At 62.4% G+C, this 55,586-nt stretch carries 51 protein-coding genes, 1 other RNA gene and 4 pseudogenes (1 of these 56 running past the window's edge); 25 read left to right on the plus strand and 31 right to left on the minus strand.

Annotated elements, in window-relative coordinates; translation table 11 throughout:
* Positions 1 to 127: 127 nt before the first annotated feature.
* From GUY40_RS20045 to GUY40_RS20055, 3 genes and pseudogenes are all read right to left on the minus strand, one after another.
* A pseudogene (locus GUY40_RS20045) lies at positions 128 to 325 on the minus strand (Mpo1-like protein); the annotation flags it as partial.
* 25 nt (positions 326 to 350) lie between these two features.
* Complete coding sequence (locus GUY40_RS20050) at positions 351 to 1,355, minus strand: AraC family transcriptional regulator (RefSeq protein ID WP_166570650.1); 1,005 nt, start codon at positions 1,353 to 1,355, stop codon at positions 351 to 353.
* Between the two features lie 163 nt (positions 1,356 to 1,518).
* Positions 1,519 to 2,439, minus strand: coding sequence for a LysR family transcriptional regulator (locus tag GUY40_RS20055; RefSeq protein ID WP_166570651.1), 921 nt, complete (start codon positions 2,437 to 2,439; stop codon positions 1,519 to 1,521).
* Between the two features lie 411 nt (positions 2,440 to 2,850).
* Between GUY40_RS20055 and GUY40_RS20060 the strand changes: the two genes are divergently transcribed.
* The 6 genes from GUY40_RS20060 to GUY40_RS20085 all read left to right on the plus strand — a co-directional run bounded on the left by GUY40_RS20060 (position 2,851) and on the right by GUY40_RS20085 (position 7,618).
* Positions 2,851 to 3,657: an energy transducer TonB gene (locus GUY40_RS20060; RefSeq protein WP_166570652.1), complete on the plus strand. Its 807-nt coding sequence runs from the start codon at positions 2,851 to 2,853 to the stop codon at positions 3,655 to 3,657.
* A gap of 27 nt (positions 3,658 to 3,684) precedes the next feature.
* Positions 3,685 to 4,407 carry a MotA/TolQ/ExbB proton channel family protein gene (locus tag GUY40_RS20065; RefSeq protein WP_166570653.1) on the plus strand — a complete coding sequence of 241 codons (723 nt, stop codon included), beginning with the start codon at positions 3,685 to 3,687 and terminating at the stop codon, positions 4,405 to 4,407.
* 1 nt (position 4,408) lies between these two features.
* Positions 4,409 to 4,810: a biopolymer transporter ExbD gene (locus GUY40_RS20070; protein ID WP_166570654.1), complete on the plus strand. Its 402-nt coding sequence runs from the start codon at positions 4,409 to 4,411 to the stop codon at positions 4,808 to 4,810.
* Positions 4,811 to 5,060: 250 nt separating this feature from the next.
* Complete coding sequence (locus GUY40_RS20075; protein WP_166570655.1) at positions 5,061 to 5,642, plus strand: alpha/beta hydrolase; 582 nt, start codon at positions 5,061 to 5,063, stop codon at positions 5,640 to 5,642.
* 52 nt (positions 5,643 to 5,694) lie between these two features.
* Positions 5,695 to 6,645 carry a sigma 54-interacting transcriptional regulator gene (locus tag GUY40_RS20080; protein WP_166570656.1) on the plus strand — a complete coding sequence of 317 codons (951 nt, stop codon included), beginning with the start codon at positions 5,695 to 5,697 and terminating at the stop codon, positions 6,643 to 6,645.
* A gap of 187 nt (positions 6,646 to 6,832) precedes the next feature.
* Positions 6,833 to 7,618 (plus strand): MetQ/NlpA family ABC transporter substrate-binding protein, encoded by a 786-nt coding sequence (locus tag GUY40_RS20085; protein ID WP_166570657.1) that lies wholly within the window; start codon positions 6,833 to 6,835, stop codon positions 7,616 to 7,618.
* Between the two features lie 206 nt (positions 7,619 to 7,824).
* Here the strand turns inward: GUY40_RS20085 and GUY40_RS20090 are convergent, their stop codons facing one another.
* Complete coding sequence (locus GUY40_RS20090) at positions 7,825 to 8,802, minus strand: NADPH:quinone oxidoreductase family protein (RefSeq protein ID WP_166570658.1); 978 nt, start codon at positions 8,800 to 8,802, stop codon at positions 7,825 to 7,827.
* A gap of 157 nt (positions 8,803 to 8,959) precedes the next feature.
* Between GUY40_RS20090 and GUY40_RS20095 the strand changes: the two genes are divergently transcribed.
* Positions 8,960 to 9,364, plus strand: a complete 405-nt coding sequence (locus GUY40_RS20095; protein WP_166570659.1) for a flagellar basal body-associated protein FliL — start codon at positions 8,960 to 8,962, stop codon at positions 9,362 to 9,364.
* 12 nt (positions 9,365 to 9,376) lie between these two features.
* Here GUY40_RS20095 and GUY40_RS20100 read toward each other — a convergent pair whose 3' ends face one another.
* Positions 9,377 to 9,826 carry an EVE domain-containing protein gene (locus GUY40_RS20100; protein WP_166570660.1) on the minus strand — a complete coding sequence of 150 codons (450 nt, stop codon included), beginning with the start codon at positions 9,824 to 9,826 and terminating at the stop codon, positions 9,377 to 9,379.
* Positions 9,827 to 9,909: 83 nt separating this feature from the next.
* On the opposite strand from GUY40_RS20100, the gene GUY40_RS20105 reads away from it, so the two are divergent.
* Complete coding sequence (locus tag GUY40_RS20105) at positions 9,910 to 10,185, plus strand: hypothetical protein (protein WP_166570648.1); 276 nt, start codon at positions 9,910 to 9,912, stop codon at positions 10,183 to 10,185.
* A gap of 13 nt (positions 10,186 to 10,198) precedes the next feature.
* Here GUY40_RS20105 and GUY40_RS20110 read toward each other — a convergent pair whose 3' ends face one another.
* The 4 genes from GUY40_RS20110 to GUY40_RS20125 all read right to left on the minus strand — a co-directional run bounded on the left by GUY40_RS20110 (position 10,199) and on the right by GUY40_RS20125 (position 11,619).
* The gene (locus tag GUY40_RS20110) at positions 10,199 to 10,819 is read right to left on the minus strand and encodes a 5-formyltetrahydrofolate cyclo-ligase (RefSeq protein ID WP_166570661.1); all 621 of its coding nucleotides are present in this window, start codon (positions 10,817 to 10,819) and stop codon (positions 10,199 to 10,201) included.
* 76 nt (positions 10,820 to 10,895) lie between these two features.
* Positions 10,896 to 11,074: non-coding RNA, 6S RNA (gene ssrS / locus GUY40_RS20115), on the minus strand.
* 21 nt (positions 11,075 to 11,095) lie between these two features.
* Positions 11,096 to 11,413, minus strand: a complete 318-nt coding sequence (locus GUY40_RS20120) for a cell division protein ZapA (RefSeq protein ID WP_166570662.1) — start codon at positions 11,411 to 11,413, stop codon at positions 11,096 to 11,098.
* The gene (locus GUY40_RS20125) at positions 11,410 to 11,619 is read right to left on the minus strand and encodes a TIGR02449 family protein (RefSeq protein ID WP_166570663.1); all 210 of its coding nucleotides are present in this window, start codon (positions 11,617 to 11,619) and stop codon (positions 11,410 to 11,412) included. The genes GUY40_RS20120 and GUY40_RS20125 overlap by 4 nt, the downstream gene beginning before the upstream one ends.
* A gap of 143 nt (positions 11,620 to 11,762) precedes the next feature.
* Between GUY40_RS20125 and GUY40_RS20130 the strand changes: the two genes are divergently transcribed.
* The 9 genes from GUY40_RS20130 to gcvP all read left to right on the plus strand — a co-directional run bounded on the left by GUY40_RS20130 (position 11,763) and on the right by gcvP (position 23,720).
* Positions 11,763 to 12,317, plus strand: a complete 555-nt coding sequence (locus GUY40_RS20130; protein WP_166570664.1) for a YecA family protein — start codon at positions 11,763 to 11,765, stop codon at positions 12,315 to 12,317.
* A gap of 16 nt (positions 12,318 to 12,333) precedes the next feature.
* Positions 12,334 to 13,668, plus strand: a complete 1,335-nt coding sequence (gene pepP / locus GUY40_RS20135; RefSeq protein ID WP_166570665.1) for a Xaa-Pro aminopeptidase — start codon at positions 12,334 to 12,336, stop codon at positions 13,666 to 13,668.
* A complete protein-coding gene (ubiH, locus tag GUY40_RS20140; protein WP_166570666.1) occupies positions 13,665 to 14,852 on the plus strand; it encodes a 2-octaprenyl-6-methoxyphenyl hydroxylase in 1,188 nt (395 codons plus the stop codon). Before pepP ends, ubiH begins: the two co-directional genes overlap by 4 nt.
* Before the next feature lie 68 nt (positions 14,853 to 14,920).
* A complete protein-coding gene (locus GUY40_RS20145; RefSeq protein ID WP_166570702.1) occupies positions 14,921 to 16,138 on the plus strand; it encodes a 2-octaprenyl-3-methyl-6-methoxy-1,4-benzoquinol hydroxylase in 1,218 nt (405 codons plus the stop codon).
* Between the two features lie 102 nt (positions 16,139 to 16,240).
* Positions 16,241 to 17,242 (plus strand): extracellular solute-binding protein, encoded by a 1,002-nt coding sequence (locus GUY40_RS20150; RefSeq protein ID WP_166570667.1) that lies wholly within the window; start codon positions 16,241 to 16,243, stop codon positions 17,240 to 17,242.
* Positions 17,243 to 17,462: 220 nt separating this feature from the next.
* Positions 17,463 to 19,085, plus strand: a complete 1,623-nt coding sequence (locus tag GUY40_RS20155; protein ID WP_166570668.1) for an iron ABC transporter permease — start codon at positions 17,463 to 17,465, stop codon at positions 19,083 to 19,085.
* A 167-nt stretch (positions 19,086 to 19,252) separates the two neighbouring features.
* Positions 19,253 to 20,335: a glycine cleavage system aminomethyltransferase GcvT gene (gene gcvT, locus GUY40_RS20160; RefSeq protein WP_166570669.1), complete on the plus strand. Its 1,083-nt coding sequence runs from the start codon at positions 19,253 to 19,255 to the stop codon at positions 20,333 to 20,335.
* 44 nt (positions 20,336 to 20,379) lie between these two features.
* Positions 20,380 to 20,763 (plus strand): glycine cleavage system protein GcvH, encoded by a 384-nt coding sequence (gcvH, locus tag GUY40_RS20165; RefSeq protein ID WP_166570670.1) that lies wholly within the window; start codon positions 20,380 to 20,382, stop codon positions 20,761 to 20,763.
* Between the two features lie 83 nt (positions 20,764 to 20,846).
* Complete coding sequence (gene gcvP / locus GUY40_RS20170) at positions 20,847 to 23,720, plus strand: aminomethyl-transferring glycine dehydrogenase (RefSeq protein WP_166570671.1); 2,874 nt, start codon at positions 20,847 to 20,849, stop codon at positions 23,718 to 23,720.
* An 85-nt stretch (positions 23,721 to 23,805) separates the two neighbouring features.
* Here the strand turns inward: gcvP and GUY40_RS20175 are convergent, their stop codons facing one another.
* The 4 genes from GUY40_RS20175 to GUY40_RS20190 all read right to left on the minus strand — a co-directional run bounded on the left by GUY40_RS20175 (position 23,806) and on the right by GUY40_RS20190 (position 27,095).
* A complete protein-coding gene (locus GUY40_RS20175) occupies positions 23,806 to 24,129 on the minus strand; it encodes a DUF2388 domain-containing protein (RefSeq protein WP_166570672.1) in 324 nt (107 codons plus the stop codon).
* Positions 24,130 to 24,198: 69 nt separating this feature from the next.
* Positions 24,199 to 24,648: an NfeD family protein gene (locus GUY40_RS20180; RefSeq protein ID WP_166570673.1), complete on the minus strand. Its 450-nt coding sequence runs from the start codon at positions 24,646 to 24,648 to the stop codon at positions 24,199 to 24,201.
* Positions 24,649 to 24,724: 76 nt separating this feature from the next.
* Positions 24,725 to 26,506, minus strand: a complete 1,782-nt coding sequence (locus GUY40_RS20185) for a GspE/PulE family protein (protein WP_166570674.1) — start codon at positions 26,504 to 26,506, stop codon at positions 24,725 to 24,727.
* A gap of 265 nt (positions 26,507 to 26,771) precedes the next feature.
* Complete coding sequence (locus GUY40_RS20190) at positions 26,772 to 27,095, minus strand: hypothetical protein (protein ID WP_371924895.1); 324 nt, start codon at positions 27,093 to 27,095, stop codon at positions 26,772 to 26,774.
* Between the two features lie 134 nt (positions 27,096 to 27,229).
* On the opposite strand from GUY40_RS20190, the pseudogene GUY40_RS20195 reads away from it, so the two are divergent.
* A pseudogene (locus tag GUY40_RS20195) lies at positions 27,230 to 27,355 on the plus strand (AsnC family transcriptional regulator); the annotation flags it as partial.
* Positions 27,356 to 27,358: 3 nt separating this feature from the next.
* Here the strand turns inward: GUY40_RS20195 and GUY40_RS20200 are convergent.
* Positions 27,359 to 28,726, minus strand: coding sequence for an inorganic triphosphatase (locus tag GUY40_RS20200; RefSeq protein ID WP_166570676.1), 1,368 nt, complete (start codon positions 28,724 to 28,726; stop codon positions 27,359 to 27,361).
* Positions 28,727 to 28,864: 138 nt separating this feature from the next.
* Here GUY40_RS20200 and argE point away from each other — a divergent pair, with 138 nt between their 5' ends.
* Positions 28,865 to 30,022 (plus strand): acetylornithine deacetylase, encoded by a 1,158-nt coding sequence (argE, locus tag GUY40_RS20205; RefSeq protein ID WP_166570677.1) that lies wholly within the window; start codon positions 28,865 to 28,867, stop codon positions 30,020 to 30,022.
* 117 nt (positions 30,023 to 30,139) lie between these two features.
* The gene (gene argA, locus GUY40_RS20210; RefSeq protein ID WP_166570678.1) at positions 30,140 to 31,438 is read left to right on the plus strand and encodes an amino-acid N-acetyltransferase; all 1,299 of its coding nucleotides are present in this window, start codon (positions 30,140 to 30,142) and stop codon (positions 31,436 to 31,438) included.
* Positions 31,439 to 31,619: 181 nt separating this feature from the next.
* Here argA and gshA read toward each other — a convergent pair whose 3' ends face one another.
* The 3 genes from gshA to GUY40_RS20225 form a co-directional block, all read right to left on the minus strand.
* Positions 31,620 to 33,209, minus strand: coding sequence for a glutamate--cysteine ligase (gene gshA, locus GUY40_RS20215; protein ID WP_166570679.1), 1,590 nt, complete (start codon positions 33,207 to 33,209; stop codon positions 31,620 to 31,622).
* Between the two features lie 197 nt (positions 33,210 to 33,406).
* Positions 33,407 to 33,790, minus strand: coding sequence for a PaaI family thioesterase (locus GUY40_RS20220; protein ID WP_166570680.1), 384 nt, complete (start codon positions 33,788 to 33,790; stop codon positions 33,407 to 33,409).
* Positions 33,790 to 36,105, minus strand: coding sequence for a Tex family protein (locus tag GUY40_RS20225; RefSeq protein ID WP_166570681.1), 2,316 nt, complete (start codon positions 36,103 to 36,105; stop codon positions 33,790 to 33,792). Before GUY40_RS20225 ends, GUY40_RS20220 begins: the two co-directional genes overlap by 1 nt.
* 240 nt (positions 36,106 to 36,345) lie before the next feature.
* Between GUY40_RS20225 and ompR the strand changes: the two genes are divergently transcribed.
* Together ompR and GUY40_RS20235 are read left to right on the plus strand one after the other, a co-directional pair.
* Complete coding sequence (gene ompR / locus GUY40_RS20230; RefSeq protein WP_166570682.1) at positions 36,346 to 37,086, plus strand: two-component system response regulator OmpR; 741 nt, start codon at positions 36,346 to 36,348, stop codon at positions 37,084 to 37,086.
* Positions 37,087 to 37,209: 123 nt separating this feature from the next.
* Positions 37,210 to 38,523, plus strand: a complete 1,314-nt coding sequence (locus GUY40_RS20235) for an ATP-binding protein (RefSeq protein WP_166570683.1) — start codon at positions 37,210 to 37,212, stop codon at positions 38,521 to 38,523.
* Here GUY40_RS20235 and GUY40_RS20240 read toward each other — a convergent pair.
* The 12 genes from GUY40_RS20240 to GUY40_RS20295 form a co-directional block, all read right to left on the minus strand.
* Positions 38,520 to 39,146 carry a bifunctional 2-polyprenyl-6-hydroxyphenol methylase/3-demethylubiquinol 3-O-methyltransferase UbiG gene (locus GUY40_RS20240; protein WP_166570684.1) on the minus strand — a complete coding sequence of 209 codons (627 nt, stop codon included), beginning with the start codon at positions 39,144 to 39,146 and terminating at the stop codon, positions 38,520 to 38,522. The genes GUY40_RS20235 and GUY40_RS20240 overlap by 4 nt on opposite strands.
* Before the next feature lie 355 nt (positions 39,147 to 39,501).
* Positions 39,502 to 40,146 carry a methionine ABC transporter permease gene (locus GUY40_RS20245; protein ID WP_166570685.1) on the minus strand — a complete coding sequence of 215 codons (645 nt, stop codon included), beginning with the start codon at positions 40,144 to 40,146 and terminating at the stop codon, positions 39,502 to 39,504.
* The gene (locus tag GUY40_RS20250; protein WP_166570686.1) at positions 40,136 to 41,260 is read right to left on the minus strand and encodes a methionine ABC transporter ATP-binding protein; all 1,125 of its coding nucleotides are present in this window, start codon (positions 41,258 to 41,260) and stop codon (positions 40,136 to 40,138) included. The genes GUY40_RS20245 and GUY40_RS20250 overlap by 11 nt, the downstream gene beginning before the upstream one ends.
* Position 41,261: 1 nt before the next feature.
* Positions 41,262 to 42,071: a MetQ/NlpA family ABC transporter substrate-binding protein gene (locus GUY40_RS20255; protein ID WP_166570687.1), complete on the minus strand. Its 810-nt coding sequence runs from the start codon at positions 42,069 to 42,071 to the stop codon at positions 41,262 to 41,264.
* A gap of 18 nt (positions 42,072 to 42,089) precedes the next feature.
* Positions 42,090 to 43,466, minus strand: a complete 1,377-nt coding sequence (locus tag GUY40_RS20260) for an LLM class flavin-dependent oxidoreductase (RefSeq protein ID WP_166570688.1) — start codon at positions 43,464 to 43,466, stop codon at positions 42,090 to 42,092.
* Complete coding sequence (locus GUY40_RS20265; protein ID WP_166570689.1) at positions 43,466 to 44,671, minus strand: SfnB family sulfur acquisition oxidoreductase; 1,206 nt, start codon at positions 44,669 to 44,671, stop codon at positions 43,466 to 43,468. The genes GUY40_RS20260 and GUY40_RS20265 overlap by 1 nt, the downstream gene beginning before the upstream one ends.
* Before the next feature lie 19 nt (positions 44,672 to 44,690).
* A complete protein-coding gene (locus GUY40_RS20270; protein WP_166570690.1) occupies positions 44,691 to 45,932 on the minus strand; it encodes an SfnB family sulfur acquisition oxidoreductase in 1,242 nt (413 codons plus the stop codon).
* Between the two features lie 215 nt (positions 45,933 to 46,147).
* Positions 46,148 to 46,840 carry a hypothetical protein gene (locus GUY40_RS20275; protein ID WP_166570691.1) on the minus strand — a complete coding sequence of 231 codons (693 nt, stop codon included), beginning with the start codon at positions 46,838 to 46,840 and terminating at the stop codon, positions 46,148 to 46,150.
* Between the two features lie 136 nt (positions 46,841 to 46,976).
* Positions 46,977 to 47,726: an L-cystine ABC transporter ATP-binding protein TcyN gene (gene tcyN, locus GUY40_RS20280; protein WP_166570692.1), complete on the minus strand. Its 750-nt coding sequence runs from the start codon at positions 47,724 to 47,726 to the stop codon at positions 46,977 to 46,979.
* A 4-nt stretch (positions 47,727 to 47,730) separates the two neighbouring features.
* The gene (gene tcyL, locus GUY40_RS20285) at positions 47,731 to 48,399 is read right to left on the minus strand and encodes a cystine ABC transporter permease (RefSeq protein ID WP_178117894.1); all 669 of its coding nucleotides are present in this window, start codon (positions 48,397 to 48,399) and stop codon (positions 47,731 to 47,733) included.
* Positions 48,396 to 49,190, minus strand: a complete 795-nt coding sequence (gene tcyJ, locus GUY40_RS20290; RefSeq protein ID WP_166570693.1) for a cystine ABC transporter substrate-binding protein — start codon at positions 49,188 to 49,190, stop codon at positions 48,396 to 48,398. Before tcyJ ends, tcyL begins: the two co-directional genes overlap by 4 nt.
* Positions 49,191 to 49,304: 114 nt before the next feature.
* Positions 49,305 to 50,303, minus strand: coding sequence for a D-cysteine desulfhydrase (locus GUY40_RS20295; protein ID WP_166570694.1), 999 nt, complete (start codon positions 50,301 to 50,303; stop codon positions 49,305 to 49,307).
* Positions 50,304 to 50,488: 185 nt separating this feature from the next.
* On the opposite strand from GUY40_RS20295, the gene epsC reads away from it, so the two are divergent.
* Together epsC and betT are read left to right on the plus strand one after the other, a co-directional pair.
* Positions 50,489 to 51,436: a serine O-acetyltransferase EpsC gene (gene epsC / locus GUY40_RS20300; RefSeq protein ID WP_178117895.1), complete on the plus strand. Its 948-nt coding sequence runs from the start codon at positions 50,489 to 50,491 to the stop codon at positions 51,434 to 51,436.
* A 177-nt stretch (positions 51,437 to 51,613) separates the two neighbouring features.
* The gene (gene betT / locus GUY40_RS20305) at positions 51,614 to 53,608 is read left to right on the plus strand and encodes a choline transporter BetT (RefSeq protein WP_166570696.1); all 1,995 of its coding nucleotides are present in this window, start codon (positions 51,614 to 51,616) and stop codon (positions 53,606 to 53,608) included.
* 2 nt (positions 53,609 to 53,610) lie between these two features.
* On the opposite strand, the pseudogene GUY40_RS20310 reads toward betT, so the two are convergent.
* Positions 53,611 to 53,835: pseudogene (locus tag GUY40_RS20310) on the minus strand (SDR family oxidoreductase); the annotation flags it as partial.
* Here GUY40_RS20310 and GUY40_RS20315 point away from each other — a divergent pair.
* Positions 53,834 to 54,671: pseudogene (locus GUY40_RS20315) on the plus strand (LysR substrate-binding domain-containing protein); the annotation flags it as partial. The pseudogenes GUY40_RS20310 and GUY40_RS20315 overlap by 2 nt on opposite strands.
* Before the next feature lie 239 nt (positions 54,672 to 54,910).
* Here GUY40_RS20315 and GUY40_RS20320 read toward each other — a convergent pair.
* Positions 54,911 to 55,586: the 3' portion of an SPOR domain-containing protein gene (locus GUY40_RS20320; RefSeq protein WP_166570697.1), read on the minus strand. The gene runs 14 nt beyond the window's last position; 676 of the gene's 690 nt are visible here — the last part of the coding sequence; the start codon falls outside the window, past its right edge; it ends in the stop codon at positions 54,911 to 54,913.

Here is a 55,586-nt window from a genome sequence, read left to right on the forward strand (position 1 = left end):
GAAGCAGCATCTTCAGCAATGCGGCTTTGCGTTCAGGTGAATAGTACGGCACGACCAGTCTCTTTCCGCCCCCGATATGCTTTTTCAGGAAAAACCGGAGAGGCGACAACTATCCTGACACCGGGGGCAGGTAGAACCAGGCGCTGGCCATCGCCACCAGGCCCGCCAGTGAAAGCCAGCAACCCGCGACGTAAATCCCGGGACGTGACAGCAGCACGGTCACCGCCACCACGATCAACGGGATGCCGATAAAGTGGCTGACGATATTGCGTGGGTCGCGGTGGTAGGCGGCGTATTCACTGAGGTGCTCGACGAGGTTTTTCATTGTTGTGCCTCTATGGGGTGTGAGCTCAGCGCATGGAGTCGCGGTATTGCCCCGGTGATAGCCCGGTCCAGCGTTTGAATGCGCGGTTGAAACTGCTGGCGTCGGCAAAGCCCAGGCGATAGCCAATGTCGATCAGGGTGATGGAGCGGTCGCGCAGGTAATGCAGCGCCAGGTTCTGCCGACATTCATCAAGCAAACTGTCGTAGCGGCAGCCTTCATCGGCAAGGTGACGTTGCAGGCTGCGCAGCGTCAGGTGCAGGTCCCTGGCGATGTCACCGGCGCTGGGCACCCCGTCCGGCAGGCTGGCTTCGATGGCATTGCGCACGCGCCGCTCCCAGGTCAGCGGTTGCAGCAGGCCGAGGGTCTGGTCCAGCACGGTTTCGTTGTGGTGGGCCAACTCCGGGTTGGCGTCGTCCAGGTGACAGTCGAAATCCACGAGGGCGAATTCCAGCCGATCTTCATCGGCGGCAAAGTGCACGGGTGCGCGGAATACCTTGTGCCATTGATGCGGGTCGGCAGGCTCCGGCCGTCGCAGGTACACCGCCAGCGGCGCGTAATCGCGGCCCAGGCGGTTGCGGCAAGTGCGCACATAAATCGCTGCAAAGGCATCGATGGCCTCGAAGGCCGGCGCCGGGCTGCCGAGCGGCATCTTCAACCGCAGGCAGTAGCAGTCATCAAAGCGGGCCAGTTCCGGCTCCACCGCATCGCTCACCACCTTGTGATAACGCACGATGCGCTCGAACACTTCCCGCAGACTGCCGCTGGCCACCAGCGCATAGCCGAGCGCGTGGAAGGTGGTGGGGCTGACAAAGCGCGACATGCGCAGGCCAATCGCCGGGTCGCCGCTGACCTGCACCGCGATTTCCCACAGGCGCGTGGTGCCTGACAACGGGTAATGGGCGTTCGGGTCGTCCATCAAGAGCGGATCGAGCCCGGCCTGCCGGCAGAGGGCGGCGCTGTCCAGGCCCAGCGTATCGAGCTGCTTGCACAGGGCACGGATCCAGCTGGCGAGCGAGGTCGGTTCAGTCATGCTGATTGGCGCTTCCGGTCAACAGGTTGGCGTCCACGGCTACCGCGATTTCGGCAATCACACGGCAGCATGTGACCCTCAATGAACAGAGGATGGAAGCATGGACGGTACTTCTGCAAGTCCCCAACGACTGAATGGCACAAGCCGTATTCCAGAAGCTTGATTAAATCGCGACACCGAGCTGCTGCTTATCCAGCGCCACCAACACCTCGATCATCGCCCGCGCGGCTGGTGACAACCGGTAACCGGTACGGCTCACGATCCCGCAACGGGCATTCACGCTCTCGATATTCTGCGGCAGGTTGCGCCAGTGCAGCAGGGCCAGCGAGCCCTGGGCAATATCCTCGGCAAACGACTCCTCCGTGCCCAGGCCAATGGCGTTCGATTGCAGCACAACCTTCAACAGCGCCGGAAAATGCTCGGTCTCGATGTTCGGTGAAAAATCGATCCGCCCACTGAGGTTCGCCAGAAATTTTCGAATGCCCGGCGGGATCAAGGTGGTCGCCAGCGGATAGTCGAACATGTCGTTGGTAGATAGGCTTTCCTTGGCCAGCAGCGGGTGCCCGGGCCGGCAGAAAAACACACCGCGCCTGGGTGTCAGGGCTCGGGTCTGGAAGTGGGGGTCGGCCTCGAAATGGCGGATGTCGGCGATGAAAAATTCGATCTCTTCGCGGCTCAGCGCGCGGCTGAGTTTCTCCCAGTTATCCACTTGAAAACAGGTGCGCACTTTCGGGTGTGCATTGAGAAATTGCGCCACTGCGTCTGGCACCAGTTTCACCGCGGGCGCCGGGTCGCAACCAAAGCGCAGCTCGCCGGCGTCAAGCTTGGTCATCTGGGTGACTTCGGCGCTGAGCAGGGCTGCGCCCTGCACCAGCGTCAAGGCATGCTGCAGCACCACCTGGCCTTCCGGGGTGGGGCGCAGGTCCTTGTTGCCGCGGTCGACCAGCACGCACCCGAGTTCCTGCTCCAGGCCCTGGATGCTACGGCTGAACGCCGGTTGAGTGATGCCCATGGCGTCGGCCGCGCGGACAAAACTGCGGTGTTCATTGAGGGCGATGAAGTAGCGTAACTGGCGAAGATCCATAGGCTTTACCGGCATCCCAAAAGTAGATCGAAGGCATTGGCGACAAGGGTAGGTTGAGGTTGTAAATGCCAGATCTTATTCCGTAAATTAAGCATGTGATTATTTATTAGATCTAAATTGAATATATAGAGCGCTGTTTCGCTGCGCAATCGAGTCGATGAGGCGAAATTGATGCTTTGAAGGAATACTTTCAATGCAGCAAAAGCATGGGGTTTGTACCGCCAGGCTGAAACCCTTGCAGGGCGCTGGCTGGAGAAAAATGACAGGTTGTAATATTCGATTAAGGTCTATCAATAACATAAAAAGTTACTTTAAGAGATAAGTGTCTAGACCCAATGATTCACCCCATCACAGCGTCGCACGGTCCAGGTTCGGCGTTGGGTTATTCGCAAAGAGACCGGGAGTGAATCAATGGGCAATGTCCAGACCGCCGCTGCACACGAGGTGCTGTGGCGCCAGGCGCCGAGTGGCGAGTTGGTCGACTTCGGCCGGGCACATCGAGTGCCGTTGGGACAGTTGCGCTTGCAGCGTGCGCCCAAGGGCAGCCTGAGTCGGCGGGAAGCGATCCTGCTCGGTGTGCTGGCATTGCTGGTGCACGGCGCGGTGATCTATTGGGTCAACCAGCACCCGACCAGGGAACTGCCGATCGTGCCGCCGGAAATCCCGCCGATGACGATCGAATTTTCCCAGCCGGCGCCGCCGGTGGTCGAGCCGCCACCGTCTCAGCCCGTGCAGCCGGTGGTGGAGCCACCACCGCCGGTCGAGGACGAGCTGGCCGTGAAACCGCCGCCAGCCAAACCGATTCCCAAGCCCAAACCGGTCGTCAAGCCGGTTCCGAAACCGGCCCCCAAAGCCGTTGAACAACCGCCTGCGCCGCCACAGCCGACACCACCGGTTGCAGCGCCAGCGCCACCTGCGCCACCGAAGCCAGCACCGGTCACGCCCGCTTCGGCGAACGCGGCGTACCTGAAAAACCCGGCGCCGGAATACCCGTCGCTGGCCCAGCGTCGCGGTTGGGAAGGCACGGTGTTGCTGCGGGTTCACGTGTTGGCCAGTGGCAAGCCGGGCGAGATTCAAATTCAGAAAAGCAGCGGCCGCCAGCAACTCGACGATGCCGCTCTGGCAGCGGTCAAGCGTTGGAGCTTTGTCCCCGCCAAACAGGGTGACGTGGCCCAGGACGGCTGGGTCAGCGTGCCTATCGACTTCAAGATCCGCTAATTCGCGCTAACACAGAGAGTACACATCATGACGTTATTGGCATCTCCCCTCGAATCCATCGAAAGCGCGGTGATCTGGCTGCTGGTGGTGTTTTCTGTCGCCACCTGGGGCCTGGCCTTGGTCAAGGGCGTGCAGTTCACCCGCCTGAAGGCTCAGGACCGCAAATTTCACAAGCACTTCTGGGCGGCTTCAAGCCTGGATGCCGCGGCCGAACTGAGCCACAGCCAGCCCGGTGCTGCCGCCCGGGTTGCCCAGGCCGGTTACGCAGCGATCCAGGTCGGTGAGCCGGGTCACGCCGCTGACCTGAGCCAGGCCATCAACCACCAGGACCGCCTGGAGCGCGCCCTGCGCCAGCAAATCGTGCGTGAGCGTCGTTCGCTGGAAACCGGCCTGGCCGTGGTCGCCAGTATCGGCAGCACCTCGCCGTTCATCGGCCTGTTCGGCACCGTCTGGGGCATCATGGAAGCCCTCAAGGGCATCAGTGCCGCAGGCTCCGCCAGCCTCGAAACCGTGGCCGGCCCGATCGGCGCGGCGTTGGTGGCGACCGGTGTCGGTATCGCCGTCGCGGTTCCGGCGGTGCTGGTCTACAACTATTTCCTGCGCCGCCTCAAGCTCACCGCTGCAGACCTGGACGACTTCGCCCATGACTTCTACAGCCTGGCCCAGAAGAGCGCCTTCCGCGTGCTGCTGCACCCGGCCGTAGCCAAAGCCGGCGTAGCGGCCGGGCAGAAAGTGAAGGAGGCGTCCTGATATGGCGTTCTCTACTCAAGACAGCGATGAAGTGCTCAGTGAAATAAATGTCACGCCCTTGGTCGATGTCATGTTGGTGTTACTTGTGGTGTTTATTGTGACGGCTCCACTGCTGACAAACGCTATCCCGATCAACTTGCCCAAGACCGAAGCCGTGGCGCCGGTCGAGCAGAAGGACCCGCTGGTGGTGAGTATTGACGGGGCAGGGAAGCTGTTTATCAACAAGGACGAGATCCAGCCGGATTTGCTGGAGACCAACCTCAAGGCGGCGAAAGCCAAGGACGCCGAAGTACGGGTGCAATTGCAGGCCGACGATGGAGTGAACTACGGCGAGGTAGCGCGGGCCATGGCATCGATCGAACGGGCAGGGATAACCAAACTGTCGGTGATCACGGCGCGCTGAACAACTTCAAGGAAATTGCAGGGTCGCTTTCTGACAGGGGAGCGACCCTTTTTTTGAGATTTTATAAGCTTCGCGGATAAATCCGCTCCCACATGCACAGTCCATGTGGGAGCGGATTTATCCGCGAATGAGGCCCTCAAAACAAAAATGAATTTTGGTTATTAACAAATAGCTTCTTATTCCTTAACGAATATATGCCTCCTGCTTATACTGGCTCCCAAGTCACGAGAATGAGGCAGGAGGCGTCCCCATGCGCAATGAGTCAATCCGCTACCTGATTGTGCCGGGCTGGCAAGGGTCGCCAGACGATCATTGGCAAACCCACTGGCAAAACAGCTTGCCCAACAGCGCGCGGGTCGAGCAGGCCGACTGGGTGGCGCCACGGCGCCAGGATTGGGTCGCGGCGCTGGAGGCGGCGATTCAGGCCGAAGACACGCCGGTCATTCTCATTGCCCACAGCCTGGGGTGCATCACGGTTGCCCATTGGGCGGCCAAGGCACCGGTGGCGCTGCTGCGCCGGGTACGTGGCGCCTTGCTGGTGGCGCCAGCCGACGTCGAACGGCCGACCTGCGCCGAGGCGTTGCGCAACTTCGCGCCGATTCCGCAGATTCTGCTGCCGTTCCCGAGCCAGGTCGTCAGCTCCGACAACGACGCTGCCGTGAGTGCCCCGCGGGCGATGCAAATGGCCCGGGCCTGGGGCGCCGAAGCCGGAATTCTGGCCGGTGCCGGGCATATCAACGTCAAGTCCGGGCACCGCCGTTGGGAGCAGGGCTTTGCTTATCTGTATCGCCTGCAAAGCCGGCTGGAACAGCACTCACTGCGCCGCGCCTGATTCTTTCTTTTTATAAGCGCCCGAGCCTGATGACTTGGGCGGGAGCATTGTCATGAGTTTTTTCGATACGTTCGGTCAGCCATTGCTGACGTTTCCGGAGGCCGATAAAAGCCCACTGAGCATTCGCGCCAAGGCACTGGTGTTCGTCGACCCGCGTTCACGACAGCTGCGCGAGGATCTGGAGCAGATCGCGCCCAGCGGCTTGCCGGTTCTGATTCGCGGCGAAACCGGCACCGGTAAAGAGTTGCTGGCGCGGCATATTCACCGCGCCAGTGATCGCGGCGGGCTGTTTGTCTCGGTCAACTGCGGGGCAATCAGCCCGACCTATGCCGACGCCGAGCTGTTTGGCTATACCGCCGCGGCGTTCAGTGGCTCGGCCAGCAGCCGAGCTGGCTGGTTCGGCTCGGCCAATGGCGGCACGCTGTACCTGGACGAGATCGGCGACCTGCCGCTGCCGATCCAGATCAAGCTCTTGGCCGCGCTGGAAAACCATGAAGTCACCCGCGTCGGTGCCCAGCAGCCAAGCCCGGTGGATGTACGCCTGGTAGCAGCCTCCAGCATCGACCTGGCCCAAGCGGTGGCCGCAGGCAAATTCCATGACCGGCTGTACCGCTACCTCAGCGAAGGCTATCTGGAACTACCGGCCTTGCGTGAACGTGTCGGCGACATCCTGGCGCTGGCCGAATACTTCGTCGGTATCTACAGCCAGCGGCTCAACCTTCGAGTGCCGCTGATCAGTGATGCCGCCCAGCGCCTGCTGGAACAACACAGCTGGCCGGGCAACACCCGCGAGCTGGAAAACGTCATCCACTTTGCCTTGCTGGTCAGCAGCGGCGACGAGATCTTGCCCGGACACCTGAACCTGCCGGGCATCGTTGACCCGATCGAACACTTGAGTCGACAGCTTGAGCAATTGATCGCCCAAGGCAGCCCGCAGCAATGCGTGGCCTTGGATGAACTGCTACAACAGGTCGCAGCTCGCTTGGCGTCACGCGCGAGCTAGAGCGGTTTGCGCGGGGCTTATAGCCGTTTTGTTGTTCTTGTTCGAAAAAGGAATAAACAGCTAAGCAAAAGATATTGTTAAGGCATAAAGAAACTGGGTATTGTCCGCCTCACGCCGCCCCAAACCAGGGCGGCACTCTCTTATCGCTGCCGTCATCGACGGGCGAACATACGAATAAGGACTGTGCATGAAAAAGGCTCTGTTGTTCACCGCCCTGGCGGCCGCGCTGTCGGTAGCCGGTTTCGCCAACGCTGGCGAAAAACTGGTCGTGGCGGCCACCCCGGTTCCCCACGCTGAAATCCTCGAGCTGATCAAGCCGACCCTGGCCAAAGAAGGCGTGGACCTGGAAATCAAGGTGTTCACCGACTACGTGCAGCCTAACGTGCAGGTCGATCAGAAGCGCCTGGACGCCAACTACTTCCAGACCCTGCCGTACCTGAAAAACTTCAACGAAGGCAAAGGCACCCACCTGGTTACCGTGATCGGTGTGCATGTCGAACCGTTCGGCGGTTACTCGAAGAAGGTCAAATCCCTGGCTGAACTGAAGAATGGCGCCACCGTTGCCATTCCAAACGAAGGCAGCAACAGCGGCCGCGCCTTGCTGCTGCTGCAGAAAGCCGGCCTGATCGAGCTGAAAGACCCGACCAACGCCCTGGCCACGCCGAAAGACATCGCCAAGAACCCGCACAACCTGAAGTTCAAGGAACTGGAATCGGCCATGCTGCCGCGGGTCCTGGACCAGGTTGACCTGGACATGATCAACACCAACTATGCCCTGGAAGCGGGCCTGAACCCGGCCAAGGACGCACTGATCATCGAAGGCAGCGACTCGCCATACGTCAACTTCCTGGTGGCCCGCCCGGACAACAAGGACAGCGAAGCCATCCAGAAACTGGCCAAGGCCCTGACCAGCCCGGAAGTCAAAGCCTTCATCGCCAAGAAGTACAGCGGCGCGGTGTTGCCGGCGTTCTGATCTCCACCCACATCCTTAATGTGGGAGATGTGGGAGATGTGGGAGATGTGGGAGATGTGGGAGATGTGGGAGATGTGGGAGCGGATTTATCCGCGAATGGAAGACGACGCGAAATGACTGAAAAACGCGGTGTCTGGATTCGCGGCGGTCCGGCGATCCGGTAAATCCGCTCCCACAGTTTGGTCAAGCAGGTAGATTGGGGGCTTTCAGCGGATTAGTACCACTACCTTGCCCACCGCCCGACGCTGCCCCAACGCATCGATCGCCTCACCCGTCCGCTCCAGCGGATAGGTCTGCGATACCAGCGGCTTCAATTTCCCTTCTGCATACCAGGCAAACAGCCGCTCGAAGTTCGCCGCATTGTCGGCCGGCTGGCGCTGGGCGAACGCGCCCCAGAACACCCCCACCACCGCCGCGCCCTTGAGCAGCGCCAGGTTCACGGCAAACTGCGGAATCTGCCCGCTGGCAAAGCCGATCACCAGCAACCGGCCATTCCAGGCCAGGCCACGGACGGCGTGGTCGAACAAGTCACCTCCGACCGGGTCGTAGATCACATCCACCCCATTGCCGCCGGTCAATCGCTTGATCTCGTCCTTCAGGCTGGCGCGGCTGTAGTTGATCAGCTCATCGGCACCCGCTGCCTTGGCGATGGCCAGCTTCTCATCGCTGCTGGCCGCCGCGATCACGCGGGCGCCGATGGCCTTGCCGATCTCCACCGCGGCCAACCCCACGCCGCCGGAGGCGCCCAGCACCAGCAGGGTTTCACCGGCCTTGAGCTGGCCGCGCTGGGTCAAGGCGTGCATCGAGGTGCCGTAGGTCATGCTGAAGGCTGCGGCGGTCTGGAAATCCATGTTCGCCGGCATCGGCAAGGCGTTATAGGCCGGCACCGCGACCTGCTCGGCAAAGCTGCCCCAGCCGGTCAGGGCCATGACCCGATCACCGACCTTCAGGTCTTTGACCTGGTCACCCACCGCCCGCACGACGCCAGCCGCTTCGCCACCCGGCGAAAACGGGAAGGGCGGCTTGAACTGGTATTTGCCTTCGATGATCAGCGTGTCGGGGAAGTTGACCCCCGCCGCGTGCACCTCCAACAGAATTTCATTGCTCTTGGCCCTGATGTCCGGGGCCTCCTCCAGAACCAGCGTTTCGGCTGGGCCATAGGCTTTGCACAAGACTGCTTTCATGGGGCTATTCCTTTGGGCGTGATGGCCGATAAGTGTAGGAGGGCGATGACGCGGGTCAACGAGCATGCCCGTGCCTGATGGTTTGCCATAGCCAGCGCCGCACTTGGGCGCAGCGCCCTGGATGGTTATGCTGGCGCCAATTGAAGAGGAGTGAAGTGTGAACGCCTGGATTGTGATGATGCTGGCCCTGACAATGCCAGCAGCGGCCATGGCCGAGGAGACCGAAGAGGCCGCGCCGAAAGTCGCGTATATCTCGCTCAGCCCGCCGCTGGTCGGCAACTACGCCCTGGACGGCGGCCCGAAGCTGCGCGTCTACAAGGCTGACGTCGCCCTGCGGGTGACCGGTGTGGAAGCCGCGAAAGCAGTCAAGTACAACGAGCCGCTTATTCGCAACCAGCTGGTGGCGCTGTTTTCCCAGCAGACCGTGGAGTCGCTGGGAAACGTCGACGCCAAGGAAAAGCTGCGCCAGGAAGCCTTGAAGCAGACCCAGCAGGTGCTCAACGACGAAACCGGTAAGCCGATTGTCGAAGACTTGCTGTTCAACAACCTGATCGTGCAGTAGTTCGACCGCTGTTCAGCGCAAGGCGAGCACGGCCACCCATTGCTCGGCCGTCACCGGCATGACCGACAGGCGGCTGCCTTTTTGCACCAGTGGCAGTTCCGCCAGCGCCGTTTGCTGTTTCAGATAGCCCAGGCCGAGCACTTTCTTGAAGGTCTCGACATGGCTGACATCGACCGCCGTCCAGGGGTTTTTCTCGGTACTGGCCTTGGCGTCGAAATAGTGGCTGTCCGGGTCCAGTGCGGTCGGGTCCGGGTAGCCGGCGGCCGTGATGCGGGCGATCCCGGCGATACCGGGTTCGGGGCAGCTGGAATGATAGAAAAAGAACTCGTCACCCTCTGCCATGCTGCGGATGAAGTTGCGTGCCTGGTAGTTGCGAACCCCATCCCAGCGGGTGTTTTTCAAGCGGGCAAGATCAGTGATCGACAACTCGTCGGGTTCGGATTTCATCAGCCAATAGGCCATCTGCGGCGCTCCTGCGAAGGGCTTGAAACACTCTGTTTCATGATTTCGACCTTTACCGACAATCGGTTGGCATCGGGGTTTGCGTGACGTCCGATGTTGTCGGAGAATGCGCGCATTTTAAGCTTGACGCTGCTGCACGGCCTATCACAAAAACCGTTGCTGACATCGTGCTTTGTTTGCCTGAAGGGGGGCAATCGGTGAATCGCAATCGCAAACCGGATTTACTGTGGGTTCTGGTGATTTTGTTTGGCCTGGGCGTCGTGACCACCGGCTATGCGCAGAGTTTATGGGACAGCAACACCTATGCCCCCGAAGTGACCCTGCAAACCCTTCAGCCGGTTCTACAGCCGCACCGCTGAAACCCGCTGCCCGTCATTCGCCGGGCAGAGGTGCTGCGAGATACCAGGTCTTGTCCGAGACCGTCCCCTGAAGCGCAACGTCCCAACTGGCCTGAGTCAGCCGCTCGACTTTCTGGCATTCATGGGCCAGGCCCAACAGCAGTGGCTTTTTCCAGGCCGTGCGGCGTGCCTGGTAGGCCAGGCTGCGGTCGTAGAAGCCCCCACCCATCCCCAAGCGCCCACCCTCCTCATCAAACCCCACCAATGGCAGCAAGATCAGGTCCAGCGCCCAGATCGGTCGTTGCCGTGCGCGGTTGATGTGCGGCTCGGGAATGCCAAAGCGGTTCGGGCGCAGCTTTTCGCCGTGCTCGATGCGCTGGAACACCATTTTGGTCCGCGGCCAGGCGCTGAGCACCGGCAGGTAGGTTTTCTTGCCGCGCATTTGAGCCTCGCGCAGCAGCAGGTGCGGGTCGATTTCACAATCGTTGGGCAGGTACAGGGCGATGTGGCGGGCGCGGCGGAACAGCGGATGTTGCGCCAATTGGCGATAGAGGCCGCAGGCGGCCTGGCGTTGCTCGGCCGGCGTCAGGGCACGGCGGGCATCACGCAAAAGGCGACGAAGTTGTGCGCGAGTCAGCGGCACGGATTCAGTCATGCGGACCACCTTAGAACGATGGCCGCAGCGGACGGCCCCGCGAAACCCGGCCGGCAAAGGGCAGGGCTGAAAATTTAGACTCCCCGACGAACCGCTGTCGGTGTAGCCCTTGAACCCGAAAGTTCAAGGTGGAGATTGCAGGAGGCGTTCAGGCTTTCCGTCAAGCGGACATGCACACCGGCCCCAACGTGCAACCCCCGTGGTTGTGCGTATCGGCTCAGGGACATGACCGACTGGCAAGCACTCCAGGGAGCGGCAGCGAGTATACCCAAAAAATCAGCGTTTGTTTGAATCTGTGTCAGGCAAAAGTGCCTGATCCACGCGTTCAAGTAGATCGCGAACCTGTTCACGGGTGGTGCCATCGCTGGAAAGGACCGGAGCATCCTGCTTGTGCAGCAGGTCGTGAGTGATGTTCAAGGCGGCCATGACCGCAATGCGATCGGCGCCGATGACCTTGCCGCTGCTGCGGATCTCGCGCATCTTGCTGTCCAGGTAGCGGGCGGCGCTGATCAGATTACCGCGCTCTCCGGGGGGGCAGATGATCGAATATTCTTTGTCGAGGATCTGAACGGTCACGCTATTGCTTGAACTCATGAGTCTTGCTCCAGGGCCTTGAGGCGAGAAATCATCGATTCGACCTTACGGCGGGCGATTTCGTTTTTTTCAATGAGGTGCGCGCGCTCCTCACGCCAGGATTTTTCCTGAGCGAGTAGGAGTCCGTTTTGCCGTTTTAGTTGCTCGACCCGATCGATCAACTGTTCGAGTCGGCCCATCAGCGCTTGAATCTCAGTCTCTTGCATTGGTTCCCACTCGATTCGTCTGAACGGCGATCCCGCAAGCAGAAGGCGGCGAATTGGCCAGGTGCATAGTCTTGGCGCGCCTGCCGGTGCTAGGATACAAGGCCTTCATTCTAGTCATTGCGCCGTCTGGCGCCTAGTTGCCCATGCCTATCCAGAATTCCCCGTATACCGCGTTCGCCACTCTGCTCAGCAGCAGCGGCCACCCTGTCTCTCCTGCCGAACTGCACGGCTTTTTGCTCGGTCGCAGCTGTGCCGGTGCAGGCTTTGACGCCGGCAGCTGGCTGATCGATGCCGCCGAGTTGCTTGAATCCGAGCCGCAGGACAACGTGCGCCAGGCCCTGATCGGCCTGCAAGAGATGGTCAAGGGCGAGCTGACCGGCGACGACATCACCGTCGTGCTGTTGCTGCCGGGCGACGATGCGCCTCTGACCGAGCGTGCTGCCGCACTGGGCCAGTGGTGCCAGGGCTTCCTGGCCGGTTTCGGCCTGACCGCCGGTGACACCGCGCTGAGCGCCGAGGCCATGGAAGTATTGCAGGACCTTGCTGCAATTGCCCAGGTTCAGGACGCCCTTGAAGAGTCCGATGACGGCGAAAGCGACTATATGGAAGTGATGGAATATTTGCGCGTGGCGCCGCTGCTGCTCTTTACCGAGCTGAACAAGCCGGCCGCCCCTGCCGCGAAACCCTCCCTGCACTGATAAGGACCGCGCCTGCATGATGCACATCCCGAAGTCGGAATACGCCCGTCGCCGCAAGGCCCTGATGGCGCAGATGGTGCCCAACAGCATCGCCATCCTGCCCGCCGCCGCGGTGGCCATCCGTAACCGTGACGTCGAGCATGTGTATCGTCAGGACAGCGATTTTCAGTACCTGAGCGGGTTTCCCGAGCCCGAAGCAGTCATTGCGCTGATCCCCGGCCGCGAGCACGGCGAGTACGTGTTGTTTTGCCGCGAACGCAACCCCGAGCGCGAGCTGTGGGACGGCTTGCGCGCTGGTCAGGAAGGCGCCGTGCGTGATTTCGGCGCTGACGATGCATTCCCTGTCACCGACATCGACGACATCCTGCCGGGCCTGATCGAAGGCCGTGAGCGTGTCTATTCGGCGATGGGCAGCAACCCCGAGTTCGACCGGCACCTGATGGATTGGATCAACGTGATCCGCTCCAAGGCGCGGCTGGGCGCGCAGCCGCCCAACGAATTCGTCGCCCTGGACCATTTGCTGCACGACATGCGCCTGTACAAGTCGGCCGCCGAAGTGAAAGTGATGCGCGAAGCCGCGGCCATATCCTCGCGCGCCCACGTGCGGGCCATGCAGGCCTGCCGCGCCGGGCTGCACGAATTCAGCCTGGAAGCGGAGCTGGACTACGAGTTTCGCAAGAGTGGCGCCAAGATGCCGGCCTATGGCTCCATCGTCGCGGCCGGTCGCAATGCCTGCATCCTGCATTACCAGGAGAACGACGCCGTGCTCAAGGACGGCGACCTGGTGCTGATCGATGCGGGCTGTGAAATCGACTGCTATGCCAGCGACATCACCCGCACCTTCCCGGTCAGCGGGCTTTTTTCGCCGGAACAGAAAGCCATTTACGAGCTGGTGCTCAAGTCCCAGGAAGCCGCGTTTGCCGCCATTGGCCCGGACAAACACTGGAACCAGGCGCATGAAGCCACGGTTCAGGTCATCACCGAAGGCCTGGTGGAGCTTGGGCTGCTGCAGGGCAGCGTCCCCGAGCTGATCGCCAGCGAAGCCTACCGCGCGTTCTACATGCACCGCGCCGGGCACTGGCTGGGCATGGACGTGCATGATGTCGGTGACTACAAGGTTGGCGGCGAATGGCGGGTGCTCGAGCCCGGCATGACCCTTACCGTCGAACCGGGCATCTATATTTCCCCCGATAACCACAATGTTGCCAAAAAATGGCGCGGTATCGGCGTGCGCATCGAGGACGACGTGGTGGTCACCAAGACCGGTTGTGAGATCTTGACCCATGGCGTACCCAAGACCGTCGCCGAGATCGAAGCCCTGATGGCCGCGGCCAAGGCCCAGGCAGCATGAATCGGGTCAATATTGCGATCATCGGCGGCGGCCTGGTCGGTGCCAGCCTGGCGCTGACCCTGCAGGCCGACGCCAAGGCGCGTGGCTGGAAGATCATGCTGATCGAGCCGTTCGCACCTGGCGACAGCTGGCAGCCCAGTTACGATGCCCGCTCTTCGGCGCTGTCGTTCGGTACGCGGCAAATCTACGAGCGCCTCGGCATCTGGCAGCAGATCAGCCGGCGTGCCGAGCCGATCCGGCAAATCCAGGTGTCCGACCGCGGCCGTTTTGGCGCGACCCGCCTGACGGCGCTGGAAGAGGGCGTTCCGGCGCTCGGTTACGTGGCGGAAAACGCCTGGCTGGGGCAGTGCCTGTGGCATGCGCTGGACCACGAGGTGGTGAGCTGGCGTTGTCCGGCGCAAGTCATCCGCATGCAGCCGCTCGAAGACGGCTACCGGCTGTCGCTCAACGATGACACCACGCTCGATTGCGACTTGGCCGTTTTGGCCGATGGTGGCCGCTCCGACCTGCGCGAGCAGTTGGGCATCCATGTCAGCCATCGCCCGTACCATCAAAGCGCGCTGATCGCCAATATCACCCCAAGTGCATCCCACTGCGGCCAGGCCTTCGAACGCTTCACCGACGACGGTCCGATGGCTTTGCTGCCGCTTCCGGAAAACCGCTGCGCGCTGATCTGGACCCGCACCGGCATGGACGCCAAGCGTCTGGTGGACGTGGATGAGCGCAGCTTCCTGGCCGAGCTTCAGGGGGTATTTGGCTATCGCCTGGGCGCCTTGCAGCAGGTGGGTGTGCGGCACCTGTACCCGCTGGCGCTGATCGAAGCCCGGGAGCAGGTTCGCCCGCACCTGGTGGTGCTGGGCAATGCCGCGCACAGCTTGCACCCGATCGCCGGGCAAGGTTTCAACCTTTCATTGCGAGACGTGCAGTCGCTGGCCGAAGCCCTGCTCAAGGGCCCGCAAACTCCCGGCGACTTCACTACTCTTCAGGCTTATCGCGAGCGCCAGCGTCTGGATCAGAAGCTGACGGTCGGCTTTTCCGATCAGGTCACCCGCTTGTTCGGCTCGTCACAACCGCTGCTGGCCGCCGGGCGCAATCTGGGCCTGCTGGGCCTGGACCTGCTGCCGCCGGCCAAACGCTGGTTCGCCCGCCAGGCCATGGGCCTGGGCGCCCGCCCGGATCTTTGACCGTGCACGTCCAAATCACCCTTTACAGGCGGCCCGCGCCGCCAGAGAGACAGGCTTAAAGCATGGAGATGCGCGCAGATCTGTTGATTGTCGGTGCCGGTATGGTCGGCAGCACCCTGGCACTGGCCCTGCAGCACAGTGGCCTGGAAATACTGCTGCTCGACGGCAGCCCGCTGGCGGTCAAATTCTTCGAGGCCCAGGCACCGTTCGAGCCGCGCGTCAGTGCGTTGTCCGCGGCCAGCCAACGGGTGCTGGAGCGGCTTGGCGCCTGGGACGGCATGCTCGCCCGGCGCGTCAGCCCTTATGCCCAGATGCATGTGTGGGATGGCAGCGGCACCGGCCAAATCCACTTTTCGGCCTCCAGCGTGCATGCCGAGGTGCTCGGGCATATCGTCGAGAACCGGGTGATCCAGGACGCCTTGCTTGAGCGTCTGCTCGACAGCGAAATCGGCCTGCTCGCCAATGCACGCCTGGAGCAGATGCGCCGCTCCGGCGATGAGTGGCTGCTGACCCTGGCCGATGGCCGCACCTTGCGTGCGCCGCTGGTGATCGCCGCCGATGGCGGCAATTCCGCCGTGCGCCGCCTGACCGGCACGCAAACCCGCGAATGGGATTACCTGCACCACGCTATCGTCACCAGCGTGCAATGCAGCGCGCCCCATGAAGGCACCGCCTGGCAGCGCTTTACCGATGATGGTCCGCTGGCGTTTCTGCCGCTGTTGCGCGATGGCGGCCAGGACTGGTGCTCGATCGTCTGGTCCATCACGCCGGCAGAAGCCGAGCGGGCCATGGCGCTGGACGACGAGGCCTTCTGCGCCGCGCTGGAGCGTGCCTTCGAAGGCCGCCTGGGCAAGGTAATGCACGCTGACCCGCGAGTCTGCGTGCCGCTGCGCCAGCGACATGCCAAGCGCTATGTGTCCGAAGGCCTGGCCCTGATCGGCGATGCCGCGCACACCATCCATCCGCTGGCCGGGCAGGGCGTCAACCTCGGTTTTCTGGACGCGGCGGTGTTGGCCGAGGAACTGGAACACGCCGTCGGGCGCGGCGAGCGACTGGCCGATGTGCGGGTCCTGAGTCGCTATGAGCGTCGGCGCATGCCCCACAACCTGGCGTTGATGGCGGCAATGGAAGGCTTCGAACGGCTGTTTCAGGCCGATCCGCTGCCCCTGCGCTGGCTGCGCAACAGCGGCCTGAAATGGGTCGAGGACCTGCCGCACGCCAAGGCTCTGTTTGTGCGCCAGGCCCTTGGGTTGAGCGGTGATTTGCCCGAATTGGCGCGCCCTTGAAACCTGGCAACATTTCGTAACGCCTTGCGCCCGAGTTCGATTGAGAAGCGAAATCCGATTCACTACCATTTCGCTCTCAATCGACTATCGAGGACTGCACCCATGTTGGCACGCAAGCACATCCTGGCGGCTCTGGCGCTCACACTGCTGGGCGGCACCGCCCAGGCAGCGGACGAGGTGGTGGTGTATTCCTCGCGTATCGACGAGCTGATCAAGCCGGTGTTCGATGCCTACACCAAGGAAACCGGGGTGAAGATCAAGTTCATCACCGACAAGGAAGCACCGCTGATGGAGCGGATCAAGGCCGAAGGTGAAAATACCAGCGCCGACCTGCTGCTCACCGTCGACGCCGGCAACCTCTGGCAGGCCGAGCAGAAGGGCATCCTGCAGCCGATCAAGTCCCCGGTGATCGATGCCAACATCCCGCCGCAATACCGCGCATCTTCCCATGAGTGGACCGGCCTGAGCCTGCGCGCGCGGACCATCGCCTACTCCACCGACCGGGTCAAACCCGGCGAGCTGACCACCTACGAAGCCCTGGCTGACAAACAGTGGGAAGGCCGCCTGTGCCTGCGTTCGGCCAAGAAGGTCTACAACCAGTCGTTGACCGCGACCCTGATCGAAACCCATGGCGCCGAGAAAACCGAGCAAATCATCAAGGGCTGGGTCAACAACCTCTCCACCGATGTGTTCTCCGACGACGTGGCGGTGCTCGAAGCCATCAACGCCGGCCAGTGCGACGTCGGTATCGTCAACACCTACTACTATGGCCGTCTGCACAAGCAGAAGCCTGAGCTGCCGGTAAAATTGTTCTGGCCGAACCAGGGCGACCGCGGCGTACACGTCAACCTGTCCGGCATTGGCCTGACCAAGCATGCGCCGCATCCGGAAGCAGCGAAGAAACTGGTCGAGTGGATGACCGGCGAGCAAGCGCAGAAGCTGTTCGCAGACATCAACCAGGAATTCCCGGCCAACCCGAAGGTTGCACCGTCAGACGAAGTGGCTGCCTGGGGGCCGTTCAAACCTGACGCCATCGCCGTGGAACTGGCCGGCAAGCGCCAGGCCGAAGCCATCCGCCTGATGGACCGCGCTGGCTGGAATTGACCGAGCCACTCGCTGCAATACCTGTAGGAGCGGACCTGGCCGCGATGGGCCGCGCAGCGGCCCCTTGGGTCTGTGACATCTGCGAATCAGCTGCGATTGCCGGCGGTTTCAGAATCGCCGGGGCCGCTTCGCAGCCCATCGCGGCCAGGTCCGCTCCTACAGGATTGCAGTTTCGCAATTCATTGCGCCAAGATACCCGCTTTTTCGAGACGCTCACTTCGTGGCCCACCCCGCCCAGCGCCGCTGGTACCCCCTGGTTTTCCTCATTGCCTGCCTGGTGCTGCTCCCACTGAGCGTGCTGCTGCTGTCCTGGCAAACCATCGACCTGCAGATCTGGAGCCACCTGTGGGACACCCAGATGACCCGCCTGCTCGGCAACACCCTGACGCTGATTATCGGCGTCGGCGTGGGGGTGACGGTCCTGGGCGTGAGCCTGGCCTGGCTGACCAGCCTGTGCGAATTCCCCGGCCGGCGCTGGCTGGACTGGGCGCTGATGCTGCCCTTTGCCATCCCCGCTTATGTGCTGGCCTTTGTCTTCGTCGGCCTTCTGGATTTCTCCGGCCCCGTGCAGACCCTGCTGCGTGAATGGTTCGGGCCCTTGCGCCTGCCGCGGGTGCGCTCCACCGGCGGGGTCATCACAGTGCTGGTTCTGGTGTTCTACCCCTACGTCTACCTGCTGGCGCGTACCGCCTTCCTGGCCCAGGGCAAGGGCCTGATGGAAGCGGCGCGGGTTCTTGGGCAATCACCGCTGCAAGCCTTCTGGCGGGTTGCCTTGCCGATGGCACGGCCAGCCATTGGCGCCGGCGTTGCCTTGGCGCTGATGGAAACCCTGGCAGATTTCGGTGCCGTGTCGGTGTTCAATTTCGATACCTTTACCACCGCCATCTACAAGACCTGGTACGGCTTCTTCAGCCTCTCCAGCGCCGCGCAACTGGCCAGCCTGCTGCTGTTGGCGGTGATGCTGGTGTTGTACGGCGAACGGCGCGCGCGTGGCGCCCTGCGCACCACCAATGAGCGACCACGAGGCGAAGCCTTGTATCACCTGCATGGGCTCAAGGCGCTGGCGGCCAGTGGGTGGTGCCTGCTGGTGTTCGCCTGCGCCTTCGTGATTCCGCTGCTGCAGTTGCTGGTCTGGTTCTGGCAGCGTGGCCGCTTCGATCTTGATGAGCGCTACGCCGGGCTGATCCTGCATACCCTCTACCTGGGCGCCATGGCGGCGCTGATCACCGTCAGTGTCGCCCTGTTGCTGGCTTTTGCCCGTCGCCTGGCGCCGACCACCGGGATCAACGCCGGCGTGGGCCTGGCCAACCTGGGCTACGCCTTGCCGGGCTCGGTGCTGGCGGTGTCGATCATGCTGGCGTTCAGTTACCTGGACCGTGAAGTGGTCATTCCGCTGTCCGGCTGGTTGGGCGGCGCAGCCAAGCCGATGCTGCTCGGCAGCCTCGCTGCGCTGCTGCTGGCCTATCTGGTGCGCTTTATTGCCGTGGCGTACGGCCCACTGGAGAACAGCCTGGCGCGAATTCGTCCGTCGTTACCCGAGGCGGCCCGCAGCCTGGGCAGCAGTGGTCCGCATTTGTTTTTCAAAGTGTATCTGCCATTGCTGGTGCCGGGCGCCTTGAGCGCGGCGCTGTTGGTGTTTGTCGATGTGCTCAAGGAAATGCCCGCCACCTTGCTGATGCGCCCGTTCGGCTGGGACACGCTGGCAGTCCGGGTGTTCGAGATGACCAGCGAAGGTGAGTGGTCGCGGGCCTCCTTGCCGGCATTGACGCTGGTCGCGGTGGGGTTGTTGCCGGTCATCGGCCTGATACGACGATCGGCACGCCATGTCGGTCAAACGCGATGACGCCTCAGCATAGGTGCCAGTCCTTCCCCTTGCGGCTACAATGCGCGGCATTCGGTGCGGTCGGTCTTCACGACCCGGTAGCGGGAAGCTCACAGGCCGTTGTTTTCAGGGCCTGTAGCTGATGTTGCCGTTATCCGCACCTTCGCCACGCCCGGAAGGAGAAACCCATGGGACAGCGTACGCCTCTGTATGACCTGCACCTCGCGCTCGGCGCGAAGATGGTCGATTTTGGCGGTTGGGACATGCCCCTGCATTACGGATCGCAGGTCGAAGAGCACCACCAGGTGCGCAGGGACTGCGGCGTTTTCGATGTGTCGCACATGACCGTTATCGACATTCTCGGCAACCAGGCCATGGCCTGGCTGCGACGGCTGCTCGCCAATGATGTCGAGCGTTTGCCGGGCACCGGGAGTGCCTTGTACAGCACCATGCTCAACCTTGAGGGCGGCATCGTCGACGACATGATCGTCTATCGCCTTGAAGAGGGCTATCGGCTGGTGGTCAACGCCGCTACCCGTGCCAAGGTCATGGCCTGGCTTGAGAAACAGCAGCCCGGTTTCGACGTTCAACTGCACGAGCGTCCGGAACTGGCCATGCTCGCCATCCAGGGCCCGCATGCTCGCAAGCAAGTCGCTGAACTGGTGAGTCAGTCCCGCGCAGCGCTTATCGACCACCTCAAACCCTTCGAAGGTCATGCCGACGGCGACTGGTTTATCGCGCGCACCGGCTATACCGGTGAAGATGGCCTTGAAATCGTCCTGCCGGCCGTCCAGGCCCCGGCCTTTTTCAACGACCTGGTCGGCGCCGGTATTGCACCCAGCGGGCTTGGCGCCCGCGACACCCTGCGTCTTGAAGCCGGCATGAACCTCTACGGCCAGGACATCGACGAAGCGCATTCGCCGCTGGCCTCGAACCTGGCCTGGACCATTGCCTGGAAACCCAAGGATCGCGACTTTATTGGCCGCGCCGCGCTGGAAAGCGAAAAAGCCGCGGGCATCGGGGAGAAACTGGTCGGCCTGGTGCTCGAAGAGCGTGGCGTATTGCGCGCCCATCAAGTGGTGCGTGTCGCCGAAGTTGGCGAAGGAGAGATCACCAGTGGTAGTTTCTCTCCTACGCTGAGCAAGTCCATTGCCCTGGCGCGTGTTCCCGCTGCCACTGCCGACCGGGCTGAAGTTGAAATTCGCGGTAAATGGTACCCGGTTCGTGTGGTCAAGCCGACGTTCGTGCGTCATGGCAAGATCTTGATCTGAATTTTTCTGGCGGGCCTACCGCTGACCCTGTTGAGGACAAAAAGATGAGCGATATCCCTGCCGAATTGCGTTTTGCCGAAAGTCACGAGTGGGCACGCCTGGAAGCCGACGGCACCGTCACCGTCGGCATCAGCGACCACGCCCAGGAAGCCCTGGGTGATGTGGTGTTTGTCGAGCTGACCGAAGTCGGCAGTGTGTTTGGTGCAGGCGATCAGGCCGGTGTGGTCGAGTCGGTCAAGGCGGCTTCGGACATCTACGCACCTGTCGCTGGTGAAGTCATCGCCGTGAACGACGAACTGTCCGACAGCCCTGAGTCGCTGAACAGCGACCCGTACGGCGCCTGGATCTTCAAACTGAAGCCAAGTAACCCGAGCGATCTGGAAAAGCTGCTGGACGCCGCAGGCTACAAAGCCGCCATCGGCGAATAGTTTTCCGCACAAACGGCAATCCCTTTCTAGACTCAATAAGCCTCGACCCGTCGAGGCTTTAGTTTCTGGAAGAGAGAGCCGTCATGTCCCAGTTGCCGTCCCTGAGCCAACTGCAAGACCCGAATGCCTTCCTGCGGCGCCACCTTGGCCCCGATGCCGATGAACAGCAGGCCATGCTCGCCGCACTGGGCCTGATCAGCCGGGTCGAGCTGATCGAACAGACGGTGCCGCCAGGCATCCGCCTCAATCGACCCCTGGATCTGCCGCCAGCACTGGACGAGCAGGCCGCCCTGGCCAGGCTTCAAGGCTACGCGCAGCAAAATCAAGTCTGGACCAGCCTGATTGGCATGGGTTATCACGGCACCCTGACGCCAACGGTCATCCTGCGCAACGTGCTGGAAAATCCCGGCTGGTACACCGCCTATACCCCGTATCAACCGGAAATCGCCCAAGGCCGGCTCGAGGCGCTGCTCAACTTCCAGCAAATGACCATCGACCTGACCGGGTTGGCGTTGGCCAATGCGTCCCTGCTGGATGAAGCCACCGCGGCTGCCGAAGCCATGGCCCTGGCCAAGCGGGTGGCCAAGTCGCGCAGCAACCTGTTTTTCGTCGACGTTCACTGTCACCCGCAAACCCTGTCGGTGGTGCAAACCCGCGCCGAAGGTTTTGGCTTTGACCTGGTGGTCGATGCAGCGGAAAACCTCGGCAATTACCAGGTATTCGGTGCATTGCTGCAATACCCTGACACTCATGGTGAGGTGCGCGACCTGCGCCCGCTGATCGAGCTGTTGCACAAACAGCAGGCACTGGCTTGCGTCGCGGCTGACCTGCTGAGCCTGGTGCTGTTGACCCCGCCAGGCGAGATGGGCGCGGATGTGGTGTTCGGCAGTTCCCAGCGCTTCGGCGTACCAATGGGCTATGGCGGGCCGCATGCGGCGTATTTTGCTTGTCGGGATGAGTTCAAGCGGGCGATTCCGGGGCGCATCATCGGCGTCTCCAAGGATGCTCGTGGCAACCTGGCGCTGCGTATGGCCCTGCAAACCCGCGAGCAACATATCCGCCGGGAAAAGGCCAACTCGAACATCTGCACAGCCCAAGTCCTGCTCGCCAATATTGCGGCGTTCTATGCCGTCTACCATGGCCCCCAAGGCCTCAAGCGCATCGCTCAGCGGGTTCACCGGCTGACCGCCATCCTCGCTGCCGGGCTGGCCGATAAAGGCATCCAGCGGACCAATCAGCACTTCTTCGACACCCTGACCCTGGAAGTCGGCGGCAGCCAGACGGCAATCATCGAATCGGCCAAGGCGGCGCAGATCAACCTGCGCATACTCGGTCGTGGCCAGTTGGGCATCAGCCTGGACGAGACCTGCGATGAAGCGACGCTGGGGCGCCTGTTCGATGTGTTCCTCGGCGCCGACCATGGGCTGGAGGTCGAGGCGCTGGATGCCCAGCCGCTGGCGGCCGGCATTCCCGACGCGCTGCTGCGCCAGTCGGCGATCCTGGCGCACCCGGTGTTCAACCTGCACCACAGCGAAACCGAGATGCTGCGCTACCTCAAGCAGCTGGAGAACAAGGACCTGGCCCTCAACCAGTCGATGATTCCGCTGGGCTCCTGCACCATGAAGCTCAACGCGACCAGTGAAATGATCCCCATCACCTGGCCGGGGTTTGCCAACCTGCACCCCTTTGCACCGGTCGAGCAGGCTCAAGGCTACAAGGCCATGATCGACGAGCTGGAGCAGTGGCTGTGCGCGATCACCGGTTTCGATGCCATCTGCATGCAGCCCAACTCTGGCGCTCAAGGCGAATACGCGGGGTTGTTGGCGATCCGCAAATACCATGAGAGTCGCAAGCAGGGCCAGCGCAACGTCTGCCTGATTCCCGCCTCGGCCCACGGCACCAACCCGGCCTCGGCACAAATGGCCGGTATGCAGGTGGTGATTGTCGAGTGCGATGACCACGGCAATGTCGACCTTGGCGACCTCAAGGCCAAGGCGCAAGCGGCGGGCAATGCCTTGTCGTGTCTGATGGCGACCTATCCCTCCACCCATGGTGTGTACGAGGAGGGCATCAGCGAGATCTGTGAGGTCATCCACAGCCACGGTGGCCAGGTCTATATGGATGGCGCCAACCTCAATGCCCAGGTGGGCCTGACTCGCCCTGCCGACATTGGCGCCGACGTGTCGCACATGAACCTGCACAAGACCTTTTGCATTCCCCATGGCGGCGGCGGCCCGGGCATGGGCCCGATTGGCGTGCGTGCTCATCTGGCGCCGTTTGTGGCCAACCATCCGGTGATCGAGTTATCGGGCCCCAATGTGCTCAACGGCGCCGTCAGTGCCGCGCCCTGGGGCAGCGCCAGCATCCTGCCGATCAGCTGGATGTACATCGCCATGATGGGCCCGCAGCTGGCGGATGCCAGTGAAGTGGCCATCCTCTCGGCCAACTATGTGGCTCAGCAGTTGGGCGGGGCGTTCCCGGTGCTGTACCGCGGCCGCAACGAGCGGGTGGCCCATGAATGCATTCTCGACCTGCGACCGTTGAAGGCGCAGACCGGCATCAGCGAGGAGGATGTTGCCAAGCGCCTGATGGATTACGGCTTTCATGCGCCGACCATGTCGTTTCCGGTACCGGGTACCTTGATGGTGGAACCGACCGAAAGCGAATCCAAGGCAGAGCTGGACCGGTTTGTCGAAGCGATGCTGGCCATTCGTGCCGAGATTGCCCGGGTGCAAAACGGCGACTGGACGGCAGATGACAACCCTCTCAAGCGAGCGCCACATACGCTGGCGGACTTGACCGGAGTGTGGGAACGCTCTTACAGCATTGTCGAGGCGGTGATACCGACTGCGCATACGCGGATGCACAAGTACTGGCCGGCCGTGAACCGGGTAGACAACGTGTATGGGGATCGGAATCTGTTTTGTGCGTGTGTGCCGGTGGATGAGTATCGGTAGCTTGAGTCGGTAGTGACTCGAACCCCTCACCCTAGCCCTCCCCAGAGGGAGAGGGTTAGGGTGAGGGAAGAGGCCCACACCGATCTTACTGCTCAGCCACCACCGCATTCTTGGCCAGGATCGCATTCGCCAGATCCATATCGCTGGCCTTCAGATCCGGGTTTTCCGCCCGCACCTTGCGCATTGCCGCTTCCAGGTAAGGCCCGCGAATCTGGCCTTCGCTGGCCACAAAGCTGCCCGCGTCATCCTGCGCGGCGACGACCATCTTGTGGTCCCTGGAGGTCAGGTAGCTAGAGCCGGTGGTGGCACCAGAGGTGATCACATTGCGCCAAAAGGTATCATCAGCCATGGCAGAGCCAACGGGGAGAGACAGCAGCGCGATGGCTGCAACAGCAAACTTGAACCGCATCAGGGGGTGCTCCGCACTGGATTAATCTGCGCGATATGATCGCCAAACCCCGGTTCAGTTCCGTGCCCCTCATTCAGCTTTTTCAACCAGCAGAACAGCGCCTTCCTGGCCCACCACCCGTGCCTGCGCGCCCATCGGCATGTCCGGCCCTTTGACGATCCACACGCTGTCACCCACCTTGATCTTGCCGCGCCCGCCGATGATGGATTCCTGCACCACAAACACCTGGCCGATCAGCTCCTGACCGTGCATGTTCAGCCCGGATGGGTCGCTCGGGATGCCATTGCCGCGGTGACGGCGCCACCAGAACACCGTCGTGAACACCGACAACAGGCCGAACAACAAGTATTGAATGGTCCAGTCCAGCGTCGGAATCACAAAGGTGAACACGCCAACGCCTGCCGCCGCGATACCGATCCAGAGCAGATAACCACCTGCCCCAAACATCTCCAGAATCAGCAGGAATGTCCCCAGGGCCAGCCAATCCCAGTACGACAAGTGTTGAAGGTATCGCCACATGCTGAGTCCTCGGCTTGCCGATCGAACCAGTGAGAGAACTCAAAGCTTGGCACGCGTTTGGCGAAAGCGGCCACCTCTACTTCATTTCATTTCTTGGCGTCACCCGCAGCACTTCTTCCAGGGTTGTCAGCCCGGCAGCGACTTTCTGCGCGCCAGACAGGCGCAGGCTGCGCATCCCTTCGATATACGCCTGGCGCTTGAGCACGATCAGGTCGGTATCGGCGTTGATCAGTGCCTTGAGGCCATCGGTCAATTGCATGATTTCGTACACGCCCGAGCGGCCCCGATAACCGGTGTCGCGGCATTCCAGGCAGCCGATGGCGCGTTGGGCGTTTTGCGGCACCGGCGCTTGCCAGGGCCGTGTCAGCTCCTGCCAATCCTCTTCTGCCGGAGCCTGCAGGGCCTTGCAATGTGGGCACAGGGTTCGCACCAGACGCTGGGCCATAACCCCCAACACCGTGGCCCGGATCAGGTAATGGGGGATCCCCAGCTCCAGCAGGCGGCTGATGGCACTTGGTGCGTCGTTGGTGTGCAGGGTCGACAGCACGAGGTGACCGGTAAGCGCGGCCTGGATTGCCATTTCGGCGGTCTCCAGGTCGCGAATTTCGCCGATCATGATGATATCCGGGTCCTGTCGCATCAGCGCCCGCACGCCGCTGGCAAAGGTCAGGTCAATGTTGTGCTGGACCTGCATCTGGTTGAAGCTCGACTCGACCATCTCGATCGGGTCTTCAATGGTGCAGAGGTTGACCTGGGGCGTCGCGAGCTTTTTCAGGGTGGTGTAGAGGGTGGTGGTCTTGCCCGAACCGGTCGGCCCGGTCACCAGAATGATGCCGTTGGGTTGGCGCGTCATGTCTTGCCAGCGGCGCAGGTCTTCGGCGCAAAAGCCCAGTTCGTTGAAGTCCTTGAGCAGCACCTGTGGGTCGAAGATCCGCATGACCATTTTTTCGCCAAAGGCGGTCGGCAGGGTCGAGAGCCGTAACTCGACTTCACCACCGTCCGGGGTCTTGGTCTTGACCCGGCCATCCTGCGGTTTGCGCTTTTCCGCGACGTTCATGCGGCCCAGGCTTTTGAGCCGGCTGACGATGGCCATGGTGACCTGGGGCGGGAACTGGTAGACGTTATGCAGCACCCCATCGATGCGAAAGCGCACGCTGCCTTGCTCCCGTCGCGGCTCGATATGGATATCGCTGGCGCGCTGCTGGAAGGCGTACTGGAACAGCCAGTCGACGATATTGACGATGTGCGCATCATTGGCGTCGGGTTCCTGGTCGCTGGCGCCCAGGTTAAGCAACTGTTCGAAATTGCCCAGGTTGCCGGTTTTGTGATCGGTGCTGTTGGCGCCGCTGACCGACTTGGCCAGGCGAAAGAACTCCACCGAGAAGCGCTGGATATCGGCAGGGTTGGCGACCACCCGCTTGATCGGCAGCTTGAGCACATGCCGCAGGTCCGCTTCCCAGCCGTGTACATAAGGCTGTGCGCTGGCCACGGTGACGCCATCGTTATCAATGGCGACGGCGAGGATGCGGTGGCGCTGGGCAAAGGCGTAGGACATCAGCGGCGTGATCGCGGCAACGTCGATCTTCAGCGGGTCGATACGCAAGTAAGGCTGGCCCGCTTGCTGGGCCAGCCACAGGGTCAGGCTCTCCAGGTCCAGTGCCTTGCCGGGCCGGCTCTGATCGTCCAGCTGCTGGGCGGCAATGAACTCCAGCGGGTGCAATTGACTATTGCGTGCGCTTTGGCGATTGGTCAGGGCCTGTTCAGCGGCGTCCTGACTGATGAATCCCTGGGCGAGCAACTCGCGCATCAGGTCGTTCAGGTCCAGCCAGCGGTCCTGGTGGGCGGCGACAAGGGACATGCGGGCTCCTCGACTTGCATACACATTTTGCTGACAAACCTCTTGCAGGAGCTGGCTTTAGCCGCGAAGGCCTGCACGGCAGGCCCATCGATTGGGGCCGCTACGCGACCCTTCGCGGCTAAAGCCGGCTCCTACAGTCGCATCCAACCAGTAGATTTGGAGTTTGTCAGCCTCAAACAGCAAGAGTAGACCGAGGGTCGCCGGGGGAGTTGCGGGTGGTCCAGGGAAAGGTTGCGAATAATTGCCGAACGGTAAAGCACCGCTGTCAGGCCGAGGCGAGCTGGGGAGCCGGCTCGGCCAGCTCAAGCTCAACGCTGTGTACATCCACCAGGTTGCGCATTTTTTGAGCAATCACCTCGGCGCGGTGCCAGGTCAGGCCGTCGAGCTCCATCTGAACGTGCAGCGTGTCGTCTTGCCGGCTGCTGTGGACCTCTTCGGGGGTCAGGTACTGCATGGCAAACAGGTTGAGCAAACGGCACAGGCTGCCCGGCTCCGCGTCGATGACGACGTTAAGGCACACACGGGCGTGGGGGTTGGCGACGTTCCAGACGTCGCTGCGCAGTGGGGCGGCGGAAGCGGGCATGAGCATTCTCCGAGAATCGATGGGGAAATATTTACATGCCTGAAGCGGTATTTCTTACCTAATATGAGCGATATAGGTGAATACGCAGCTTATTCATTTCAAAAATTGTCATGGAAAGAATTATTTATGCCGGTGAGCTGGACATCGAAGCCTACGAACGGTTTTTCTTCGAAAAGCTGTCGATGGTGCCGGGGATTCAAGAGGTCAACTCGATAGTGGCCTTGTCGGAGATCAAGTCCACTACCAGTTTGCCGGTGTTGCCTTGACGCTTACTTGCGCAGCAACTGCTTCCAGCCCTGATTCTGGCTGACGGTCAGGGCCTGCTGAACGCGCGCGTGCAGGACGTCGTCGCTGATCGACAGATTGGCCAGTTGCTGCAGCTTGTTCAGCTCGCCATAGAGGCGGTCAAGGTCCGGCGCTTCGACGACGTCACGGGCGTGGTGCAGCCAGACTTGCAGGCGCTCGATGCGCGGCAGCTGCTCGGCCAGGTCTTCCGGTTGCAGCTGGTAGCGGGCCAGTTGCAGGGCAGCGCACTCTTCATTGAAGAAGTGTGCCAGCCAGCTGGCCAGCGGCGCGTTACCCTGACGGTCGCCACGCTTGTTGCGCTCTACCGTCCAGGCGCGGCCCAGCAGCCAGCGCGAGGCATTCAGGGAGAACTCGCCCCAACGGGTGTCAAGCAGCTCCTCAGCGAATTGCTCCGGTGCGGCCTTGCGCACGTCTTCGTCTTCCTGGCCGGCCTGCAGCAGCGGGCGCCAGTCTTCCAGCAAGGCATCCAGGCGCACGCGCATGTCGTGGGTGGTGGTGCGAGGAGCGGCTTGGCCGAGGCTGCCCAGTACGGCGCGCAGCTCGACCAATTGCTCGACCCAGCTTTGCAGCAGGCGCCAGTGGCCGTTGAATCGATACTGTTCGGCCAGCCGTTGGCTGCTGGCGAGCAGGTGCCAGGCCAGCGCGCTGAAGGCATCGTCCAGCGGCATCTCGGCCTCGAACGCCGGGCTTGGCAGGCTCAGGGAATAGCTGCTGGCGTCGAACAGGCGATAACCACGCTCGGCCTTGCTGATATCGCACGGCATCAGCGGCAGGGTGGCGGCCAGCTCAGCGGCCAGCTCCAGCAGGGCGCCGGCTTCGCCTTCGCGCAGTTCCAGCTCCAGTTCGCAGATTTCTTCGCGTTGTTTGCCGGCGACCACTTCACCGAGGTCCAGCGCGGCTTCGATCACGACTTTGGCTTTGCCGCGGCCCCAGGCAATTTCAGCGCGTTCGCGGACAAAATCGGTGGTAAAGGCCGGTTTGATGGTTTTTTTGTCGAGGTCGGCCAATTGCGCCGGCCAGCACTCGCCATCGAGCTTTTTCAGGTCCAGCTTGGCCTTGGGCAGATGCCATTCGTGCTCGATGCGCTCGGACAGGCCGGCCACGCTTTGCCCACGCGCCTTCAGCGTCTGGATGATCGCGTCGCCATCACGGCGCAGGCGCAGGGCGACCTTGGCCGTTGCCAGCTCGCGGTCCGGGGTGTCGAAATACTGGTTGAACAGTTCGCTGCGCTCCCAGCCGCTTTTGTTGCGCTTCTTCAGCAATGGGTGATCGCGCAGCGCAGCGAGGGTTTCGCGGCTGACGCGCAGTTTGATTTCTGTTTCTTTGTGCATGCTGGAGAATCCAAGCTCGGCTAGCGAGAGCATCTGAGAGGGGTGTCGATAGGTTGCGAGTGTACAGCAGTGGCGCCATGACGGTTTATTCATGGTGCCGGATGGCCCTATGATGAGGCTCGCCCAGGGAGAATTCGCATGCCGTTGCCGTCGATGAAAGACCAGTTCGCCGCCCTGATTGCAACCCCGTCGGTGAGTTGTACCCAGCCTGGGCTGGACCAGTCCAACCGCGCGGTGATCGACCTGTTGGCCGGCTGGCTCGGGGATCTGGGCTTTGCTTGTGATATCCAGCAGGTCTCGCCGGGCAAGTTCAACCTGCTGGCGAGCTTCGGCAGCGGCCCCGGTGGGCTGGTGCTGGCCGGGCATAGTGACACCGTGCCGTACGACCCGCAGTTGTGGAAAACCGACCCGCTCAAACTCACCGAAGTGGATGGGCGCTGGGTCGGTCTGGGCAGCTGCGACATGAAAGGCTTCTTTGCGTTGGTCATCGAGGCGGTGCGCCCGCTGCTCGACCAACCCTTCCGTCAACCGCTGCTGATTCTTGCCACCTGCGACGAGGAAAGCTCCATGGCCGGCGCCCGAGCCCTGGCCGAAGCGGGCCGGCCGCTGGGCCGTGCGGCGGTGATCGGCGAGCCAACCGGGCTCAAGCCGATCCGCCTGCACAAGGGCGTAATGATGGAGCGCATCGACATTCTGGGGCGCAGCGGCCATTCGTCGGATCCAAGCCTGGGCCATAGCGCGCTGGAGGCCATGTACGACGTCATCGGTCAGCTCAAGCTGCTGCGCCAGCAATGGCAGAAAGCATTCAATAACCCGCAATTCGGTGTGCCGCAGCCAACGCTCAACTTCGGTTGTATCCATGGTGGCGACAACCCCAATCGCATCTGTGGCCAGTGTTCGCTGGAGTTCGACCTGCGCCCCCTGCCGGGCATGGATCCGCAGGCCCTGCGCGCGGCGATCCGGCAGAAGCTGCAGCCGCTGGCCGAGCAGCATCAGGTGCAGATCGATTACGCGCCGCTGTTTCCGGAAGTGCCGCCTTTTGAACAATCGGCCGATGCGGAGCTGGTGAAGGTTGCCGAGCGTCTGACAGGTCACAAGGCCGAAGCAGTAGCCTTTGGCACCGAAGCGCCTTATCTTCAGCGCCTGGGCTGCGAAACCCTGGTGCTGGGGCCTGGCGACATCGCCTGTGCCCATCAGCCGGGCGAGTACCTGGAAATGTCACGTCTGGAGCCGACCGTGCGTCTATTGCGTGACCTGATCCAACATTATTGTCTGAGCCCGGTAATTGCCCGCTGAGCCGGACCGTTCACCCTCTGAAGGAGAATGCGCGTGACGCCAAGCCTGTTCCGACGATAACCCTTCGAGCGCTGTGTGCCTTCACGTTCCGTCCCATTTTTACAGGCTCTTTTGGTTATGCCCGATTACGTCAACTGGTTGCGTCATGCTTCGCCTTACATCAATGCCCACCGCGACTGCACCTTCGTCGTCATGCTGCCCGGCGACGGGGTGGTGCATCCGAACTTCGGCAATATCGTCCACGACCTGGTGCTGTTGCACAGCCTGGGGGTGCGCCTGGTGCTGGTCCATGGCTCGCGCCCGCAGATCGAGAGCCGCCTGGCGGCCCGTGGGCTGGCGCCGCACTACCATCGCGGCTTGCGGATTACCGACGCCGCCACCCTTGAGTGCGTGATCGATGCGGTCGGCCAGCTGCGGATCGCCATCGAATCGCGGTTGTCGATGGACATGGCGTCCTCGCCCATGCAGGGCTCGCGCCTGCGGGTCGCCTCGGGCAACCTGGTCACCGCGCGGCCGATCGGCGTGGTTGAAGGGGTGGACTATCACCACACCGGCGAAGTCCGCCGGGTCGACCGCAAAGGCATCAGCCGCCTGCTCGATGAGCGCTCCATCGTTCTCTTGTCGCCGCTGGGCTATTCGCCGACGGGTGAGATCTTCAACCTGGCCTGCGAAGACGTCGCGACTCGTGCGGCCATTGAACTGCGGGCCGACAAGCTGTTGCTGTTCGGCGCCGAGCCGGGCTTGCTTGACGAAAGCGGCCGATTGGTGCGCGAACTGCGTCCCCAGCAAGTGCCTGCCCACCTGCTGCGTCTGGGCAATGACTATCAGGGTGAGTTGCTCGATGCGGCGGCCGAGGCCTGTCGGGGCGGCGTGGCGCGTAGCCATATCGTCAGTTACGTCGAAGACGGCGCGCTGCTCACCGAGCTGTTCACCCGTGGCGGTGGCGGTACGCTGGTGGCCCAGGAGCAATTCGAGAAAGTCCGCGAGGCAGCGATCGAAGACGTCGGTGGCTTGCTCGACCTGATCAGCCCGCTGGAAGAGCAAGGCATTCTGGTACGGCGTTCACGCGAGGTGCTGGAGCGCGAGATCGAGCAGTTCAGTGTGGTCGAGCGGGAAGGGATGATCATTGCCTGCGCAGCGCTGTACCCGATTGCCGATTCGGACGCCGGTGAGCTGGCCTGTCTGGCCGTGAACCCGGAATACCGCCATGGCGGGCGTGGCGATGAACTGCTGGAGCGCATTGAAGTGCGGGCGCGGGAGCTGGGTTTGAAGACGCTGTTCGTGCTGACGACGCGTACCGCGCACTGGTTCCGCGAGCGCGGCTTTATCCCCAGCGGCGTCGAGCGCCTGCCGGCGGCGCGGGCGTCGCTGTACAACTACCAGCGTAATTCGAAGATCTTCGAGAAGGCGTTGTAAACGGCCCCATTCACGGTCCCCAGGCTGCTCAAAAACTGGGATTAGGCCAACCCACCTGATGTGGGAGTGGATTTATCCGCGAATTGCTTCACTGCGGCTCGCCTGACACACCGTGGTGACTCTATTCGCGGATAAATCCGCTCCCACAAGATCGAAATCCTACTGGGAGAATTGACCAGGGTTAGTTACTGATCCCCAGAATGCTCGCCTGATACGCCCCGACAAACACATCGAAATCGCCCACTTCATTGCGCTCCAGCTCAGCCTGTTGCTCCAGCGAAGTGCGCGCCATCGCTTCGAATTCTGCTTGCTCTTCAACGCTCAGGCTTTCGCTGCGGAAGTAATGGGCGTGGGCCAGGCTCTGACGCAGGGAGAAACGGCTGAAGCCTTCCTTGTGCTCGGACATGCTCGCCAGCACGTGGGCCGAAGGGGTCAGTGAGGCATCGTCAACCTTATCCTGTTGCAGCGCCAGCGCTTCGGTATGCTCACCATGGCCCAGGCTTGTGTCGAGCAACTGCGCCAATGGCTTGATCTTCTTCAGCAACTCGCTGGCCCAGACTTTCAGTTCTACCGCCTCGCCGTCGCGTTGCAGTTCCAGGCCCGGCCGACGGCCTTCCTTGACCACGGTCAGGAAGTTGCTGGTGCAGTTGCCGCACTCGGTGCTTCGCAGCAGCGGGCTTTCTTCCAGCGCGCAGAACAGCAGGAAGGCGTCCAGGAAGCGCGCTTGTGGCAGGTCGATACCGGTCGGCAGGAACGGGTTGATGTCCAGGCAGCGGACCTCGACGTACTGCACGCCTCGCGACATCAAGGCCTGGATCGGCCGTTCGCCGGTGTAGGTGACACGCTTGGGGCGGATGTTGGAGTAATACTCGTTTTCGATCTGCAGGATGTTGGTGTTCAGCTGAACCCACTCGCCATCCTTGTGGGTGCCGATCTCGACATATTGCGGGTAGGGCGTGGCCACGGCACTACGCAAGCTGTTGGTGTAGCTGGTCAGGTCGTTGTAGCAGGGCGTAAGGCCCGCCTGGGCGTTGCTCTGGTAACCCAGGTCGCTCATGCGCAGGCTGGTGGCATAGGGCAGGTACAGCGTGTCGGCATCCCACTTCCACTGTTCAAGCTGATGAGGGCGGCCGCGCAGGAAGCCGGTATCCAGCGCCGGCGAGGCGCCGAACAGGTACATGAGCAGCCAGCTGTAGCGGCGGAAGTTGCGGATCAGGGCGATATAGGCGGCCGACTGGTAGTCGCGCTCGCTGCCCTCGACGCCTTCAGCCTGCTTGAGCAGCGGCCAGAGTTGTTCAGACAGGGAGAAATTGTAATGAATCCCGGCAATGCACTGCATGGTGCGGCCATAGCGCAAGGACAGGCCCTGGCGGTACACATACTTGAGCTTGCCGATGTTCGAGGTGCCGTAATACGCGATCGGGATGTCTTCCTCGGCCGGCAGCGCGCACGGCATCGAAGGGCTCCACAGGTACTCGTCACCCAGCTTGGTGTAGGCAAAGCGGTGGATCTTGTCCAGGCTCGCCAGCATTTGCGCAGGATCGGCCAGGGCAGGAGTGATGAACTCCAGCAGCGACTCCGAATAATCGGTCGTGATCTGTTCGTGAGTCAGCGCCGCACCCAGCGCCTCGGGGTGCGGCGTTTGCGCCAGACGGGCATCAGGGGTCACGCGCAGGCATTCGCGCTCGATGCCGTGCAGGCATTTTTCGAGCAGAGAGAGGTTGGCGCGCTCGCCAAGCAGGGTCAGGCGGCGGTTGAGAAGTTCGCTCAAGATGGATTCCTTCACGCATCAGTCGCCCCAATATGGGGGTAGATTTGATGGTCTACAAGGGTGCAGAAAGGGAACCGGCGTTGTCGCCTGGTTTCTGTCGTGGGTGGCGCCGGGGTTCGCCCAAGCGGGCCAGGGCCTGGCGGCAATTTCGGCTTTGCACTGTTGCTAGCGAAATTACCCCAGAACCCGGCGTTGGGCTAGAGGACCGCGAAGGTCCCCTGCGCTTTTGAGATCAGTTTGTCGCCCTGAAGCACGCTGGCTTCGACCACCAGCGTACGCCGACCGGCATGCACCACGTTGGCGATGCACAGCACTTCACCTTCGCTGACCGCGCGCAGGTAGTTGATCTTGCATTCGATGGTCACGCTCTGCTGGTCAAAGCCATGGGAGCTGGAACAGGCCAGCCCCATGGCAATATCGACCAGGCTGAACAGCGCCCCGCCGTGCAGCTTGCCGCCGCGGTTGCGCAGTTCGGGCGCCAGGTCCATGGCCACTTCGGCCACGCCCTCGTCCAGACGCTGCAAACGGCAACCCAGCAGCTGGCTGAACGCGCTTTGCACCAACCCTTCGGGAATGTCCATCAACGCTTCTTCAACTGTTTGGCGTTGGCGAACAGCGAGGCCATGGCGTTATTGGCCGGGGCTGCGGTTTCCTTGGCCTTGGCGGGTGCCTGCTGGCGCGGTGCCGAGCCCGGGCGGCTGCCACGGGCGCCGTCGACTTTCTCGCCCGGGGTGTCGCTCATGCGCATGGACAGGCCGACGCGTTTGCGCGGGATGTCCACTTCCATGACCTTGACCTTGACCACATCACCGGCCTTGACCGCTTCACGCGGGTCTTTGATGAACTTCTCCGACAGCGCGGAAATATGCACCAGGCCGTCCTGATGGACACCGATGTCGACGAAAGCACCAAAATTGGTCACGTTGGTGACCACGCCCTCGAGGATCATGCCCGGTTGCAGGTCCTTGAGGTCTTCGACGCCTTCCTGGAACTCGGCGGTCTTGAACTCAGGGCGCGGGTCGCGGCCGGGTTTGTCCAGTTCCTGAAGAATGTCGGTGACGGTCGGCAGGCCGAAGGTTTCGTCAGTGAACTTTTTCGGGTCCAGGCGCTTGAGGAAGCTGCTGTCGCCGATCAGCGAGCGAATGTCGCGGTCGGTTTCGGCGGCGATGCGCTGCACCAGCGGGTAGGCTTCCGGGTGGACCGCCGAAGCGTCCAGCGGGTTGTCGCCGTTCATCACGCGCAGGAAACCAGCGGCCTGTTCGAAGGTTTTTTCACCCAGGCGGCTGACTTTCTTCAGGGCCGCGCGGGTCTTGAAGGCACCGTTGGCGTCGCGGTGGGCGACGATGTTCTGGGCCAGCGTGGCGTTCAGGCCGGAGATGCGCGCCAGCAGGGCCACCGAGGCGGTGTTGACGTCGACGCCGACGGCGTTCACGCAGTCCTCGACCACGGCGTCCAGGCCGCGTGCCAGCTTGAGCTGCGACACGTCATGCTGGTACTGGCCGACGCCGATGGATTTCGGATCGATTTTCACCAGTTCTGCCAGCGGGTCCTGCAGGCGGCGGGCGATGGAGACCGCACCGCGAATCGACACGTCCAGGTCGGGAAATTCCTTGGCGGCCAGTTCCGAAGCCGAGTACACCGAAGCGCCGGCTTCGGAGACCATCACCTTGGTCATTTTCAAACCTGGGTATTTCTTGATCAGTTCGGCCGCCAGCTTGTCGGTTTCGCGGCTGGCGGTGCCGTTACCGATGGCGATCAGGTCAACCGAGTGCTTGGCGCACAGCGCGGCCAGTACGGCGATGGTCTGGTCCCACTGGTTTTTCGGAACGTGCGGATACACCGTGGCGGTGTCGAGCAGTTTGCCGGTGGCATCGACCACGGCGACCTTGCAACCGGTGCGCAGGCCCGGGTCCAGGCCCAGGGTGGCACGCGGGCCGGCCGGGGCGGCCAGCAGCAGGTCGTGCAGGTTATGGGCAAAAACGTTGATCGCCTCGCTTTCGGCGTTGTCGCGCAGCTCGCCCAGCAGGTCGGTTTCCAGATGGGTGTAAAGCTTGACCTTCCAGGTCCAGCGCACCACTTCGCCGAACCACTTGTCGGCCGGGCGGTTCTGGTTTTTCAGGTCGAAATGCTCGCCGATCATCATCTCGCACGGGTGCAGGGTGCCCGGCAGGTCCTCGCCAACCTTCAGGGTCGAGCCGAGAATGCCTTCGTTGCGACCGCGGAAAATTGCCAGGGCGCGGTGCGACGGCACGCTTTTGACCGGCTCGTCGTGTTCGAAGTAGTCGCGGAATTTCGCGCCTTCTTCTTCCTTGCCAGGGATGACCCGGGCGCTCAGGGTCGCTTCCTGCTTGAGGAAGCTGCGCAGCTTGTCGAGCAGGCGGGCGTCTTCGGCGAAGCGCTCCATCAGGATGTATTTGGCGCCTTCAAGCACCGCCTTGACGTCAGCGAAGCCTTTCTCGGCATCGACGAAACGGGCGGCTTCGGTTTCAGGCGTCAGCTGCGGATCGGCCAGCAGGCCGTCGGCCAGTTCGCCCAGGCCGGCTTCCAGAGCGATCTGGCCCTTGGTGCGGCGCTTCTGTTTATACGGCAGGTAAAGGTCTTCAAGGCGGGTCTTGGTGTCGGCCAACTTGATCTCGCGGGCCAGCTCCGGGGTCAGTTTGCCTTGCTCTTCGATACTGGCCAGGATGCTGGCGCGGCGCTCGTCGAGTTCGCGCAGGTAGCGCAGGCGTTCTTCCAGGTGACGCAGCTGGGTGTCGTCCAGGCTGCCGGTCACTTCTTTACGGTAACGGGCGATAAAAGGCACTGTCGAGCCTTCATCAAGCAGGGCCACGGCCGCTTCGACCTGTTGGGGACGGACACCGAGTTCCTCGGCGATGCGGCTGTTGATGCTGTCCATAAAACCACCTGACAAATTGAGAATGCAGTGCCGCCGGCCGCTGGCTGGCGAGTAATCCGATCAGGCAGGCCTGACGTCAAAACGTCGCATTATAACCAGCGATCTCGGCTTGGGGGTGATATCAGGAGGCCACGGGCGCATCGTTTGCGCTGGCGAACGAGGAAAAATCTGCTAACAATGCACACGTCACGTCCTTGGGCAGCTGGTCCATAATGCGTGCCGTGATTACAGGAGCAAACCATGAGCAGCACTGCCGCAAACGCCGAAGGCGAAAAAATCCTCATCGTCGATGACGACCCAGGCCTGAGCAGCCTGCTGGAGCGTTTTTTCACCAGCAAGGGCTACCGTGCTCGTGCGGTCCCGAATGTCGAGCAGATGGATCGCCTGCTGGGCCGCGAAGTTTTCAACCTGGTCGTGCTCGACCTGATGCTGCCTGGCGAAGATGGCCTGTCCGCCTGCCGCCGCCTGCGCACCGCAAACAATCAGATCCCCATCATCATGCTCACCGCCAAGGGCGACGAGCTCAGCCGCATCAAGGGCCTGGAACTGGGCGCCGACGATTACCTGGCAAAACCCTTCAACCCTGATGAACTGGTAGCCCGCGTCAAGGCGGTGCTGCGTCGTCAGTCCGCGCCGGTGCCAGGTGCGCCGGGCAGCGAAGACGAAACCGTCACCTTCGGTGATTACGAGTTGTCCCTGGCCACGCGCGAACTCAAGCGTGGCGAAGAAGTGCACATGCTGACCACCGGCGAGTTCGCCGTGCTCAAGGCGCTGGTCATGCATGCCCGCGAACCGCTGACCCGCGACAAGCTGATGAACCTGGCCCGCGGTCGTGAATGGGATGCGCTGGAGCGCTCCATCGATGTACAGATTTCCCGTCTGCGGCGCATGATCGAGCCCGATCCGTCCAAGCCGCGCTATATCCAGACCGTATGGGGTGTGGGTTATGTTTTCGTACCGGACGGCAACGCCGGCAAATGATGAAGGGTATGTAGGAGCGAGTCGCTCTGGGCGGGGCTGCCGAAGGGCATGCTCCGCAGCCGGTCGCTCGCGCTCCGCAATGTCTGCGAGCCGTGCTCGTTCCTGCAACGTATGTAGTCACTCATGAAAACCCCGCTGTGGTTCCCACAAAGCTTTTTCGCGCGCACGCTTTGGCTGGTGCTCATCGTCGTCCTGTTCTCCAAGGCCTTGACCCTGGTGTACCTGCTGATGAACGAGGATGTGCTGGTCGATCGCCAGTACAGCCACGGTGTCGCCCTGACCCTGCGCGCCTATTGGGCAGCGGACGAAGATGACCGTGACAAGGTTGCCGAGGCGGCAGGGCTCATTCGGGTGGTCGGTACCGGCGTGCCGGAAGGCGAGCAACACTGGCCCTACAGCGAGATCTACCAGCGGCAGATGCAGTCCGAGCTGGGCGCCGACACCGAAGTCCGCTTGCGCGTGCACGCGCCTCCCGCGCTCTGGGTGCGCGCGCCCAGTCTGGGCGATGGCTGGATGAAAGTCCCTTTGTACCCGCACCCGCTGCGTGGCCAGAAAATCTGGAGCGTGTTGGGGTGGTTCCTGGCCATTGGCTTGCTATCCACGGCGTCGGCCTGGATTTTCGTGCGTCAACTCAACCAGCCACTCAAGCGGCTGGTTTTTGCTGCCCGCCAGTTGGGCCAGGGCCGCAGCGTGCGGTTGCCGGTCAGCGATACACCGAGCGAGATGACCGAGGTGTACCGCGCCTTCAACCAGATGGCCGAAGACGTCGAGCAGGCGGGGCGCGAGCGGGAACTGATGCTAGCCGGTGTGTCCCATGACTTGCGCACGCCCCTGACCCGTTTGCGCCTGTCGCTCGAATTGATGAGCACCGACAACGAAATGACCGATGACATGGTCCGTGACATCGAAGATATGGACGCCATCCTCGATCAGTTCCTGGCGTTTATCCGCGATGGCCGCGACGAATCGATCGAAGAGGTCGACCTGAACGACCTGGTGCAGGAAGTGGTCATGCCCTTCAACCAGCCGCAAGAGCGGGTGCGCCTGTGCATGGAGCCGATTCCACCGTTCCCGCTGCGGCGGGTGTCGATCAAGCGGCTGCTGAACAACCTGATAGGCAACGCGCTACACCATGCCGGCAGCGGCGTTGAAGTGGCGGCCTATGTGTCGGGCGACACCAGCGCGCCCTACGTGGTGCTGAGTGTGCTGGACCGTGGTGCCGGTATCGACCCGGATGAGCTTGAAGCGATCTTCAATCCCTTCACCCGGGGTGACAAGGCCCGTAGTGGCAAGGGCACCGGGCTGGGGCTGGCGATCGTCAAACGCATCGCCGCGATGCACGGCGGCAATGTTGAACTGCGCAATCGCTCTGGTGGTGGCCTGGAAGCGAGGGTACGGCTGCCGTTAGGCCTGATGTTGCCCAGGGATGCGGTTTAGGCCTTGCGCCACACACTCGCCAACCAGGGCTGCTGCTCACGCGGCAGCCCGGCAGGGCGGTAATAGTGCTCCAACTCCTCAAAGCCCGCAGCCTGCAGCAGCGATTGCCAGGTCTCCAGGTCATGCCAGGCGCCATAGCGCCCACCCCTGAATCCTTCCTGATTGTCCCCCCGTGGATTGGAACTGAACAACACCCCGCCCGGCTTCAGCGTGGCATGCAACTCGCGCAGGACGCGGGGCAACTCCTGACTCGGTACGTGGAACAGCACGGCATTGGCGAAGATGCCATCAAAGCGTTCGACCGGTAGCTCCAGTGCCAGCAAGTCCTGTTGCCAGACTTCGCAGCCACTGTCGGCGCGCGCCATCTCGACGAACCGCTCGGCCCCGTCCAGGCCCACGGCCGTGTGGCCCATGGCGCTGAACGTCTTCAAGTCGCGGCCAGGGCCACAACCCAGGTCGAGAATCTGCAGGGGCGGTTCGCTGCGCAGATGACGCAGCAGGGCTTGGATGTTCTGGCTCACATCATGATCGCGCGTGCCCTCGCGAAAGGACTCGGCTGTGTCGTTGTAATGGCCCAGCGTGGTGGAGCTGATCTGTTTGAGTTGATCGGGTTGGAGTGTCATCGCAGGAGCAGCTCATCAGGTTCGATCCTGCGACTATCACCTTATGGCCTATTCGCGGGCAAGCCCTAAGACGCAACACTCGCGATGAACAATGACGCCTATCTCCTGAAAAACCGCGGCGCCTTCATCGCGGGCTAGCCCCAATGCCGGTCGGTTAAGCAACTGAACGACGCAACACCTAATGTAGGAGCGGACCTGGCCGCGATGGGCTGCGAAGCGGCCCCGGCGATTCTGAAACCGCCGGCACTCGCAAGCTGATCGCAGATATCACAGGCCAAAGGGGCCGCTGCGCGGCCCATCGCGGCCAGGTCCGCTCCTACATGGACGATGTCGCTCCATCAAGCCGCGAATAGCTTCAGCGCTTGTTGAGCCCTTTCGCCAACCGATCCCCGCCAAACTGGATAAATGCCACCAACACCACCAGCAACACAATCACCGTCAGCATGATCTGGCTATCAAACCGCTGGTAACCATAGCGGTAGGCAATATCGCCCAGGCCGCCGGCACCAATGGCGCCGGCCATGGCCGAGGAGTTGATCATGGTCACCAGGGTGATGGTGAAGCCGCCGACGATGCCCGGCAGCGCCTCGGGCAATAGCACGTGCCAGACGATATGCCAGCGCCGGCAGCCCATGGCCTGGGCCGCTTCGATCAGCCCGTGATCGACCTCGCGCAGGCTGACTTCGGCAATGCGCGCGAAGAACGGTGTGGCGGCGATGGTCAACGGCACGACTGCCGCCCAGACCCCGTAAGTGGTGCCGACGATCAAGCGCGTGAAGGGGATCAACGCCACCATCAGAATCAGAAACGGGATCGAGCGGAACAGGTTCACGAACGCCCCCAGCACACGGTTCAGCGCGGGCGCTTCGTAGATCCCGCCCTTGCTGCTGGTGACCAGAATTACCGCCAGCGGGATGCCCGCCAGCAACGCGATCAGCGATGACACGCCGACCATCAGGAAGGTGTCGATGGCGCCTTGCAACAAGCGATCAAACCACATAGCCGAGCACCTCCACGTGTGGCGTCCATTGCCTGGCGCGCTTGACCAGGGTGTCGGTGTCGTGGGGGGAATCCGACACCGACACCACCAACTGCCCCAGCGGGCGGCCTTGAATGCGTTCTATCCCGCCTTGCAACAGACTGACCCGCCCGCCCAGCACATTGAACAACGCCGACAGGTCCGGCGCCTGCTCGTCGCTGCCAGTCACCCGCAGGGCCAGCACCAGGCTGGCGCGCGGGCTGACTGGTATCGGCTGCAAGCGCACGCGCAACTCCGCAGGCACACTGGTTTGCAGTGGTGTCAGCAAGGTCTTGCTGACGTCATGGGTCGGGGCGCCAAACACCTGCCAGACCGGCCCCTGCTCGACAATCCGGCCGCGTTCGAGCACCACGACGCGGTCGCAGATATCGCGGATCACCGCCATCTCGTGGGTGATCAGAATGATGGTCAACCCGAGGCGCTGGTTGATCGCCTGCAAGAGGGAGAGGATCGATTCGGTGGTTTCCGGGTCCAGCGCCGAGGTGGCTTCGTCGCAAAGCAGAATGTCAGGGTCATGCACCAGCGCGCGAGCGATGCCCACGCGTTGCTTCTGCCCGCCGGACAGTTGTGCCGGATACGCCCGGTGCTTGTCGGCCAGGCCCACCAGCTCCAGCAGTTCGCTGACCTTGCGATGGCGTTGGGCTTGCGGCACGCCGGCCACTTTCAGCGCCAGCTCGACGTTCTGCCAGACCGTCTTGGCCGACATCAGGTTGAAGTGCTGGAAGATCATGCCGATGCGGCGGCGCAGCGCCACCAGCTGGTCCTCGTCGAACCCGCCGATGTCGATCTGATCAATCAGAATGCGCCCGCTGCTGGGTTGCTCCAGGCGGTTGATGGTCCGAATCAGCGACGACTTGCCGGCACCGCTGCGGCCAATGATGCCGAAAATCTCGCCACGCTGGATGGCCAGGTCAATGCCCTCCAGGGCCACGATCGGCCCCTGGGCACCTTCATAGGTTTTGCTGACGCCGATAAAGCGCACCTGAGCGTTGTTCAGCTCCGGGTGCAGCACGCTTTGTTCGGCGCTGCGCGGCGCCAGTGCGTCCAACCGCTGCGGGTTGTGCAGGGCACTCATGTCAGCCTTCCCAGCCGGCTTGGTAGAGCTTGCCGTGAGCCTTGTCCAGCGCGGCGCGAACCACCGGTGAGTGCTGGTAGATGTCGACGAACCTGGCGATGCGCGCATCGTTTCTATTCTGTGGCTTGATCACGAACTGGATGACGTATTCCTTGTGGTCGAGGCCGTCGAACAGCAGTGCGGAGCCGGCATCGAAGGTCTTGGCCAGGCGAATGTAGGCCGGGTAGCCCTGCACCAGGTCGGCGTCGTCGTAGGCGCGCACCAGCTGCACGGCCTCGACCTGAAGAATCTTCAGCTGTTTCGGGTTGGCGACGATATCGTCCTCGGCGGCCTTGTAGCCGACGCCCGGCTTGAGGGTAATCAGACCGGCCCTGGCCAGCAGTTGCAGGCCGCGTCCGCTGTTGATCGGGTCGTTGGCGATGGCCACGGTCGCGCCCGTGGGCAGTTCATCGAAGCTTTTGTATTTTTTCGAGTAGAGGCCGACGTTGTTGATGATGCCGGGTGCATAAGGCACCAGGTCAAAGCCGGCGGCCGCCTTGGCGTTTTCCAGGAAGGGGATGTGCTGGAAGTAGTTCACGTCGATATCGCCGCTGGCGAGGCTGACATTCGGGGCGATCCAGTCGCTGAACTCCACCAGCTCCACTTTCAGGCCCTGTTTGCCCGCTTCGCTGACCGCCTCTTCCAGTGGGATGGCGAAGGCGGCAGTGGTGCCGATTTTCAAGGGGGCGTCGGCGGCGTGGGCAATCCCGCCAGCCAGGCCAACCGCGAGCGCCAGTGCTTGAACCGGCCGGGAAAAGATTTGTTTGAACATGGGCAATACTCCAGTCGGTCAGAGGGCCGCGGCCGTCGGGCGTTGGCGGTAGCTGGCGCCGGTATGGCGGGGAGGCAAGTGCGCCTGTTCGGTCTGAAACAGCTTCTGGCGCAGGCTGCCGGTGTCATAGGCGGTCTTGTAGGAGCCGCGGCGTTGCAACTCGGGAATGACCAGGTCGATGAAGTCGACATAGCTTTCCGGGGTCACGGTGCGGGTCAGGTTGAACCCGTCCAGACCGGTTTCGGCGATCCAGCTTTCCAGCTCGTCGGCGACTTGCTCGGGCGAGCCGATCAGGGTGATATAGCGCCCGCCCAAAGCGTGCTGATCGAGCAGCTTGCGGCGAGTCCAGTCGTTGTTCTTCAGGTGCTGGGTGGCGGACTGGATGGCGTTGCTTTTGACGTACTGAATCGGCTCATCCAGTGCGTACTGGGCGAAGTCGATACCGGTGGAACTGGCGAAATGCGCCACGCCGGCCTCGGCGCTGGCATAGCGCAGGTACTCGGCGTGTTTCTCCCGGGCCTTGGCCTCGGTGTCGGCGACGATCACGCTGATGCCCATGAACACCTTGACCTGCAAGGCATCGCGCCCAGCCGTCACGGCGCTGGCGCGAACCTTGTCGACCTGGGCTTTGGTGGCCGCCTTGTGCTGGCCGCTGATAAACACGCATTCGGCGTGCTGCCCGGCGAACACCAGGCCACGGGCGGAGCTGCCGGCCTGAAACAGGACCGGTGTGCGCTGCGGCGAAGGCTCGCACAGGTGGTAGCCCTCGACCTGATAGAACTCGCCTTGGTGGCGAACCTTGTGGACCTTGTCCGGCTGGGCGTAGATCCGCTGTTGCGGGTCGTTGAGCACCGCGTCGTCTTCCCAGCTGCCCTCCCAGAGTTTGTAGAGCACTTGCAGGTATTCGTCGGCCTGGTCATAGCGTCGGTCGTGCTCGGCCTGGGCTTGCAGGCCCATGGCCTTGGCGGCGCTGTCCAGGTAACCGGTGACAATGTTCCAGCCGACCCGGCCACGGGTCAGGTGGTCCAGGGTCGACATGCGCCGGGCGAACAGGTACGGCGCTTCATAGGTGAGGTTGGCGGTCAGGCCGAAGCCCAGGTGCCGGGTCATGGCGGCCATGGCCGAAACCAGCAGCAGGGGATCGTTGACCGGCAGTTGGATCGATTCCTTCAGCGGCACGTCCACCGCGTTCTGGTAGACGTCGTAGACCCCGACGATATCGGCGATGAACAGCCCGTCGAACAGCCCGCGTTCCAGCAGTTGTGCAAGCTCGGTCCAGTATTCAAGGGTCTTGTACTGGGTCGAGGTGTCACGCGGGTGGGTCCACAGGCCATGGTTGATATGGCCGATGCAGTTCATGTTGAAGGCGTTGAGGAGGATCTTTTTCTTCGCCATCAAATGGTCCCCCGCAGCGGTGGGTTTGCATCGTTGAGGTAGTAGTTGCCGATGGCGTGGTACTTCCAGCGGACCGGGTCGTGCAGGGTGTGAGTGCGGGCGTTGCGCCAGTGGCGGTCCAGGCCGTGCTCGGCCAAGGTCGCCTGGCTGCCGGCCAGTTCGAACAGGGTGCTGCCGGCGGCCAGCGAGACTTCAGTGCTGATGGCGCGGGCTTCGGCCACGGCGATGGAGGCCGCTGCCACGGATTGCGCGGTGGTTTCGGTCTGGGCGCGATCGAGGAATTCGCCGGCACGCTCCAGCAGGGCTTCGGCGGCCTTCAGGCGAATGCCAAGTTGCCCGAGTGTCTTGAGGGTCAGCGGATCTTCACTGGCCTTGTCGAAACCCGAATCGATCCACGGCCGGGTGCGGGTGCGGACGAAGTGCAGGGTGTCCTCATAGGCTGCCCGGGCGATGCCGGTGTCGATGGCTGCATGAAGGATTTGCGCCAGCGGGCCGACCGGCGTCGGTCGCTCGAACGCCGCTTGAAACGGCACGACATCGACGGCGGCCACCAGGACGTTGTCGAACACCACCGAACCGCTGCCGGTGGTGCGCTGGCCGAAGCCGCTCCAGTCATCGATCACGCTGACGCCCGGGATGTTGGCCGCTACAAAGGCCAGTTGCTGGACGCCCAGCTCATCAATCACCGAGGTCGGGATGCGCTGGGCATAGATCGCGCCGGTGGCGTAGAACTTGCGACCGTTGATGCGGTAATGGTCGCCGTCGCGGGTCAGGCGCGTGGTGCGGTCATGGGCGGTTGCCGTGCCCAGTTCGGCCAGGGCATTGCCGAAGCGCTGGCCCGCCAATACTTCGGCAAACAGGCGCTGCTGCTGGGCCGGGTCGCCGTTGACCCGCAGCACTTCCAGTGCATAGAAATGGTTCTGTGGAATCTGCCCGATCGAGGCGTCGGCCTGGGCGATCAGGCGGATGACCTGGGCCAGGGTGACGTTGGAGACCCCCGCGCCACCGAAGCGCTTGGGCACGCTGATGCCCCACAGGCCGGAGTGGGAAAACACCTCCAGCTCAGGGTGTGGCAAGCGGCGTTCGCGGTCGCGCAGGACGCAGTCCTGACGCAGGTACACAGCCAGCTGGCGGGCGACATCCAGGGCCTGGGCGTCGGTCTGGATGACCGCGACGGGTTCGTGCGGTTGCGGCAAAAAGCTCATATGTTCTCCAGAGGACTGGTCAAATCCAGGAATGCCGGGCAGGCAACGTACCGTTCAAGTAAAAGGCGCCGACGGCGTGGTATTTCCAGCGCACCGGGTCATGGAGGGTGTGCACGCGGGCGTTGCGCCAATGCCGGTCGAGGTTGAATTCGGCCAGGGTGGCGCGGCTGCCGGCCAGCTCGAACAGTTTTTCGCTGGCCAGCAGCGCGATTTCGGTGGTCAGCGCCTTGGCCTCGGCGACGGCGATCGAGGCGCGTGCGGCAGACTCGGCGTCGATCGGTGCGGCGTTGACGCTGTCGAGCACAACACCGGCCTTGCGCAACAGTGCCTGGGCGGCGTGCAGTTCCAGTTTCAAGCGGCCGATATCAGCGATCACGTAAGGGTCGTCGCTGTTGCGCTCGACCTTGGCATCGATCCACGGCCGCGAGCGGGTACGGATAAATTCGATGGCGTCGTCGATGGCGCCTTCGGCGATCCCGGCGTCGATGGCGGCCTGGATCAGCTGCGAGACGGCGCCCTGGATGTTCGGTGTTTCGGCCAGGCGCCAGTTGTCCACGACCTGGTCGGCGTCCACCCGCACCTGGTCCAGCAAGACCGTGCCGCTGGCGGTGGTGCGCTGGCCGAAGCCGGACCAGTCATCGACGATACGCAGCCCGGGCGTGCCGCGCCGCACGAAGGCCATGACCTGGCGGCCGTCGTCATTGATGGCCTTGACCGCCACCCAATGGGCGAACAGCGCGCCGGTGGAGTAGAACTTCTGGCCACTGATAACAAAGCCGTCGCCGCTGCGGGTGATCCGCGCTTTCAGTTCCAGGGTGTTTTTGCTGCCGCGTTCGGGGCCGGCATTGCCGATTCGCCAGCCATCCAGCACCGAGGCGAACAGGCGCTGCTTCTGCTGCTCATTGGCGCTGCCGAGCAGCAACTGCAGGATGCCGAACTGGTTCTGCGGGATCTGCCCAAGCGCAGGGTCCGCGGCGGAGATGATGCGGAACACGTCGGCCACGGTCACGAATGAAACGTGCGGGCCGCCGTATTGGCGCGGGATGGAAATACTGCCCAGGCCGCTGCGGGTGAACTGCTCGATCTCGGCCCAGGGCAGCTTGCGCTGCTGGTCACGGCGGGCGGCTTGCAGGCGGGCGCTGGCGGCCAGTTCACGGGCAGCCTGCAAGGCCTCGGCGTCATTGCGCAGGACCTTGGCGGGCAAGAGTAATGGGGCGTGGTCCAGATCGCTCTGGACCTTCGAATCGGCCAGACTGGACATCAGTACTGCTCCTTGGCTGCACTCAATGCCCTGGCGTTAGCCACTGGGGTGATTGTGTTCCTGACCATACCGTCCTCACGTCATAGAAGCGCCGCAGGTGGCGGCGATTACAAAAAATGCGCTGGTCCGGTGGTCCGGTTAATATACCCTAATAGTGTATAAACATTAAATAAACTAACTTTTAGGAATAACAATAGAAGGCCCGCGTTAACCGTCTAGAACACCCTGACGGTGCGGGGCGGCGCCCAATGTGAATTGTTGCCGACCCGGTCGAGGATGCAGTAACTCACCTCCAGGTGAGGGTCGATTCCGGCGTCTCGAATCACCGCCAGTGGCACGCGACCGCAGACCGCAGCGCCGACCTGCAAGGCCTGAAGGGGCGGCAGGTCAAGTCGTGCGTCGCCCCAGCGCAGGGTGATTGCATCGTCCACGGCCATGTTCGGGTAAGGCTCGATCGTGAACGGCACACCGCGATTCAACCGCTGGCTGTCGACCCCGCGCTTGCGCACCGAGTCGGGCAGGACCAGCGGTTTCAGGGCCTGGTTTTCATCATCGTCCAGGCTCAACGGCGGGCCGCCCGGGCAATCGAGCTTGACCTCGGCGAGCAGCGTGGCGGAGCGGCGCGGGCAGCAGCCGACTTTCATGAATCGATAATGGATGCGCGCCGCACCGGGCACGATCAGCCGCTCGGGCACCTTGAAGAACACTGGGCTCGCCGCGCTGGCCAAGGTGTGGGCGGCGACATAGCGGTTGTTCCAGAACAGCTCCAGCAGATCGCCAGGGTCGTGCTCGGGCGGTGGGTCGACCCGAATCGACAACCGCGCTGCGGCATGGGTGCCGATGCGGTTGTGAAGGCTGTGGGGGAGGGAAGGCGGTGGCAGTTCAGATCCTTTGAACGCGGTGGGCATGGCAACTTCTCCAGTGGCAGGGGATTAACCTCTGCGACCTACATAAGTTTTGCCCACCAGACCGTCAAGCCAACTCGTTTCAGCTGAATCACTCTTTTCACGGTTCAGACTGGTCCTACGAGTGGCACTCGGGTTTTCAGCCGGTGGAAAGAAACTTACTGAGAAATTGCCGGGTGCGCTCTTCGCGCGGGTTGGCAAACAACGCCTTGGCTTCGCCCTGCTCGACGATCACGCCCTTGTCGAAAAACACCACCCGGTTCGCCACGTCTCGGGCAAAGCCCATTTCGTGGGTGACGATCACCATGGTGCGCTTTTCTTCGGCCAGGCCGCGGATGGCTGCCAGCACTTCACCGACCAGTTCGGGGTCGAGTGCCGAGGTGGGTTCGTCAAAAAGGATGACTTCCGGCTCCATGGCCAGAGCCCGGGCAATCGCCACCCGCTGTTGCTGACCCCCAGACAGTCGCCTGGGGTAGGCGTCTTCCTTGCCGGCCAGGCCGACCTTGGCCAGCAGTTTTCGGCCCAGCGCGAGGGCTTCTGCGCGTGGGGTTTTCTTCACCACCAGCGGGCCTTCGATCACGTTCTCAAGGGCGGTGCGATGGGGGAACAGGTTGAAGTTCTGAAACACGAAGCCGACCTGCTGGCGCAATCGGCGGATCAGGCTGGTTTGCTGGCTGAGCGGGCGGCTGCCATCGATTTCGATGCTGCCCATGCGGATACGGCCGCTGTCGGGTACTTCAAGCAGGTTCAGGCAGCGCAAAAAGGTGGTTTTCCCCGAGCCGCTGGGGCCGATGATGGCGACGACTTCGCCGGCCTCGACGGTCATGTCGATGCCATCGAGGACCTTGTGCCCGTTGAATTGCTTGGTGAGTTTTTCAACCACAATCATGAGGTCAAGGCTCCAGGTCGTGCCGATTGACCCGCGCTTCCAGGCGGTGCTGCAAGTGCGCGAGCACGCTGGCCAGCACCCAGTAGATCAGCGCGGCGGCCAGATACATGGTGAAAATTTCGAAGGTTCGGGCGGTGATCAACTGCGCCTGGCGGAACAGTTCGGGCACCTGAATGGTGGCGGCCAGGGCGGTGTCCTTGACCAGCGAAATAAAGCTGTTGCCCAGCGGTGGCAAGGCGGTGCGCGCTGCCTGCGGCAGGATCGCCCGACGCAAGGCCTGGCCCCGGGTCATGCCGATGCTGGCGGCGGCTTCCCACTGGCCACGGTCGATGGAGCTGATGGCCGCGCGCAGGATTTCACAGGCATAGGCCGCCATGTTCAGCGAGAAGCCGATCAGCGCCGCCGGCAACGGGTCCAGTTCCAGGCCCAATTGCGGCAGCCCGTAATAGATCACGAACAACTGGACCAACAGCGGCGTGCCGCGAAAGAACGACACGTAGATGCGGGCAATCCAACTGAGCAGCTTGAATCTCGAAAGCCGCATCAGCGCCAGGCCAAAGCCCAGCACCAATCCGAAGAACATCCCGCCCAGGCTCAGGATGACGGTGTAGTACGCGCCCTTGAGCAGAAAGGGCGCGGAATCCAGCGCGAGCTGAAGGCTGTCTTCGATCATTGAGTGATGTCAGCGTTAAAGTACTTTTCCGACAGTTTTTTCAGGGTGCCGTCGGCGCGCAGCTTGTCGATGGCCTTGTTGATTGCGGCCAGCAGCTCGGGTTCGCCCTTGCGCAGTGCGATACCGGCTTCCTGGCGAGAGAAGGCTTCGCCGGACACGGCGGTGTCCTTGGCCTTGCTGACCAGCTCAAGTGCGGCCAAGCGGTCGACCAGAATGGCGTCGATGCGGCCCACGCGCAGGTCCTGGTATTTGGTCGGGTCATCGTCGTAGGTCTTGATGATGGCTTTGGGTACGTTGTCCTTGAGCCATTGCTCATAGTTGGTGCCCAGGCCCACGCCAACTTTCTTGCCCGCCAGGTCGGCGGCGGTCTTGATGGTGCCCTCGTTCTTTTTAAGCGTCAGCGCCTGAATGCCGGAGACGGTGTACGGCTGGGAAAAGTCGTACTTGTTCTTGCGCTCTTCGGAGATGGTCACCTGGTTGATCACCGCATCCAGGCGCTTGGATTCCAGTGCCGCGAGAATGCCGTCCCACTTGGTCGGCTGCAGCTTGGCCTTGACTCCCAGCTCCTTGGCCAGGGCTTCGGAAAACTCCACCTCGAAGCCGGCCAGCTTGCCGTCGGCATCGACAAAACTGAAAGGCGGGTAGGTGCCTTCCAGCCCCACGTTGATCACGCCTTTGTCCTTGATTTGCTGCAGCTGCTCGCCGGCCACGGCCTGGCCCAGCAGACCACTGCCGAGCGCCACGCCCAGGCTTGCGAAAAGGAATTTTTTGCCGAATGCAGAAATGCTCATGACAAGCCCCGCTTTTGTTGTGATGGATGGCAACCACGTAATGCGACGGCACGACTATAGGGAATCTTTTCTATAGCTAAAAATACTGAAAACTACTTTAAATATTTCATTTGGTTATTTTGTCCAGATCTCCGGATAGGCAAACAACGCCGGTGCGCCACCGGTATGCAGGAAGATTAGCGGGCCTTCGCCGAAGCGTTGGCGACCCAGGCCATCGAGCAAGCCGGCCATGGCCTTGCCGGTGTAGACCGGGTCCAGCAGCAAGCCTTCCTGGCTTGCCAGCAACTTGATCGCCGCCAGCGTCCCGGCATTGGGCTCGCCATAGCGAGGGGCGAAATAGTCGTCCCACAACTCGACCCGAAACGCTGCCGGCAGCGGCACACCCAGCAGGTCGGCAGTGCGCTGGGCCAGGCCCTCGACTTTGGGGCGTTGGTCGGCATCGGTGCGCGAGACGGTGACGCCGATCACGGGCAGTTGCGCCAGCACCTCGCTCAAGGCCAGGCCCAGGCCACTGTGAGTGCCGGCACTGCCCGAGGCCAGCACCACGGCGGCAAAGTCCAGCCCGGTGGCCTTGATCTGTTCGGCCAGCTCCAGCCCGGCCCGTACGTACCCCAGCGCTCCGAGCGGGTTGGAGCCACCGATCGGTACCCGGTAAGGTTTTTTGCCCTGTGCCTGCAGCCGGGCGGCGAGGGCCTGCAATTGTTCATCGGCGTTGTCGAGGTTCGCGACCCGCTCGACGTGTGCGCCGAACAGGTCGAGCAGCAGGCGGTTGCCATTGCTCAGGTAGTTGCCTTGATCGGTACCGATCGGGTTTTCCAGCAGCGCCACACAGCCCAGCCCCAGCTTGGCGGCGAGGGCGGCGGTCTGGCGGACATGGTTGGATTGGATTGCCCCGGCAGTGATCAGCGTGTCGCAGCCTTGCGCGAGGGCGTCGGCGGCCAGGTATTCGAGCTTGCGCAATTTGTTGCCGCCCATGGCCAGCGGGGTCAGGTCGTCGCGTTTGACGTAGATGTCGCGACCGAGCCAGACACTCAGGCGTTCGAGTTTTTCCAGGGGCGTTGGCACGCCAAGCAAGTCGAGACGTTTAAAGCGGGCGAGCGTTTGCTTGATCATGGGAATTTTGCTTCAGGAAAAGACTCGACTATAGGCAGGCAACCCAAGGGCGGCAAATTGGCGGTTATGCCACCGCGATTGGCAGCGGCATGAATCGGTTATTTTTTCGGGCCCGATTTTTGCCGTAGAGTGGACGCCGATAGGCGGCCGTTTTTCATGCCGCCCCTCTCGAATGTTTCAGGCGAATGTGTCAGGAGTTAACCGTGAGCGAAAAAGCGCAAGGGCGTTGGCAGTTGCAGTCCATTGTTGGCCAATTGCGGAGCGCCCGTGACGAATGGCGCCGTACCAACGGTCGCAGCAGTGGCGAACAGGGCGGTCGTGAGCTGCCTTCGCGCGAAGCCATGAAGGGCATCCTCGAGCATTTGTGCGGCGCGATGTTTCCCATGCGCCTGGGGCCGGTGGATCTGCGCGAGGAAAGCGAAGACTTCTACGTCGGCCACACCCTCGACTCGGCGCTCAATGCACTGTTCGGGCAGGCACGCCTGGAGTTGCGTTACATCGCTCGCAAGGGCAAATGCGACGAGGCTCAGGTCGATGCCAAGGCCGAGCGGCTGATCCAGGATTTCGCCGCGGCGTTGCCGGGCTTGCGCGTGCTGCTGGACACCGACGTGCTGGCCGCCTACCACGGCGACCCCGCAGCGCGCAGCGTCGATGAAGTGCTGCTCTGCTACCCGGGGATTCTGGCGGTGATTCACCATCGCCTGGCGCACCATCTGTACCGTGCTGGCCTGCCTTTGCTGGCGCGGATCAGCTCGGAACTGGCCCACTCTGCCACCGGCATCGACATTCACCCCGGCGCGCAGATTGGCCCGAGCTTCTTTATCGACCATGGCACCGGCGTGGTCATCGGTGAAACCGCGATCATTGGCGAACGGGTGCGGATTTACCAGGCCGTGACCTTGGGGGCCAAGCGCTTTCCGTCCGATGAGTCCGGGCAATTGCAAAAGGGCCAGCCGCGCCACCCGATCGTCGAGGACGACGTGGTGATCTATGCCGGTGCGACTATTCTGGGACGCATCACCATCGGCAAAGGCTCGACCATTGGCGGTAATGTCTGGCTGACCCGCAGCGTGCCGGCGGGCAGCAACCTGACCCAGGCGAACCTGCAACACGATGACGGAACCCAGAAATAAGGGAGGCCAAACCCCCTCCTGAAGCCCGGCCGGATTGGTCCTGAGCGGCCATTCATGTTTAACTTGAACGTTCATTCAAGTTAAAACGGTGGTTCGCTGCCGGCGTTCAACAGGAGGGTACCCTTTGCTGAACCCGCTCTATTCAGCCCTTTCCCGACCTCGCGAGGTGCACCGCGCATGAGTGCACCCTCTTCAGCTTCCAGCGGCAAAGTCCGCATGAACCCGCCCGTGTTCTACTTCGCGGCCAGCTTTATCCTGTTGTTTGGCCTGGTGGTCATCGCCATGCCCGAACAAGCCGGCCGGTGGCTGCTGGCGGCGCAAAACTGGGCTGCCAACACCGTTGGCTGGTATTACATGCTGGCGATGACGCTGTATCTGGTCTTCGTGGTGGTCACCGCCTTGTCTGGCTATGGCAAGATCAAGCTCGGCGCCGACCACGACGAGCCCGAATTCAGCTACTTGTCCTGGGCCGGCATGCTGTTCGCCGCCGGCATCAGCATCACCCTGTTCTTCTTCTGCGTGTCCGAACCTCTGACCCACATGCTCCAGCCGCCACAAGGCGAGGCGGGCGGTGAAGCGGCTGCGCGCCAGGCCATGCAGTTGCTGTTCCTGCACTGGGGCCTGCACGGTTGGGGGGTGTTCGCCTTTGTCGGCATGGCCCTGGCCTATTTCGCCTATCGACACAATTTGCCGCTGGCCCTGCGTTCGGCGCTGTACCCGCTGATCGGCAAGCGCATCAACGGCCCCATCGGCTATGCCGTCGATGGTTTCGGGATTATCGCCACCGTGTTCGGCCTGGGTGCCGACATGGGTTTTGGCGTGCTGCACCTCAATGCCGGCCTGGATTATCTGTTTGGCCTCTCCCACAGCCAATGGGTGCAGGTGGCCCTGATCACGCTGATGATGGGCGCGGCGATCATCGTGGCCGTGGCCGGGGTCGACAAGGGCGTGCGGGTGATGTCCGACATCAACATGCTGCTGGCCTGCGCGCTGCTGTTATTCGTACTGTTCGCCGGCCCCACTCAGCACCTGCTCAACACGCTGATCCAGAACCTGGGCGACTACCTGGGCGCGCTGCCGACCAAGAGCTTTGACCTTTACGCGTACGACGAATCCAGCAGCTGGCTGGGCGACTGGACCATCTTCTATTGGGCCTGGTGGATTGCCTGGGCGCCGTTCGTGGGCCTGTTTATCGCGCGGATTTCCCGTGGTCGGACCATCCGTGAATTTGTCTTTGGCGTGCTGCTGATTCCACTGGGCTTCACCCTGGCGTGGATGTCGATCTTCGGCAACAGCGCCATCGAGCAAGTGCTGGGCCATGGCATGAGCGCGCTGGGGCAATCGGCGCTGGATGATCCGTCGATGACGCTGTACCTGCTGCTGGAAACCTACCCGTTCAGCAAAACCGTGATCGCCGTCACTGTGTTTATCAGCTTCGTGTTCTTCGTCACCTCGGCCGACTCCGGCACCGTGGTGCTTTCGACCCTCTCGGCGCGTGGCGGCAACCCGGATGAAGACGGGCCGAACTGGCTGCGGGTGTTCTGGGGCGCGATGACCGCACTGGTGACCAGCGGGCTGTTGTTCGCCGGCAGCATCGATTCGCTCAAGTCTGCCGTGGTGCTGACCTCGCTGCCGTTCTCGTTGATTCTGTTGGCCATGATGTGGGGGCTGCACAAGGCGTTTTACCTGGAGTCGCAACGTCAAATTGCCCAGATGTATTCGCTCGCGCCTGTGTCTACCTCACGGCGCAGCAGTTGGCGTCAGCGTTTGAGCCAGGCCGTGCACTTCCCGTCGCGCGACGAGGTGTACCGGTTCATGGACACCCACGTACGGCCAGCCATCGCCGAGGTCACTGCGGTGTTCGCCGAGAAGGGCCTGAAAGTCAGCACCGCCGAAGACCCGGGCCACGACAGCGTCAGCCTGGAAATCGGCCACGGTGAAGAGCGACCGTTCGTCTATCAGGTGCAGATGCGCGGCTACTTCACGCCGTCCTTCGCCCGTGGCGGCATGGGCAGCCACGATCTGAAGAACCGTCGCTACTACCGCGCCGAAGTGCACCTGAGCGAAGGCAGCCAAGGCTATGACCTGGTCGGCTACAGCAAGGAGCAGATCATCAACGACGTTCTCGACCAGTACGAACGCCACATGCAGTTCCTGCACCTGGTGCGCTGACGTCAGACCAGCCCGCCGTTGGCGCGCAGGATCTGCCCGTTGATCCAGCCGCCATCGGCGCCCACCAGAAAGGCCACCACAGCGCTGATGTCCTCCAGTTGCCCCAGGCGCTGCAGCGGCGGCATGTTGGCGAACTGCTGGATCTGCTCTTCACTCTTGCCGTTCAGGAACAGCTCGGTGGCAACCGGCCCCGGGGCTACCGCGTTGACCGTGATCCGGCGGCTCCTGGGCATCCCACGCGCCACCCTGACCCACAGCATGAACCAGTTCGAGGCCTGGCTTGGTACGCACCTGCTTGAGCGCAGCACTCGCCGGGTGCGTCCGACGCTGGATGGCGAAGCCTATTACCGGCGTTGCGTGCAGCTGCTCGCCGAGCTGGAAGATGCCGAGCTGGCCTTCCGCTCGGTGGCACCCAAGGGCCGCTTGCGGGTCGACTGCAGGGCACTCTGGCAAAGCACTTCGTGATACCCGCGCTGCCGGCGTTTCTGGAGCGCTACCCGGACATCGAACTGTCGATCAGTGAGGCGGATCGTTTTGTCGACCTGATCGCCGAAGGCGTGGATTGTGTGTTGCGGGCGGGCACGTTGGGGGATTCGTCGCTGATCGGTCGGCGCGTGGCCACGCTTGAGCAAGTGACCTGTGCCAGCCCCGCGTACCTGCGCAAATACGGTGAACCGCGGATGCTGAGTGATCTGAGTCAGCATCGGGTGGTCAACTACGTGTCCAGCGCCACGGGTAAGCATTTTCCGTTCGAGTTCGTGCAGCGCTGCCAGGTACAAGAAATTCAAATCGAGGGGGCCGTGGCGGTGTACGGTGCCGAAACCTACACCGCCTGTGGCATTGCCGGACTCGGGCTGATTCAGGTGCCATATTACCGAGTGGCGACGCAGATCTCACAAGGCTTGCTCAAGGTAGTGCTGCCCCATAGCCCACCCCACCGATGCCGGTGTCGGTGCTGTACCCGCAGAACCGGCAGATGTCGCCCAGGGTGAGGGTATACGTGGACTGGCTGGCTGAGATCTTCGCCACGGCGTCCGGCCCTCCGTCATCACTCCAGACTTGAGTGGACTCTGTGGCAAAGCTTGCTCGCGATGCCGGCGCCGCGGTGTATCAGATACACCGCGGTGATGCCATCGCAGGCAAGCCTTGCTCCCACAAAACCAAAAGCACCGCAGTTTCGGCAATTATGTAGATCGGTGTGGGAGCAAAGCTTGCTCGCGATGCAGGCAACGCGGTGTATCAGATACACCGCGGTGATGCCATCGCGGCCAGGTCCGCTCCTACATGGGTTCCATGTGGTGCTTACTGGCGGGTTTGGCGCTGTTGCAGCAACAGGTTGCTGAAGCCGCTGCCTGCCAGTTGCTTCTGGGCGGTGGTCAGCTGCTCGCGGTTGCTGAACGGGCCGACCAGCACGCGGTACCAGATCTCGTCCTTGACCGTGCCGGATTCAACCTGCACCGACTGCCCCAGCAGAATGATCTGCGCCCGCACCTTGTCCGCTTCGGTCTGCTTGCGGAACGAGCCCGCCTGCAGGAAGAACTGCGTGGTCGCTGCCGGCTTGATCACCGGTGGCGCCGGGGGCGGGGTCTGACCGCTCAGGGCGGCGACCGCACGGGCGGTGTCGATCTTCGCCGCTTCTGCCGGCGTCACCGGCGCCTGGGCCGGTACCGGCGGGGTTTTCTCCGGCACGGCTTCGGGCGGCACGATCACTTCCGATTCCGGCAGCAAGGTGTAGAAGTCGTACTTGGGCTTCACCGGTTGCTGTGGGCTGGGCGGCGTCTTGTTGGCCTCGGCGATTTTCGCCGCCTTGGCGTCCTCGGCCTTGACGCGCTTGACCTCATCGCGACCCGGTTCGAGCTTCATCAGAAACACGATAAAGGCGCCGACGGTGAGGCCGATCGCCATCCACATCCAGCCCGGGACCGGCTTCTTTGCAGGGGCTTGATAACGGCTGGCGCCACGCTTGGGTGCAGGTTTT

It is taken from the genome of Pseudomonas sp. R5(2019) (assembly GCF_009905435.1).
Taxonomy (GTDB): Bacteria; Pseudomonadota; Gammaproteobacteria; order Pseudomonadales; family Pseudomonadaceae; genus Aquipseudomonas.

Bases quoted from the DNA above. Each gene is read 5' to 3' on its own strand.
- GUY40_RS20235 (WP_166570683.1), top strand. From the start codon at position 37,210: ATGAAAACCCCGCTGTGGTTCCCACAAAGCTTTTTCGCGCGCACGCTT.
- tcyN (WP_166570692.1), bottom strand. From the start codon at position 47,726: ATGATTGTGGTTGAAAAACTCACCAAGCAATTCAACGGGCACAAGGTC.
- GUY40_RS20125 (WP_166570663.1), bottom strand. From the start codon at position 11,619: ATGCAAGAGACTGAGATTCAAGCGCTGATGGGCCGACTCGAACAGTTG.
- GUY40_RS20255 (WP_166570687.1), bottom strand. From the start codon at position 42,071: ATGTTCAAACAAATCTTTTCCCGGCCGGTTCAAGCACTGGCGCTCGCG.
- GUY40_RS20175 (WP_166570672.1), bottom strand. From the start codon at position 24,129: ATGCGGTTCAAGTTTGCTGTTGCAGCCATCGCGCTGCTGTCTCTCCCC.
- GUY40_RS20090 (WP_166570658.1), bottom strand. From the start codon at position 8,802: ATGAAAGCAGTCTTGTGCAAAGCCTATGGCCCAGCCGAAACGCTGGTT.
- GUY40_RS20120 (WP_166570662.1), bottom strand. From the start codon at position 11,413: ATGAGTTCAAGCAATAGCGTGACCGTTCAGATCCTCGACAAAGAATAT.
- gcvT (WP_166570669.1), top strand. From the start codon at position 19,253: ATGGGACAGCGTACGCCTCTGTATGACCTGCACCTCGCGCTCGGCGCG.
- GUY40_RS20225 (WP_166570681.1), bottom strand. From the start codon at position 36,105: ATGGACAGCATCAACAGCCGCATCGCCGAGGAACTCGGTGTCCGTCCC.
- GUY40_RS20050 (WP_166570650.1), bottom strand. From the start codon at position 1,355: ATGACTGAACCGACCTCGCTCGCCAGCTGGATCCGTGCCCTGTGCAAG.
- GUY40_RS20180 (WP_166570673.1), bottom strand. From the start codon at position 24,648: ATGTGGCGATACCTTCAACACTTGTCGTACTGGGATTGGCTGGCCCTG.
- GUY40_RS20110 (WP_166570661.1), bottom strand. From the start codon at position 10,819: ATGACTGAATCCGTGCCGCTGACTCGCGCACAACTTCGTCGCCTTTTG.
- ubiH (WP_166570666.1), top strand. From the start codon at position 13,665: ATGAATCGGGTCAATATTGCGATCATCGGCGGCGGCCTGGTCGGTGCC.
- GUY40_RS20150 (WP_166570667.1), top strand. From the start codon at position 16,241: ATGTTGGCACGCAAGCACATCCTGGCGGCTCTGGCGCTCACACTGCTG.
- GUY40_RS20060 (WP_166570652.1), top strand. From the start codon at position 2,851: ATGGGCAATGTCCAGACCGCCGCTGCACACGAGGTGCTGTGGCGCCAG.
- epsC (WP_178117895.1), top strand. From the start codon at position 50,489: ATGTGTCAGGAGTTAACCGTGAGCGAAAAAGCGCAAGGGCGTTGGCAG.
- GUY40_RS20265 (WP_166570689.1), bottom strand. From the start codon at position 44,671: ATGAGCTTTTTGCCGCAACCGCACGAACCCGTCGCGGTCATCCAGACC.
- pepP (WP_166570665.1), top strand. From the start codon at position 12,334: ATGATGCACATCCCGAAGTCGGAATACGCCCGTCGCCGCAAGGCCCTG.
- GUY40_RS20100 (WP_166570660.1), bottom strand. From the start codon at position 9,826: ATGGCCTATTGGCTGATGAAATCCGAACCCGACGAGTTGTCGATCACT.
- GUY40_RS20270 (WP_166570690.1), bottom strand. From the start codon at position 45,932: ATGTCCAGTCTGGCCGATTCGAAGGTCCAGAGCGATCTGGACCACGCC.
- GUY40_RS20085 (WP_166570657.1), top strand. From the start codon at position 6,833: ATGAAAAAGGCTCTGTTGTTCACCGCCCTGGCGGCCGCGCTGTCGGTA.
- GUY40_RS20200 (WP_166570676.1), bottom strand. From the start codon at position 28,726: ATGCACAAAGAAACAGAAATCAAACTGCGCGTCAGCCGCGAAACCCTC.
- GUY40_RS20295 (WP_166570694.1), bottom strand. From the start codon at position 50,303: ATGATCAAGCAAACGCTCGCCCGCTTTAAACGTCTCGACTTGCTTGGC.
- ompR (WP_166570682.1), top strand. From the start codon at position 36,346: ATGAGCAGCACTGCCGCAAACGCCGAAGGCGAAAAAATCCTCATCGTC.
- GUY40_RS20185 (WP_166570674.1), bottom strand. From the start codon at position 26,506: ATGTCCCTTGTCGCCGCCCACCAGGACCGCTGGCTGGACCTGAACGAC.
- tcyJ (WP_166570693.1), bottom strand. From the start codon at position 49,190: ATGAGCATTTCTGCATTCGGCAAAAAATTCCTTTTCGCAAGCCTGGGC.
- argA (WP_166570678.1), top strand. From the start codon at position 30,140: ATGCCCGATTACGTCAACTGGTTGCGTCATGCTTCGCCTTACATCAAT.
- tcyL (WP_178117894.1), bottom strand. From the start codon at position 48,399: ATGATCGAAGACAGCCTTCAGCTCGCGCTGGATTCCGCGCCCTTTCTG.
- betT (WP_166570696.1), top strand. From the start codon at position 51,614: ATGAGTGCACCCTCTTCAGCTTCCAGCGGCAAAGTCCGCATGAACCCG.
- GUY40_RS20275 (WP_166570691.1), bottom strand. From the start codon at position 46,840: ATGCCCACCGCGTTCAAAGGATCTGAACTGCCACCGCCTTCCCTCCCC.
- GUY40_RS20080 (WP_166570656.1), top strand. From the start codon at position 5,695: ATGAGTTTTTTCGATACGTTCGGTCAGCCATTGCTGACGTTTCCGGAG.
- GUY40_RS20250 (WP_166570686.1), bottom strand. From the start codon at position 41,260: ATGAGTGCCCTGCACAACCCGCAGCGGTTGGACGCACTGGCGCCGCGC.
- gcvP (WP_166570671.1), top strand. From the start codon at position 20,847: ATGTCCCAGTTGCCGTCCCTGAGCCAACTGCAAGACCCGAATGCCTTC.
- GUY40_RS20240 (WP_166570684.1), bottom strand. From the start codon at position 39,146: ATGACACTCCAACCCGATCAACTCAAACAGATCAGCTCCACCACGCTG.
- GUY40_RS20190 (WP_371924895.1), bottom strand. From the start codon at position 27,095: ATGCTCATGCCCGCTTCCGCCGCCCCACTGCGCAGCGACGTCTGGAAC.
- GUY40_RS20055 (WP_166570651.1), bottom strand. From the start codon at position 2,439: ATGGATCTTCGCCAGTTACGCTACTTCATCGCCCTCAATGAACACCGC.
- GUY40_RS20070 (WP_166570654.1), top strand. From the start codon at position 4,409: ATGGCGTTCTCTACTCAAGACAGCGATGAAGTGCTCAGTGAAATAAAT.
- GUY40_RS20220 (WP_166570680.1), bottom strand. From the start codon at position 33,790: ATGGACATTCCCGAAGGGTTGGTGCAAAGCGCGTTCAGCCAGCTGCTG.
- argE (WP_166570677.1), top strand. From the start codon at position 28,865: ATGCCGTTGCCGTCGATGAAAGACCAGTTCGCCGCCCTGATTGCAACC.
- GUY40_RS20145 (WP_166570702.1), top strand. From the start codon at position 14,921: ATGCGCGCAGATCTGTTGATTGTCGGTGCCGGTATGGTCGGCAGCACC.
- gcvH (WP_166570670.1), top strand. From the start codon at position 20,380: ATGAGCGATATCCCTGCCGAATTGCGTTTTGCCGAAAGTCACGAGTGG.
- GUY40_RS20075 (WP_166570655.1), top strand. From the start codon at position 5,061: ATGCGCAATGAGTCAATCCGCTACCTGATTGTGCCGGGCTGGCAAGGG.
- GUY40_RS20065 (WP_166570653.1), top strand. From the start codon at position 3,685: ATGACGTTATTGGCATCTCCCCTCGAATCCATCGAAAGCGCGGTGATC.
- GUY40_RS20260 (WP_166570688.1), bottom strand. From the start codon at position 43,466: ATGGCGAAGAAAAAGATCCTCCTCAACGCCTTCAACATGAACTGCATC.
- GUY40_RS20130 (WP_166570664.1), top strand. From the start codon at position 11,763: ATGCCTATCCAGAATTCCCCGTATACCGCGTTCGCCACTCTGCTCAGC.
- GUY40_RS20245 (WP_166570685.1), bottom strand. From the start codon at position 40,146: ATGTGGTTTGATCGCTTGTTGCAAGGCGCCATCGACACCTTCCTGATG.